54 protein-coding genes, 1 tRNA gene and 1 pseudogene (2 of these 56 cut by a window edge) are annotated in these 55240 nt (G+C 65.1%); 27 read left to right on the top strand and 29 right to left on the bottom strand.

Annotation, left to right across the window (positions count from 1 at the left end):
* The 6 genes in view from dapE to argA are tightly spaced (at most 60 nt apart) and all read right to left on the bottom strand, a layout consistent with a single transcriptional unit that may run on beyond the window.
* Positions 1-628, bottom strand: partial view of a succinyl-diaminopimelate desuccinylase gene (dapE, locus tag BLR24_RS25915; protein WP_093022776.1) — the 5' portion only. The gene continues 548 nt to the left of window position 1, outside the view; only the first 628 of its 1176 coding nucleotides appear in the window; it begins with the start codon at positions 626-628; its stop codon lies off the left edge, out of view.
* 24 nt (positions 629-652) lie between these two features.
* Complete coding sequence (locus BLR24_RS25910; RefSeq protein WP_055796985.1) at positions 653-1801, bottom strand: PilT/PilU family type 4a pilus ATPase; 1149 nt, start codon at positions 1799-1801, stop codon at positions 653-655.
* A gap of 60 nt (positions 1802-1861) precedes the next feature.
* Positions 1862-2695 carry a 2,3,4,5-tetrahydropyridine-2,6-dicarboxylate N-succinyltransferase gene (gene dapD / locus BLR24_RS25905; RefSeq protein WP_093022773.1) on the bottom strand — a complete coding sequence of 278 codons (834 nt, stop codon included), beginning with the start codon at positions 2693-2695 and terminating at the stop codon, positions 1862-1864.
* 44 nt (positions 2696-2739) lie between these two features.
* Entirely contained in the window at positions 2740-3960 is a 1221-nt protein-coding gene (dapC, locus tag BLR24_RS25900) for a succinyldiaminopimelate transaminase (protein WP_093022770.1), read from the bottom strand.
* A gap of 52 nt (positions 3961-4012) precedes the next feature.
* Positions 4013-4660, bottom strand: coding sequence for a LysE family translocator (locus BLR24_RS25895; RefSeq protein WP_093022768.1), 648 nt, complete (start codon positions 4658-4660; stop codon positions 4013-4015).
* Between the two features lie 32 nt (positions 4661-4692).
* A complete protein-coding gene (argA, locus tag BLR24_RS25890) occupies positions 4693-6039 on the bottom strand; it encodes an amino-acid N-acetyltransferase (RefSeq protein WP_093022765.1) in 1347 nt (448 codons plus the stop codon).
* Between the two features lie 148 nt (positions 6040-6187).
* Here argA and hrpA point away from each other — a divergent pair, with 148 nt between their 5' ends.
* A complete protein-coding gene (gene hrpA, locus BLR24_RS25885; protein WP_093022762.1) occupies positions 6188-10057 on the top strand; it encodes an ATP-dependent RNA helicase HrpA in 3870 nt (1289 codons plus the stop codon).
* 71 nt (positions 10058-10128) lie between these two features.
* Here hrpA and BLR24_RS25880 read toward each other — a convergent pair whose 3' ends face one another.
* From BLR24_RS25880 to lptF, 6 genes are all read right to left on the bottom strand, one after another.
* Positions 10129-10287 carry a DUF3309 family protein gene (locus BLR24_RS25880; RefSeq protein WP_093022894.1) on the bottom strand — a complete coding sequence of 53 codons (159 nt, stop codon included), beginning with the start codon at positions 10285-10287 and terminating at the stop codon, positions 10129-10131.
* Between the two features lie 115 nt (positions 10288-10402).
* Positions 10403-11578, bottom strand: coding sequence for a pyridoxal phosphate-dependent aminotransferase (locus tag BLR24_RS25875; protein WP_093022759.1), 1176 nt, complete (start codon positions 11576-11578; stop codon positions 10403-10405).
* 32 nt (positions 11579-11610) lie between these two features.
* Positions 11611-12552, bottom strand: coding sequence for a CysB family HTH-type transcriptional regulator (locus BLR24_RS25870; protein WP_093022756.1), 942 nt, complete (start codon positions 12550-12552; stop codon positions 11611-11613).
* A gap of 63 nt (positions 12553-12615) precedes the next feature.
* Complete coding sequence (locus BLR24_RS25865; protein ID WP_093022753.1) at positions 12616-12990, bottom strand: sirohydrochlorin chelatase; 375 nt, start codon at positions 12988-12990, stop codon at positions 12616-12618.
* 19 nt (positions 12991-13009) lie between these two features.
* Positions 13010-14119, bottom strand: a complete 1110-nt coding sequence (lptG, locus tag BLR24_RS25860; RefSeq protein ID WP_093022750.1) for an LPS export ABC transporter permease LptG — start codon at positions 14117-14119, stop codon at positions 13010-13012.
* Positions 14116-15252, bottom strand: a complete 1137-nt coding sequence (gene lptF / locus BLR24_RS25855; protein ID WP_093022747.1) for an LPS export ABC transporter permease LptF — start codon at positions 15250-15252, stop codon at positions 14116-14118. The genes lptG and lptF overlap by 4 nt, the downstream gene beginning before the upstream one ends.
* Positions 15253-15273: 21 nt before the next feature.
* On the opposite strand from lptF, the gene BLR24_RS25850 reads away from it, so the two are divergent.
* The 4 genes from BLR24_RS25850 to BLR24_RS25835 all read left to right on the top strand — a co-directional run bounded on the left by BLR24_RS25850 (position 15274) and on the right by BLR24_RS25835 (position 18994).
* Positions 15274-16809, top strand: coding sequence for a leucyl aminopeptidase (locus BLR24_RS25850; RefSeq protein WP_093022744.1), 1536 nt, complete (start codon positions 15274-15276; stop codon positions 16807-16809).
* Positions 16806-17249 carry a DNA polymerase III subunit chi gene (locus tag BLR24_RS25845; protein ID WP_093022741.1) on the top strand — a complete coding sequence of 148 codons (444 nt, stop codon included), beginning with the start codon at positions 16806-16808 and terminating at the stop codon, positions 17247-17249. The genes BLR24_RS25850 and BLR24_RS25845 overlap by 4 nt, the downstream gene beginning before the upstream one ends.
* The gene (locus tag BLR24_RS25840) at positions 17249-17653 is read left to right on the top strand and encodes a hypothetical protein (RefSeq protein ID WP_093022737.1); all 405 of its coding nucleotides are present in this window, start codon (positions 17249-17251) and stop codon (positions 17651-17653) included. Before BLR24_RS25845 ends, BLR24_RS25840 begins: the two co-directional genes overlap by 1 nt.
* Before the next feature lie 135 nt (positions 17654-17788).
* Positions 17789-18994, top strand: a complete 1206-nt coding sequence (locus tag BLR24_RS25835) for a branched-chain amino acid ABC transporter substrate-binding protein (protein WP_093022735.1) — start codon at positions 17789-17791, stop codon at positions 18992-18994.
* Between the two features lie 84 nt (positions 18995-19078).
* Here BLR24_RS25835 and BLR24_RS25830 read toward each other — a convergent pair whose 3' ends face one another.
* The 5 genes from BLR24_RS25830 to BLR24_RS25810 form a co-directional block, all read right to left on the bottom strand.
* Positions 19079-19471 (bottom strand): response regulator, encoded by a 393-nt coding sequence (locus BLR24_RS25830; RefSeq protein WP_093022732.1) that lies wholly within the window; start codon positions 19469-19471, stop codon positions 19079-19081.
* A 108-nt stretch (positions 19472-19579) separates the two neighbouring features.
* Positions 19580-20020, bottom strand: a complete 441-nt coding sequence (locus tag BLR24_RS25825; RefSeq protein WP_254787574.1) for a hypothetical protein — start codon at positions 20018-20020, stop codon at positions 19580-19582.
* A gap of 99 nt (positions 20021-20119) precedes the next feature.
* Positions 20120-20210: transfer RNA gene (locus tag BLR24_RS25820), tRNA-Ser, on the bottom strand.
* Positions 20211-20234: 24 nt separating this feature from the next.
* Positions 20235-21164: an SPFH domain-containing protein gene (locus BLR24_RS25815; protein ID WP_093022727.1), complete on the bottom strand. Its 930-nt coding sequence runs from the start codon at positions 21162-21164 to the stop codon at positions 20235-20237.
* Positions 21165-21190: 26 nt separating this feature from the next.
* Positions 21191-21616: an NfeD family protein gene (locus tag BLR24_RS25810; protein ID WP_093022724.1), complete on the bottom strand. Its 426-nt coding sequence runs from the start codon at positions 21614-21616 to the stop codon at positions 21191-21193.
* Between the two features lie 108 nt (positions 21617-21724).
* On the opposite strand from BLR24_RS25810, the gene BLR24_RS25805 reads away from it, so the two are divergent.
* Positions 21725-24025: an arginine/lysine/ornithine decarboxylase gene (locus BLR24_RS25805; protein WP_093022722.1), complete on the top strand. Its 2301-nt coding sequence runs from the start codon at positions 21725-21727 to the stop codon at positions 24023-24025.
* A gap of 37 nt (positions 24026-24062) precedes the next feature.
* Here the strand turns inward: BLR24_RS25805 and BLR24_RS25800 are convergent, their stop codons facing one another.
* Positions 24063-24914 (bottom strand): DNA ligase, encoded by an 852-nt coding sequence (locus BLR24_RS25800; RefSeq protein WP_093022720.1) that lies wholly within the window; start codon positions 24912-24914, stop codon positions 24063-24065.
* 58 nt (positions 24915-24972) lie between these two features.
* Complete coding sequence (gene fabI / locus BLR24_RS25795; protein WP_093022717.1) at positions 24973-25755, bottom strand: enoyl-ACP reductase FabI; 783 nt, start codon at positions 25753-25755, stop codon at positions 24973-24975.
* Positions 25756-25792: 37 nt separating this feature from the next.
* On the opposite strand from fabI, the gene BLR24_RS25790 reads away from it, so the two are divergent.
* The 12 genes from BLR24_RS25790 (at position 25793) to BLR24_RS25735 (ending at position 41963) form a co-directional block, all read left to right on the top strand.
* Positions 25793-27589 carry an extracellular solute-binding protein gene (locus BLR24_RS25790; protein ID WP_093022714.1) on the top strand — a complete coding sequence of 599 codons (1797 nt, stop codon included), beginning with the start codon at positions 25793-25795 and terminating at the stop codon, positions 27587-27589.
* Positions 27590-27604: 15 nt separating this feature from the next.
* On the top strand, positions 27605-28639 hold the full coding sequence (locus tag BLR24_RS25785) for a microcin C ABC transporter permease YejB (RefSeq protein WP_093022711.1): 1035 nt from the start codon (positions 27605-27607) through the stop codon (positions 28637-28639).
* Complete coding sequence (locus BLR24_RS25780) at positions 28632-29675, top strand: ABC transporter permease (protein WP_254787572.1); 1044 nt, start codon at positions 28632-28634, stop codon at positions 29673-29675. Before BLR24_RS25785 ends, BLR24_RS25780 begins: the two co-directional genes overlap by 8 nt.
* Before the next feature lie 5 nt (positions 29676-29680).
* Positions 29681-31306 carry an ABC transporter ATP-binding protein gene (locus BLR24_RS25775; RefSeq protein ID WP_093022708.1) on the top strand — a complete coding sequence of 542 codons (1626 nt, stop codon included), beginning with the start codon at positions 29681-29683 and terminating at the stop codon, positions 31304-31306.
* 19 nt (positions 31307-31325) lie between these two features.
* Positions 31326-32525 (top strand): YbfB/YjiJ family MFS transporter, encoded by a 1200-nt coding sequence (locus tag BLR24_RS25770; RefSeq protein WP_093022705.1) that lies wholly within the window; start codon positions 31326-31328, stop codon positions 32523-32525.
* A gap of 168 nt (positions 32526-32693) precedes the next feature.
* The gene (rimP, locus tag BLR24_RS25765) at positions 32694-33341 is read left to right on the top strand and encodes a ribosome maturation factor RimP (RefSeq protein WP_093022702.1); all 648 of its coding nucleotides are present in this window, start codon (positions 32694-32696) and stop codon (positions 33339-33341) included.
* 16 nt (positions 33342-33357) lie between these two features.
* Positions 33358-34842 (top strand): transcription termination factor NusA, encoded by a 1485-nt coding sequence (nusA, locus tag BLR24_RS25760; RefSeq protein ID WP_093022699.1) that lies wholly within the window; start codon positions 33358-33360, stop codon positions 34840-34842.
* A gap of 24 nt (positions 34843-34866) precedes the next feature.
* Positions 34867-37821, top strand: a complete 2955-nt coding sequence (gene infB / locus BLR24_RS25755) for a translation initiation factor IF-2 (RefSeq protein ID WP_093022696.1) — start codon at positions 34867-34869, stop codon at positions 37819-37821.
* A gap of 21 nt (positions 37822-37842) precedes the next feature.
* A complete protein-coding gene (gene rbfA / locus BLR24_RS25750; protein ID WP_028258724.1) occupies positions 37843-38214 on the top strand; it encodes a 30S ribosome-binding factor RbfA in 372 nt (123 codons plus the stop codon).
* A 2-nt stretch (positions 38215-38216) separates the two neighbouring features.
* Entirely contained in the window at positions 38217-39185 is a 969-nt protein-coding gene (truB, locus tag BLR24_RS25745) for a tRNA pseudouridine(55) synthase TruB (protein WP_093022693.1), read from the top strand.
* The gene (typA, locus tag BLR24_RS25740) at positions 39182-41017 is read left to right on the top strand and encodes a translational GTPase TypA (protein ID WP_093022690.1); all 1836 of its coding nucleotides are present in this window, start codon (positions 39182-39184) and stop codon (positions 41015-41017) included. The genes truB and typA overlap by 4 nt, the downstream gene beginning before the upstream one ends.
* Positions 41018-41033: 16 nt before the next feature.
* Entirely contained in the window at positions 41034-41963 is a 930-nt protein-coding gene (locus tag BLR24_RS25735; RefSeq protein WP_175543345.1) for a DMT family transporter, read from the top strand.
* Between the two features lie 74 nt (positions 41964-42037).
* On the opposite strand, the gene BLR24_RS25730 is transcribed toward BLR24_RS25735, so the two are convergent.
* The 5 genes from BLR24_RS25730 to smpB all read right to left on the bottom strand — a co-directional run bounded on the left by BLR24_RS25730 (position 42038) and on the right by smpB (position 44828).
* Positions 42038-42433 carry a COG4315 family predicted lipoprotein gene (locus BLR24_RS25730; protein WP_055797076.1) on the bottom strand — a complete coding sequence of 132 codons (396 nt, stop codon included), beginning with the start codon at positions 42431-42433 and terminating at the stop codon, positions 42038-42040.
* A gap of 73 nt (positions 42434-42506) precedes the next feature.
* Positions 42507-43331 (bottom strand): anti-sigma factor family protein, encoded by an 825-nt coding sequence (locus tag BLR24_RS25725; RefSeq protein ID WP_093022687.1) that lies wholly within the window; start codon positions 43329-43331, stop codon positions 42507-42509.
* A 7-nt stretch (positions 43332-43338) separates the two neighbouring features.
* A complete protein-coding gene (locus BLR24_RS25720; RefSeq protein WP_093022684.1) occupies positions 43339-43854 on the bottom strand; it encodes a sigma-70 family RNA polymerase sigma factor in 516 nt (171 codons plus the stop codon).
* A gap of 24 nt (positions 43855-43878) precedes the next feature.
* Positions 43879-44259, bottom strand: coding sequence for a COG4315 family predicted lipoprotein (locus BLR24_RS25715; protein ID WP_093022681.1), 381 nt, complete (start codon positions 44257-44259; stop codon positions 43879-43881).
* Positions 44260-44351: 92 nt separating this feature from the next.
* The gene (smpB, locus tag BLR24_RS25710) at positions 44352-44828 is read right to left on the bottom strand and encodes an SsrA-binding protein SmpB (protein WP_093022678.1); all 477 of its coding nucleotides are present in this window, start codon (positions 44826-44828) and stop codon (positions 44352-44354) included.
* A 62-nt stretch (positions 44829-44890) separates the two neighbouring features.
* Here smpB and BLR24_RS25705 point away from each other — a divergent pair, with 62 nt between their 5' ends.
* Positions 44891-45337: a type II toxin-antitoxin system RatA family toxin gene (locus tag BLR24_RS25705; protein ID WP_093022675.1), complete on the top strand. Its 447-nt coding sequence runs from the start codon at positions 44891-44893 to the stop codon at positions 45335-45337.
* Positions 45337-45672 carry an RnfH family protein gene (locus BLR24_RS25700; protein ID WP_093022672.1) on the top strand — a complete coding sequence of 112 codons (336 nt, stop codon included), beginning with the start codon at positions 45337-45339 and terminating at the stop codon, positions 45670-45672. Before BLR24_RS25705 ends, BLR24_RS25700 begins: the two co-directional genes overlap by 1 nt.
* Before the next feature lie 19 nt (positions 45673-45691).
* Here the strand turns inward: BLR24_RS25700 and BLR24_RS25695 are convergent, their stop codons facing one another.
* The gene (locus BLR24_RS25695) at positions 45692-46207 is read right to left on the bottom strand and encodes a DUF4124 domain-containing protein (protein ID WP_093022669.1); all 516 of its coding nucleotides are present in this window, start codon (positions 46205-46207) and stop codon (positions 45692-45694) included.
* A gap of 179 nt (positions 46208-46386) precedes the next feature.
* Between BLR24_RS25695 and guaB the strand changes: the two genes are divergently transcribed.
* From guaB to BLR24_RS25670, 5 genes are all read left to right on the top strand, one after another.
* Positions 46387-47856, top strand: a complete 1470-nt coding sequence (guaB, locus tag BLR24_RS25690) for an IMP dehydrogenase (protein ID WP_055797099.1) — start codon at positions 46387-46389, stop codon at positions 47854-47856.
* 164 nt (positions 47857-48020) lie between these two features.
* Positions 48021-48269, top strand: a complete 249-nt coding sequence (locus BLR24_RS25685) for a type II toxin-antitoxin system Phd/YefM family antitoxin (RefSeq protein WP_093022666.1) — start codon at positions 48021-48023, stop codon at positions 48267-48269.
* A gap of 11 nt (positions 48270-48280) precedes the next feature.
* Entirely contained in the window at positions 48281-48700 is a 420-nt protein-coding gene (locus BLR24_RS25680) for a type II toxin-antitoxin system VapC family toxin (protein WP_093022663.1), read from the top strand.
* Between the two features lie 13 nt (positions 48701-48713).
* Positions 48714-50330, top strand: coding sequence for a glutamine-hydrolyzing GMP synthase (gene guaA, locus BLR24_RS25675; protein ID WP_093022661.1), 1617 nt, complete (start codon positions 48714-48716; stop codon positions 50328-50330).
* A gap of 30 nt (positions 50331-50360) precedes the next feature.
* On the top strand, positions 50361-50924 hold the full coding sequence (locus tag BLR24_RS25670) for a 2'-5' RNA ligase family protein (protein ID WP_139188798.1): 564 nt from the start codon (positions 50361-50363) through the stop codon (positions 50922-50924).
* Between the two features lie 25 nt (positions 50925-50949).
* Here BLR24_RS25670 and BLR24_RS25665 read toward each other — a convergent pair.
* The 4 genes and pseudogenes from BLR24_RS25665 to BLR24_RS25650 form a co-directional block, all read right to left on the bottom strand.
* A pseudogene (locus BLR24_RS25665) lies at positions 50950-51890 on the bottom strand (nucleotidyl transferase AbiEii/AbiGii toxin family protein).
* On the bottom strand, positions 51883-52479 hold the full coding sequence (locus BLR24_RS25660) for a DUF6088 family protein (protein ID WP_093022655.1): 597 nt from the start codon (positions 52477-52479) through the stop codon (positions 51883-51885). Before BLR24_RS25660 ends, BLR24_RS25665 begins: the two are co-directional and overlap by 8 nt.
* Before the next feature lie 144 nt (positions 52480-52623).
* Positions 52624-53259, bottom strand: coding sequence for a protocatechuate 3,4-dioxygenase (locus BLR24_RS25655; protein ID WP_254787569.1), 636 nt, complete (start codon positions 53257-53259; stop codon positions 52624-52626).
* Between the two features lie 49 nt (positions 53260-53308).
* Positions 53309-53920 carry a DNA-3-methyladenine glycosylase I gene (locus BLR24_RS25650; protein ID WP_093022652.1) on the bottom strand — a complete coding sequence of 204 codons (612 nt, stop codon included), beginning with the start codon at positions 53918-53920 and terminating at the stop codon, positions 53309-53311.
* Positions 53921-53984: 64 nt separating this feature from the next.
* Here BLR24_RS25650 and BLR24_RS25645 point away from each other — a divergent pair, with 64 nt between their 5' ends.
* Both BLR24_RS25645 and BLR24_RS25640 read left to right on the top strand, forming a co-directional pair.
* Positions 53985-54626 (top strand): 2'-5' RNA ligase family protein, encoded by a 642-nt coding sequence (locus BLR24_RS25645; protein ID WP_093022649.1) that lies wholly within the window; start codon positions 53985-53987, stop codon positions 54624-54626.
* Between the two features lie 123 nt (positions 54627-54749).
* A protein-coding gene (locus BLR24_RS25640; RefSeq protein ID WP_093022646.1) for a RidA family protein crosses the window boundary here: on the top strand, positions 54750-55240 show its 5' portion. Its footprint extends 1 nt past the window's final position; 491 of the gene's 492 nt are visible here — the first part of the coding sequence; the start codon lies at positions 54750-54752; the stop codon is cut by the window's right edge — 2 of its three bases fall inside, at positions 55239-55240.

Genomic DNA, 55240 nt, shown 5'->3' with positions numbered 1-55240 from the left:
TCTTTGCAAGGTGCGGATAGGCGATGTGGCCCTGCACGCCCTTGACCGTGAGCTTGCCGCTCATGGTGCCGCGGCGGCCGTTCTTGATCATGTCGCCGCAGCGCTCGACGGCGGTGGGCTCGCCGACGATGCAGTAGTCGAGCACCTCGCCGCGCGCCGCCAGCGTGTTGCAGACGACGACGGTGCCGTCGACGGCCGGGCCTTCCTCATCGCTGGTGAGCAGCAGCGCCAGCGTGAGCTTCGGGTCGGGCGTGGCCCGCAGGAACTCCTCGATGGAGACAACGAAAGCCGCGACCGAGGTCTTCATGTCGCAGGCGCCGCGACCGTAGAGCTTGCCGTCCCGGTGCGTGGGCGTGAAGGGGTGGCTGGTCCATTGCTCGACCGGGCCGGTGGGCACGACGTCGGTGTGACCGGCGAACACCAGCGTCTTTGTGGCCGTGGCAGCCGCCGGGCGGCGTACCGCCCAGAGGTTGGTCACGCGGAAATCCGCAGGACCGCTCTCGATGGTCTCCAGCGTGAAGCCCAGTGGCGCCAGCCGTTCGCTGAGGATCTGTTGGCAGCCCGCATCGTCAGGAGTGACCGAGGGGCGCGAGATGAGTTGTTCGGCGAGCTGGAGCGTACGGGACATCGGAAAAAAGCCGGAGAGGCTGGGTCAGAACTTCACGTCGAGCGTGATGTCGGTAAAGGTAGGTTCGTCGACCTGGTCCATCAGGTTGCGCTCTTCGGCCTTCTGCTTGGGCGCGGCGCGGTTCTGCAGCCGCCACATCAGGTTGGTGGGCGAGTCGGACTGGGCCAGGCCTTCCTCGCGCGTCACGCGCTCTTCGGTAATGAGGCGGGCAATGTCTTCCTCGAAGGTCTGGGAGCCTTCGGCCATCGATTGCTCCATGGCTTCCTTGACGGCGGAAAAATCGCCTTTTTCGATCAGCTCGGCCACCAGGGCCGTGTTGAGCATGACCTCGAGCGCCGGCACGCGGCCGCCCGTGGGCGTGCGCAGCAGCCGCTGCGACACGATGGCGCGCAGCGCCGAGCCCAGGTCGCCCAGCAGCGTGGGACGCACCTCGACCGGGAAGAAGCTCAGGATGCGGTTCAGCGCGCGGTAGCTGTTGTTGGCGTGCAGCGTAGCCACGCACAGGTGGCCCGACTGCGCATAGGCAATGGCCGCGGTCATGGTTTCGCGGTCGCGGATTTCGCCGATCTGGATCACGTCGGGCGCCTGCCGCAGCGCGTTCTTGAGCGCGACATGCAGCGACTCGGTGTCGCTGCCCACGTCGCGCTGGTTCACCAGCGATTTCTTGTTGGTATAGGTGAATTCGATGGGCTCTTCCACCGTGAGGATGTGGCCCGTCGCGTGCTCGTTGCGGTAGTCGAGCATCGAGGCCAGCGTGGTGGTCTTGCCCGCGCCCGTGGCGCCGACCATCAGGATCAGGCCCCGCTTTTCCATGATCAGCGTCTTGAGAATGTCGGGCAGGTTCAGGTCGGCAAAGCTGGGAATGGTCGAGGCAATGTGCCGCACCACCACCGCGTAGCTGCCGCGCTGGCGCATGGCGCTGATGCGGTAGTTGCCGGCGCCTTCGAGCATCACGGCCATGTTGAGCTCGCCCTTGCTCTCCAGCTCCTGGATGCGGGCTTCGGGCACCACTTCGGCCAGCAGCGCGAGCGGCGCGGTGGCCGGCAGCACCTGGGCGTTGATCGGCACGCAGGTGCCGTTGATGCGGATCAGCACCGGGGAGTGTGCCGAGAGGTAGATGTCGGAGGCCTTGCGTTCGGCCATCAGACGAAGGATTCGCTCCATCATGTTCATCGGTCTCTCTCTCCTCGGGTGCTGATGTTTTCTAACGGGACAAAGGCAGGCGCCGGTCGATCAGTCGCGCAGCAGGTCGTTCAGGCTGGTCTTGGAGCGCGTTTGCGCATCGACCGTCTTGACGATGATCGCCGCGTAGGTGCTGTAGTCCTGGCCCGACTTGGTCTTCTTGGGCAGGTTGCCGCTGATGACGACGCTGCCGGACGGCACACGGCCGAAGAAAGTCTCTCCCGTGTCGCGGTTGAAGATTGGAGTGCTCTGGCCGATGTACACACCCATGCCGAGCACCGAGTTTTCCTCGATCACCACGCCTTCGACCACTTCGGAACGGGCGCCGATGAAGCAGTTGTCCTCGATGATGGTGGGGCCGGCCTGCAGCGGCTCGAGCACGCCGCCGATGCCGACGCCGCCCGACAGGTGCACGTTGGCGCCGATCTGTGCGCATGAACCCACGGTGGCCCAGGTGTCGACCATGGTGCCTTCGCCCACGTAGGCGCCGATGTTCACGTACGAAGGCATCAGGATCGCGCCCTTGGCGATGTAGCTGCCGCGGCGTGCCACGGCGGGCGGCACGATGCGAACGCCGGATTCCTTCAGCTCGCCGGCCGACAGGTGCGAGAACTTGGTCGGCACCTTGTCATAGAAGCCCAGCGAGCCGGCCTGCATCTGCTCGTTGTCCTTCAGGCGGAACGACAGCAGCACGGCCTTCTTGATCCACTGATGCACGGTCCACTTGCCCACGCTCTCGCGCGTGGCAACGCGCAGCTTGCCGTTGTTGAGCTCGGAAATCACGTGCTCGACGGCGTCGCGCACTTCGGCCGAGGCGGCGCTGGGCGAGATGTTGGCGCGGTCTTCCCACGCGGCGTCGATGATTTGTTGCAGTTGCTGGGTCATGGAGAAAGTCTCGTGTGAAAAATGGGAGCCGGGAAAGCAGCGGTTCAGCCCCGGCCTGGTTGACCGGATTGCACGAAGCGGACGATGCGCTCGGCGGCTTCCACGCATTCGGCCGTTTCGGCCACCAGGGCCATGCGGATGCGGCCACGGCCGGGGTTGGCGCTGTGTGCCGTGTCGCGCGCCAGATAGCTCCCCGGCAGAACCGTAACATTGTATTGAGCGTAGAGCGCGCGGGCGAAGGATTCGTCGTCGCCAGCCCACACTTCGGGCACCCCCGCCCAGAGGTAGAAGCTGGCGTCGGGCAACCGCACGTCGAGCACCGGTTCGAGCAGGGGCGTCACGGCGGCGAACTTGGCCCGGTACTTGGCCCGGTTCTCGGCCACGTGGGTCTCGTCGCCCCAGGCCGCGATGCTGGCCGCGGCCACGGTGCCGCTCATGGCGCTTCCGTGATAGGTGCGGTAGAGCAGAAAGCTCTTGATGATGGCCGCGTCGCCCGCCACGAAGCCGCTGCGCAGGCCCGGCACATTGCTGCGCTTGGACAGCGAGGTGAGCGCGATCAGGTTCTTGAAGTCGGCGCGGCCGAGCTTGGCCGCGGCTTCCAGCCCGCTCAGCGGTGGCTCGTCGCGGAAGTAAATTTCGCTGTAGCACTCGTCGGCCGCAATCACGAAGCCGTAGCGGTCGGAGAGGGCAAAAAGCTTGCGCCACTCGTCCAGCGGCATCACGGCGCCGGTCGGGTTGCCGGGCGAGCAGACGAACACCAGTTGCGTGCGCTCCCAGACGGCCTCGGGCACGCTGTCCCAATCCACCGCGAAGTTGCGCGCCGCCACGCTCGGCACGTAGTAAGGCTCGGCGCCCGAGAGCAGGGCCGCGCCTTCATAGATTTGATAGAACGGGTTGGGCGAAACCACCACCGGCGCCGGGGTCTTGCTGCCATCGACCACCGTTTGGGCGAGAGAGAAAAGCGCCTCCCGCGAGCCGTTCACCGGCAGCACCTGCGTGGCAGGGTCCAGCCGCAGCGAGTAGCGGCGCTGCAGCCAGTCGGTGAAGGCGGTGCGCAGCGCCAGGGTGCCGGCCGTGGCCGGATAGGCCGCGAGCGTGGCCATGCTGGCGGCCAGCGCTTCCTTGATGAAGGCCGGCGTGGCGTGCTTGGGTTCGCCGATGCCCAGGCTGATGGGCGCGAAATCGGCATTGGGCGTGACGCCCTCGAACAGGCGCCGCAGCCGCTCGAAGGGGTAGGGCTGAAGCTTGGAAAGCAGGGGATTCATGGAGAGCGATTATCGGTGACGGGTCGCCGGCCGCTCAGGCCCCCCGCGCCGCTCAGGCGCCGCTGCGCCGGTAAAACGCCAGCGAGCCGGCCAGCGCCAGCAGCATCGCGCCGCAGGTGCGGTCGATCCAGCGGCCCGCGGCGGCCGTCAGCAGCCGCATTGCCCGTGCGCCCACGAAGGCATAGACCAGCATCACCGATGCGTCAAGAGAGGCGAACAGCACGGCGATGATGGCGTACTGCATGCCCTGCGCGGCCGCGGGGTCGATGAACTGCGGCATCAGCGCCGAGCAGAACAGGTAGCCCTTCGGGTTGGTGACAGCCACCAGGAATGACTTGAGAAAAACCTTGCGGCCGTCTCCGGGCACGCCGGTGGCCGGCATGCCTGCGTCGGCGCGCGGCGCGTCGAAGCTGCCGCCCTTGGACAGCAGCATGCGAATGCCCAGCCAGGCAAGGTACACGGCGCCCACCCACTTGAGCATGGAGAACCAGAACTCCGAGGCTGCCAGCAGCGCGCCCAGGCCCAGTGCCACCGCGCCGACCAGAACGAAGTCGGACAGCACGGCGCCCAGGATGCCCGGCAGCGCGCCGCGCACGCCGCGCCGCGATCCGTTGCTCAGCGCCAGCAGCACGGTCGGCCCGGGCGTGGCGATGGCGGCCAGCGCGACGATGGAGAACAGCAAGGCGGTGGCGAACGTCATGGCGGCGGGCTTCCCTCTAAAGGTTCAAAGGTTCAGATCTTCTTGACCAGCACCTGGCTCTTGCGGTCCCAGTTGTACTTGCGCTTGCGGGCTTCGGGCAGCCAGTCGGGGTTGACCTGCTGGAAGCCGCGCTTCAGGAACCAGTGCATGGTGCGCGTGGTGAGCACGAAGATGCTTTCCAGGCCCATGGCCTTGGCGCGGTGCTCGATGCGCTTGAGGATGCGTTCGCCGTCGCCCTGCGATTGCGACTGGGGCGATACGGTCAGCGCGGCCATCTCGGCGGTCTTTGCCTCGGGGTAGGGGTAGAGTGCCGCGCAGCCGAAGATCACGCCGTCGTGCTCGATGACCGTGTAGTGGCCCACGTCGCGCTCGATCTCGGTGCGGTCGCGTTTGACCAGCGTGCCGTCGCGTTCGAAGGGCTCGATCAGCTGCAGGATGCCGCCGATGTCGTCGACCGTGGCTTCGCGCAGGCTCTCGAGCTTCTCGTCGATCACCATGGTGCCGACGCCGTCGTGCACGTACACCTCGAGCAGCAGCGCGCCGTCCAGGGCAAAGGGCAGGATGTGGTTGCGCTCCACGCCGCCCTTGCAGGCCTTCACGCAGTGCTGCAGGTAGAAGGCGGTGTCGGTGGGTTTCTGCGGTGGCGGCAGCGACGCCAGCAGCTTTTCGGCTGCAGCGAGCGGCAGCTCGGTGTCGATGGGGTTGTCTTCGCTCTCGGGCAATTCGCTGTCGATGCGGATGCCTGGAATCTCGGTCAGGAAGATCAGCTTGTCGGCCTGGATTGAAATGGCGACGCTGGTGGCCACTTCTTCCATCGTCAGGTTGAAGGCTTCCCCGGTGGGCGAGAAGCCGAAGGGCGACATCAGCACCATGGCGCCAAAATCGAGCGTGCGGCGGATGCCCGCGGCGTCGACCTTGCGCACCAGGCCCGAATGCTTGAAGTCCACGCCATCGACCACGCCCACGGGGCGGGCGGTGATGAAGTTGCCCGAAATCATGCGGACCGTCGAGCCGGCCATCGGCGTGTTCGGCAGGCCCTGGCTGAATGCGGCCTCGATCTCGTAGCGCAGCTGGCCGGCGGCTTCCTGGGCGGAGTCGAGCGCCACCTCGTCGGTGATGCGGATGCCATGCGAGTAGCGCGCCTCGTGCCCCTTGGCCGCGAGCTGCTCGTTGACCTGCGGGCGAAAGCCGTGCACCAGCACGATCTTGACGCCCATGCTCTGGATCAGCGCCAGGTCTTGCGCAATGTTCTGCAGCTTGCCCGCCGCGATCGCCTCACCTGCCAGGGCGACCACGAAAGTCTTGCCGCGGTGCGTGTGGATGTAGGGCGCGACCGAGCGGAACCAGGGCACGAAGGTGAAGTTGAAAACGGTGGACATGGAGCGTGATTGTGCATTCTTGATGGGCGTTTCGCGCGGGGCGGGCTGTCGCCCGCAGCAGCCGGCGTGTCGCAAGGCGTGCAACAGGGGTGGCGCGCACCGATAATCGACGGTTTGCCCGCCGCGCCTTCGCGAATCAGCTTTTCCCTTGACGACCACGACACCTTCCGCTCCCTTGCGCATCGACTTTCCCGAATCGCTTCCGGTCTCCGGCCGGCGCGACGAAATCATGGCCGCCATCGAGGCGCACCAGGTGGTGATCGTCTGCGGTGAAACCGGCTCGGGCAAAACCACGCAGTTGCCGAAGATCGCCCTGGCGCTCGGCCGCGGCAAGCTCAACGCGCCGCCGGGCAAGGGCCGGCTCATCGGCCACACGCAGCCGCGGCGCATTGCCGCAAGCTCGGTGGCCAAGCGCATTGCCGAAGAGTTGAAGACGCCGCTGGGCGACGTGGTCGGCTTCAAAGTGCGCTTCCAGGATCGGCTGAGCCGCGACGCCTCGGTCAAGCTCATGACCGACGGCATTCTGCTGGCCGAAACGCAGACCGATCCGCTGCTCAAGGCCTACGACACGCTGATCATCGACGAGGCGCACGAGCGCTCGCTGAACATCGACTTCCTTCTGGGCTACCTGCGCGAGATTCTTCCGCGCCGGCCCGACCTGAAGGTGATCGTGACCTCGGCCACCATCGATGCCGACCGGTTCGCCCAGCATTTCGCTTCGGCCAAGGGTCCTGCGCCGATCATCTATGTGTCAGGGCGCACCTTTCCAGTCGAGCAGCGCTACCGGCCCTTCGAGGAGTCGCGCGAGCATGACCTGAATGACGCCATTGCCGATGGCGTCGACGAACTCTGGCGCGATCCGCACAACGCGGGCGACATCCTCGTGTTTTTGCCCGGCGAGCGCGAAATCCGCGAGGCGGCCGACCATCTGCGCCGCCACCTGAGCCACCAGCCGCTCTTGCGCAATGCCGAGGTGCTGCCGCTGTTCGCGCGGCTGTCGGGGCCCGAGCAGGACCGCATCTTCGACGGCCACACGGGCCGGCGCATCGTGCTGGCCACCAACGTGGCGGAAACCTCGCTTACCGTGCCGGGCATCCGCTACGTGATCGACACCGGCACCGCGCGCGTCAAGCGCTACAGCTTCCGCAGCAAGGTCGAGCAGCTGCTGGTCGAACCGATCAGCCAGGCCGCGGCCAACCAGCGCGCCGGCCGTTGCGGCCGCGTGGCCAACGGCATCTGCATCCGGCTCTATGACGAGAAGGACTTCGAAGGCCGGCCGCGCTTCACCGATCCGGAAATCCTGCGTTCGTCGCTGGCGGGCGTGATTCTGCGGATGAAGTCGCTGCGCCTGGGCGACGTGGCGCGGTTCCCGTTTCTCGAGGCGCCTTCGCCGCGCGCCATTGCCGACGGCTACCAACTGCTCAACGAACTCGGCGCGGTCGACGATGCCAACGAGCTCACCGCCACGGGCGGCGAGCTCGCCAAGTTGCCGCTCGATCCGCGCGTGGGCCGCATGATCCTGGAGGCCCGCACGCGCGGCGCGCTCGAAGAAGTGCTGGTCATCGCGTCGGCCCTCAGCGTGCAGGACGTGCGCGACAGGCCGATGGACGCGCAGCAGCAAGCCGACCAGGCGCATTCGAAATTCGACGACGAGAAGAGCGAGTTCAGCGGCTACCTGCGCCTGTGGAAATGGATCGCCGATGCGCGCGGTGGCCACGGCGACACTCACAAGCTCAGCAACCGCCAGTACGAGCAGCTGCTGCGCCAGAACTTCATCAACATCCGCCGCGTGCGCGAATGGCGCGACATCCACTCGCAGCTGCTCACGGTCGTGACCGAGCACAAGTGGCGCATCAACGCCGAGCCGGCGGGCTATGAGCCGCTGCATCTCTCGATGCTTGCGGGCCTGCTCGGGAACGTCGGCTGGAAGCTCGAGGATGACGAGGCGTACCTCGGTGCGCGGGGCATCAAGTTCTACAAGCATCCCGGCGCGCATCTGAAGAAGAAGCCCGGCCGCTGGATCGTCGCGGCCGAGCTGGTCGAAACCACGCGGCTTTTCGGCCGCGGCATCGCCAACATCGAGCCGCAGTGGCTCGAGCAGGTGGCCGGCCATCTGCTGAAGAAGCAGTTGCTCGATCCGCACTGGGAGAAGAAGGGCGCGCAGGTGTCGGCGCTGGAGCGCGCAACGCTCTACGGCCTCGTGGTCTACAGCGGGCGCCGAGTCGATTTCACCAAGGTCGATCCGGTGGCTGCGCGCGAGATATTCATCCGCGAAGCGCTGGTCGGCGGGCAATGGGAGAGCAAGTTCCCGTTTCTCGTGGCCAACCGCAAGCTGGTGCGCGAGGTCGAAGGGCTGGAGCACAAGTCGCGCCGGCAAGACGTGCTGGTCGACGACGAGCTGATCTTCGCCTTCTACGACGCGCAGCTGCCCGCCGATGTGGCGAGCGGCATCACTTTCGAGAACTGGTACCGCCACGCCTCGAGGGAACAGCCGCGCCTGCTGTTCTTGACACGCGAAGAGCTGATGCGCCACCAGGCGGCCGGGATCACCACGCAGTCGTTCCCGTCCACGCTGCGGCTCGGCGGTGTCGACTGCGCGGCGAGCTATCTGCACGAGCCGGGCGATGCGAAGGACGGCCTCACGGCTAGCGTGCCGCTCTTCGTGCTCAACCAGGTAAGCGAAGAGCGCTGCGAATGGCTGGTGACGGGCATGCTCAAGGACAAGATCCAGGCGCTGCTCAAGAGCCTGCCGCAGCGCCCGCGCTCGCGGCTGGTGCCGCTGCCCGATTCGGCGGCAAAGCTCGCGGAAGAACTCTCGGCGCCCGAGGTGTTCGGCCACGGCTCGCTGACCGACGTGCTTCTCAAGCGTGTGCGCGATGCGACGAGCATCGATGTGAAGCGCGCGGATTTCAAGCTCGACATGCTGCCGCCGCACCTGTTCATGAATCTGCGCATCGTGGACGAGCATGGACGCCAGCTCGGCATGGGGCGCAACCTGGGCGCGCTCAAGGCGGAACTGGGCGCGCAGGCGCGAGGCGCCTTCCAGGCGCTGGCCGGGCTCAACGTCAAGGCTTCCGCCGACCGCAAACCGGCCGAAGCCGCCGAAGGACAGGCGCAGGCCAAGGGCCGTGTCGCCGCGCCGGCCCCCGCCGCGCCCAGCCTGCCCGCGGGCCAGCGCTACACGAGCTGGAGCTTCGGCGAGCTGCCCGAGCTGATGGAAGTGCGCCGTGGCGCGCAGTCGCTCATCGGATTTCCGGCTCTGCGGGACGAAGGCGATGCCGTCACCATCGAGGTGTTCGACGAGCCGGCCGTGGCCGCCGCGAAGCACCGCGCTGGGCTGCGCCGCTTGTTTGCGCTGCAGCTGAAAGACGCGCTCAAGTACCTCGAGAAGAACATCCCCGATCTGCAGAAGATGGCGGTGGCCTACATGCCGCTCGGCACCTCCGAGGAGTTGCGCACGCAGATCATCGACGTGGCCATCGATAGAGCCTTTCTGCAAGAGCCGCTGCCTACAGATGAATTCGCCTTCAAGCGCCGCCTCGAAGAAGGCCGGGGCCGGCTCACCTTGATTGCCAACGAGGTGGCGCGGCTGGCATCGGTCATCCTCGTCGAGTACGCCGCCGCGGCGCGCAAAATCAAGGACACCAAGATCCAGCCCGAGGCCGTGCAGGACGCCGCGCAGCAATTGCAGCGCCTGGTCGGCAAGCGCTTCATCGCGGACACGCCGTGGACGCAGCTGCAGCATTTCGCGCGCTATCTCAAGGCCATCGTGCTGCGGCTCGACAAGCTGCGCGCCGATCCCGCGCGCGATGCCGCCAAGCTGGCGGAGCTTCGGCCGCAGGAGCAACGCTACTGGCGGCTGGTGGCGGAGCGCAAGGGTGCGGTGGACGATCGCATGCTCGAATTCCGCTGGCTGCTCGAAGAGCTTCGCGTGAGCTTCTTCGCGCAGGAGCTGCGCACGCCGCAACCGGTCAGCATCAAGCGGCTGGACAAAGCCTGGGCCCAACTGCAGGCCTGACCCCGGCAGACGGGCGAAAAAAAGCCCGCTTGCCGCGGGCTTCTTTCAGGTGCGCGAAATGTCCGGAAGCTTCATATGCGTCCCATGAGCACCAGGATGATGACGATCAGCAAGACCAGGCCCAGACCGCCGCTGGGCCAGTAGCCCCAGCCCCGGCTGTAGCCCCAGCTCGGCAATGCGCCTATCAGCAGCAGGATCAGAACGATCAGCAGAATGAACGAGAGGGACATGCTTATCTCCTGGACGTTGTTGTTACGAGCATTCATGCTCGCCGTCCAATCTCGAAGAACACGCCGGAAAGCCGCTCCTTCGGCGGTCAGGACTATCCTACCGGCGGCGTCGGCTTTATAGCCGTGCCAGACGGTCCAGGGCCGCAAGCAGCGTCTCGTCCTTCTTGGCGAAGCAGAAACGCACCACGCGCTGGTCGAAGCCGTTGCCATAGAAAGCCGACAGCGGAATGGCGGCCACGCCGATCTCGCGGGTCAGCCACAGGCAGAAGTCGGCCTCCGAAAGCTCGCTGACCGCGGAGATGTCGACGCACTGAAAGTAGCTGCCCTCGCTGCGCAACAGCTTGAAGCGGGTCTTTTCGGCCAGGCCGGTGGCGAACAGGTCGCGCTTGCGCTGGTAGAAGGCCGGCAGTTCCAGATAAGGCCCCGGTTCGGCCATGTACTGCGCGAGCGCATGTTGCATGGGCGTGTTGACGGTGAACACGTTGAACTGGTGCACCTTGCGGAATTCGGCCATGAGCGGTGCCGGCGCCGCCACGAAGCCCACTTTCCATCCGGTGACGTGGTAAGTCTTGCCGAAGCTGCTCACGATGAAGCTGCGCGCGGCCAGGCCCGGAAAGCGCGCCACGCTTTCGTGCTGCGCACCGTCGTAGACCATGTGCTCGTAGACCTCGTCGGCAATCACCAGCACTTCGGTCGGGGCGAGCAGCTCTTCGAGCTTGCGCATCTCGGCAGCGGTCCACACCGTGGCGCTGGGGTTGTGCGGCGTGTTGACGATGATCGCGCGCGTGCGCGGCGAGAGCGCCGCGGCAATCTTGTCGAAGTCGGGCCGGAAGGTGCCGGGCACGAGCGGCACGCGCACCACGCTGCCGCCGGCGAGCTCGATGTTGGGTACGTAGCTGTCGTAGCAGGGCTCGAGAACGATCACCTCGTCGCCCGCGCGCACCACCGCGAGGATCGCCGTGATGATTGCCTGCGTGGCGCCTGCGGTCACCGTGATCTCGTCGGCGGCGCTGTAGCCGTGGCCGTAGAGCGCGGCGATCTTGCCGGCAATCGCCTGGCGCAGCGCCGGAATGCCGGGCATCGGCGGGTACTGGTTGTGGCCCGCGGCCATGGCGGCCGTCACGTCTTCGAGCAGCTTCGGGTCGCAGTTGAAATCGGGAAAGCCCTGGCCGAGATTCACCGCGTTCTTCTCTGCCGCCAGCGCGGACATCACGGTGAAGATGGTGGTGCCGACGGCGGGCAGCTTGGTGCCGATGGCCGGTGTGCGGGGAGAAGAATTAGCGGTGCTCATGGTCGTGATCGGAGGAAGCTGGGGGCTGGATCTCAGAGTTCGTAGTCTTGCTGATGGCCGCTCAGGGCCTTGGCGATCAGGTTGCGGTCGAGCCGGTCGGACAGCAGCTCGGCGAACTTGAACACGAAGTTGCGCAGGTACGCGCTGCGCTTGAACGCCACGCGTGCGATGTTCTGGCCGAACACATGGCCCATGGGCCGCACCACGAGGTCGGCATTCGACTCGTCGCGCACCGCCATTTCGGCCACGATGCCTACGCCCAGGCCAAGGCGCACATAGGTCTTGATCACGTCGGAGTCGATGGCTTCGAGCGCGATGCGCGGCGTGAGCTTCTTCTGCGCAAAGGCGTGGTCGATGCGCGTGCGGCCAGTGAAAGACGGGTGGTAGGTGATGATGGGTTCGTGCGCCAGGTCTTCGAGCGAGATGCGCTCCTTGGCGGCCAGCGGATGGTCCTTGGGAAGCACCAGCACGTGCTGCCATTCGTAGCAGGGCAGCGTCACCAGCTCGGTGTAGTCGGCCAGGGATTCGGTGGCAATGCCGACCTCGGCGATCTCGTCGATCACCATGCGCGCCACCTGGTCGGGCGAGCCCTGGTGCAGGCTCACGTTGACCTTCGGGTAGGCCTCGCGCAACCTGGCCACGGGCACCGGCAGCACGTAGCGTGCCTGGGTGTGCGTGGTGGCAATGGAAAGGGTGCCGCTGTCCTGTGCGCTGAACTGCTCGCCGATGCGCTTGAGGTTGCCAACCTCGCGCATGATCAGTTCGATGCTGGCGATGACGTGCTGGCCCGGTTCCGTGACACGCTTGAGGCGCTTGCCATGGCGGGCAAAGATCTCGACGCCGAGTTCTTCCTCCAGCTCGATGATGGCTTTCGACACCCCCGGCTGCGAAGTGTGGAGCGCCTTGGCCGCTTCCGTGAGGTTCAGGTTGCGCCGCACGGCTTCCTGAACAAACTTGAACTGGTGCAGATTCATATCAAATTCCGTCTTATTACGGAATTCATTATGCCTTCGGAGTCTATGGAAATAGCGGCGAATTCAAGATTTGCTTGCAATTCTGGCCAGGAGCTCAACCAGTTCGGGCTCCTCGCCGACGATGTTGGCCAGCTGGAATTCAATCTGCGGCCAAGTGCCGCGCAATGCGTCGAGCTGCAGCGGCAGGTCTTCACGGGCATGTTTTCCCATGCCAAGGAAGAGCGGAATCACCCTGAGCGAACGGGCGCCGCTGGCAATCAAGGCCGCCGCCGCGGTGCGCAGGTCGGGGGCGGCGAGTTCCATGTAGGCGCAAACCACGCGTGCCTGCGGGTCGAGCGCCGTGACGCGCGCGGCCACGGCCTCTATCGGCGCGCGCCAGCGCTCGTCGCGCGAACCGTGGGCCAAGAGGATGATGCCCCTCGCTTTTTCGGCTGCCATCTGTGGTTTTTCTTCTCTTCTATCTTCGAAGCACCAGCCAGCTGAACGCGGCAAGCGACATGACCGAGTAGATGAGCCCCGGCGCCGCGGCCGTCAGCCATGGCGACCAGTTGCTCAGGTTGCCGAGGTAGCCGAACACGTTGTTCAGCAAGAAGAAACTGATGCCGATCATCACGCCGCCGAACACGTAGGTGGTGATGCCGGCCTGGCGGAAGTGCAGATAGGCGAAGGGCAGGGCGAGCACCACCATCACCAGGCACGAGAGCGGGTAGAAGACCTTGCGCCAGAACTGGATCTCGTAGCGCTGCGCGGTCTGGCCGTTGGCGTCGAGGTGGCGGATGTAGTCGAACAGGTCGATGGTGCCCATGCGGTCGGGCCGCAGCAGCGCCACCGACACCATTTCGGCCGTGAGCGTGGTCGGCCAGTCGAGCTGCGGCACCTTGGTGGTGGCGATGTGGGCCTTGTCCGCGGCGCTGCGCGTGTCGTAGTCCTGCAGTTCGACATCCGACAGCGCCCAGTGGTCGTCGTAGATGCGCGCCGAAGACGCGACGAGCTGCTTGCGCACGTAGCCGTTGGCGTCGAACTCGAAGATGCGCGCGTTCTTCAGCGAGCCATCGCGCGCGATGGACAGCACGTTGACCGCATAGGACACGTTCTCGCGCTTCTCCTTGAGCCAGGCCCCCGTATTGCCCACCAGCGAATACGAGCCCTGGTAGCGCGACTTGAGGAGCTGCCCCGTGCGCTCGGAGACCGGCGCGATGTAGTCGCCGATGGCAAAAGTCAACACGACGAAACCCACGCCGAGCAGCAGCAGGGTGCGCAGGGCGCGCCAAGGGCCCAGGCCGCTGGTGCGAAGAATGGTGTACTCGGAGCTTTGTGCAAGGCGCGCCATCACGAAGATGCAGCCGATCAGCACCGTGATCGGGAGCAGTTCGTACAAGTGGCTCGGAATCAGCAGGGTCACGTAGATCAGTGCCTGCGCAGGACCGTAAGCCAGGCTTTCAGGCTTGCCGATGGACTGCAGTTCGTCGACGAAGTCGAAGAAGAAAAACAGGCTCAGGAAGCCGAGCGTCACGAAAGCCACGGCCTTCAGTGCCTCGACATAGATCAGGCGTCGGATTGTTTTCACGAGGTCGGGTCGATTTTCGCAGGCTGGGAGGGCAGGCCGCCGATGATGACGTGCTCGGTCTTGCGCCGTCGGCCCCAATTGTTGTTGCGCAGAATCAGCCACGCGACGCCGATCAGCAAGACGCCGCCGTGCAGCAGCAGCATGAAGGAGCCCATGCCGAAGCGGCCGGAGCTGATCCAGCTCTGGCCGAGGTTGAGCATGTTGTAGTAGACGACGAAGGCGAACAGTGCGAAGAGCAAGTTGCCGCTGCGTCCCACGCGCGGATTGACGCTCGACACGGTCAATGCGAGCAGCACGAAGTTGATGCCGGCCAGCAGCATGCCGATGCGCCAGGCCAGTTCTCCGCGGCTTGCGTCGCCGGGCTCCCGCAGGAGCTGAAGCGTCGGCTTGGCGCGCGCCGGGGTGGTGTCGCCTGCCAGGGCCGCGTTGCCGCCGGCGCGGGTGCCGTAGGTTTCGAACTCGCTGATCTTGAGGCCCGCGGTGGGCAGCATCGGGCGTTCGAGCCGCTGGCCATTGCTCAGCATCAGGTAGCGGTTCTCGCCGATGTTCTCGATGCGGCCGCTGCGCGCCGACGTCGTGATCTGGAGCCCGCGCTCGACGGCCCAGATAAACACGTTGGTCGCTGTGGCGCCGTCAGGCGTGTCCTTGTCGATGAAGAAGACGCGCATGCGCCCGGAGGATTCGCGGAACTCGCCCGGCGTGACACGTTCGATGTCACTGCGCCTTTCGTACTGCGCACGCATGCCGATGGTCTGCGAGTTGGCCCAGGGCCAGCCCACCAGCGCCATGACCGCGATCAGCGCGAGCACGGGCCAGGCAAAGCGGAACAGCGGCTCGACGAAATCGGCCAGGCCGCGCCCGCTGGAAAACCAGATCACCATTTCGCTGTCGCGGTACATGCGCGACAAGGTGCCGACAATGGCGATGAAGAGGCTCAGGCTCAGGATGGTCGGCATGTAGCCGAGCACCGTGTACGTCATCACCAGGAACACTTCGGACGGGTTCACGCTGCCCTTGGAGGCGAGCCCGAGCGTGCGGATGAGCATCATGGTCATCACGATGGTGACCAGGACGACGAGGGTCGCTCCGAAGCTGCGTGACAGCTCCTTGCGTAAGGAAGAATGGAATAACATCGTTCGAGGAAAAAAAGGATTATGGACTTTCAGCTCAAGACCCTCACCGTTGCCCGCGCGGCAGCCGAAAAATCCGACGTACTGATCGTGCTCGTCGGCAGCGCATCCCTCACCGCCAAGGACCCGCTTTCCGCACTGATTGCCAGCGCCCGCAAGGCCGGCGACCTGCCCGACAAGGCCGGCAAACTGCTCGCGCTCTACCACCCCGACGAGGTGGTGGCCTCGCGTGTCGTACTGGCCGCCATCGGCGACGGCAAGCCCGCGTCGGTGCGCAGCGGCGTCATCGCGGCGGTCAACGCAGCCAAGGCCTACGGGCCCAAGCGCGTGGTCATGGCCTTCGCGCAAGAGGCCGATGGCGCCGCCGTGAGCTGCGCCGTGGCCGCCGCCGCCGACGCCAGCTACGTCTACACCACGACCAAGGCGAAGACCTCGAACGGCGAGAACGGGCGCACCATCCGCAACCTGACGATCGGGGTGGCCGACGCCGCGGCAGTGGGCAAGGCCTTCGACGAAGCCCGCGCCACGGTGTCCGGCATCGAGCTTGCAAAAGAGTGGGGCAACCGCCCCGGCAACTATTGCACGCCCACCCTGCTGGCGGAGGCGGCCCAGGGCCTGGCCAAGCTGCCACGCATCAAGTGCGAGGTGCTCGGCCCCAAGGAGGTGCAGAAGCTCGGCATGGGCTCGTTCGCCGCCGTGGCGCAAGGCTCCGCCGAACCGCTGCGTTTCATCGTGCTGCGCTACCAGGGCGGCCCCAAGGACCAGGCGCCCGTGGTGCTGGTCGGCAAGGGCATCACCTTCGACACTGGCGGTGTCTCGCTCAAGCCGGCCGCCGAAATGGACGAGATGAAGTTCGACATGTGCGGCGCGGCCAGCGTGCTGGGCACCTTCCGCGCGCTCGGAGAAATCCAGCCGGCCATCAACGTGGTGGGCCTCGTGCCTACGTGCGAGAACATGAACGACGGCCGAGCAATCAAGCCCGGCGACGTGGTTACCAGCATGAGCGGCCAGACCATCGAGGTGCTCAACACCGACGCCGAGGGCCGGCTCATCCTGTGCGATGCCCTCACATACGCCAAGCGGTTCGAGCCGGTCGCCGTGATCGACATCGCCACGCTCACCGGTGCATGCGTGGTGGCACTGGGCGGCGTGCGCAGCGGCCTCTTCACCACCGACGAAACCCTCGCTGCGGCGCTCCAGGCGGCCGGCGAAGAATCGCAAGACCGCTGCTGGCGCCTGCCCCTGGACGACGAATATGCCGATGGCCTGAAGAGCAACTTTGCCGATGTTGCCAACGTGGCGGGCCGTGCCGGCGGCGCCATCACAGCGGCCAAGTTTTTGCAGCGTTTTGCCGGCGACTTCGCCTGGGCGCACCTGGACATCGCCGGCACGGCCTGGAAGAGCGGGGCGGCCAAGGGCTCGACCGGACGGCCCGTGGGGCTGCTGGTGTCCTACCTGATGGAACGCGCACGCAGCGGCACCGCCAAGGCGACTGCCCCATCGAAGGCCGTTCGCAAGAGCGCCGGTTCGGCCGCCCGAAAGGTCCGGTCCGCGCAGTGACGGAAATCGGCTTTCATTTCAATACGCCGGACAAGGTGAACTACGCCTGCCGGCTGGTTCGAAAGGCCGTGAACGCGCGCGGGCTGCGCGTGGTCGTGGTGGGCGAGGTGCAGGCGCTCGAGGCGGTGGATGCCGCGCTCTGGCAGCTCTTGCCCTCCGACTTCATTGCCCATTGCCGCGCTGACGCACAGCCTCATGTGGTGGCCCGCTCGCCGGTCATTCTTTCGGCCGAGGGCGCGGAGGCCGTATCGCTGCCGCACCGCGAAATGCTCGTGAACCTGGGGGCCGAGGTCCCGGCGGGTTTCGAGCGCTTCGAACGGCTGATCGACATCGTGAGCGACGAGGCCACAGACCGGCAGATCGGCAGATCGCGTTGGCGCCACTATGCCGACCGCGGCTACACCATCCAGCCGCACGACTTTGCAAGGAGCGCTTCCTGATGGCCAGCACGCTGCGTACACCGCCCCGGTTCGTCCCCACCCTGACCACGGTGCTCGACCTGCCGGCCGAGGCTGTGGGCACCGAGCCGGCGAGCCCTGCGGCCGCGCCGGCCCCGCCCGTCGACCCCGCCGAAGCCGTTGCGCTGCCGCCGGCCGAGCAGCGCTCCGAGGCCGAAATCGTCCGCCTCGAAGAGCAACTCCTGCACCGCGTGCTGCAGCGCGTCGACCTGTCTTTGGAGGAGCGTTTGAGCGACACGGTCTCGGCCGCCGTGCAGCAGCAGCTCGATGCCATGGTGCCTCGGCTGCGCGAAGAAATCGAGGCTGTATTGCGGGCTTTGGTGATCGAGGCAATGGCCGCCGAGCTCTCCGAAAACACAGGGTCTACGCCAGCTTCCGGAGCGTAAAGCTTCAGCTAAACTGCGCGCCAGGTCGGTGGGGCGGGAGGGTGCCGCTGGTCTGCGGCGCGAAACTTGCGAGGTTTGCGCGCCCGGATCACACGACCGGTTCTTAGTTTATTTATCAATGTTCTGGAGGTTCTCATGCAATTGAAATGGACTGCGGTCGCACTGGCTGCTCTCACGCTTGTGGCTTGCGGCAAGAAAGAAGAAGCTGCTGCACCGGCCGCCCCGGCGCCCACGGCAGCGGCCCCCGCACCTGCAGCGCCTCCGGCAAGCACGCTGGTCGTCAAGATCGGCCACGTGGGTCCCACCAGCGGTGCCATTGCCCACCTTGGCAAGGACAACGAGCTCGGCGCCAAGATGGCCATCGAAGACCTGAACGCCAAGGGCCTCAAGATCGGTGACAAGGTTGCCAAGTTCGAACTGCTCGCAGAAGACGACGCCGGCGATCCGAAGCAAGGCACGGCAGTGGCCCAGAAGCTGGTCGACAGCAAGGTCAACGGCATCGTCGGCCACCTGAACTCGGGCACCACGATTCCCGCCTCCAAGCTCTACAGCGACGCCGGCATTCCGCAGATCTCGCCTTCGGCAACGAATCCCAAGTACACACGTCAAGGCTTCAAGACCGCGTTCCGCGTGGTGGCTGACGACACGCAACTCGGCGGCACGCTGGGCAAGTACGCCGTCGAAACGCTCAAGGGCAAGAACATTGCCGTGATCGACGACCGCACGGCCTATGGCCAGGGCGTTGCCGAAGAGTTCGAAAAGGCGGCAAAGGCTGCCGGCGGCACCATCGTCGGCCACGAGTTCACGACCGACAAGTCGACCGACTTCAACGCCATCCTGACCAAGCTCAAGTCTGCCAAGCCCGACGTGCTGTTCTTCGGCGGCATGGACGCCGTTGGCGGCCCGATGCTCAAGCAGGTCAAGCAACTCGGCCTGAACGTCAAGTTCATGGGCGGCGACGGCCTGTGCACCGGCGAACTGCCCAAGCTGGCTGGCGATGCCATCGGCGAAGAGATGGTGGTTTGCGCCGAAGCCGGCGGTGTCGATGGCGACTTCAAGCAGCCGCTGGAAGACTTCAAGGCCAAGTTCAAGACCAAGAACGGCGTGGACGTCCAGATCTATGCACCGTACGTCTACGACGCGGTCAACGTTCTGGCCGAAGCCATGGTCAAGGCCGGTTCCTCCGAACCTGAAAAGTACCTGCCGGAAATCGGCAAGTTGCAATACAAGGGCGTGACCGGCCCGATCGCCTTCGACGAAAAGGGCGACATCAAGAACGGCGCGCTGACGCTCTTCACCTACAAGGGTGGCGTGCGTACGCAGATCGCCGTGGTGCGCTGATCGGTTTCATTGCAAACCGCTGCGCCTTGGCGCAAAAAGAAAAGGGCCTTCGGGCCCTTTTTTCTTGGCTGGCGGCAACCGGCGTCAGTTCAATCTGGCAAAGCCCGAAGGCCGGTCGGTGTTGCAGTAGTCGATGAAGGCGTCGAGGTCGCGCGACTTGTCGAAGACCGCGTCCGCGCCCAGTGCCTCGCAACGCGCCCGGATGTCGGCTGTCACGTAGTTGCTCAGCACCACGACGCGCTGGCCGGGGCCGCGTGTCTTGCAGCCCGAGAGTACGCCCAGACCGGAGCCTTCTTTCAGGAACAGGTCGACGATGAGCAACTGCCAGTCATGGGGGTGAGAAGCGAGCCAGGCGAGCGCATCGGATTCCGTTTCGGCGAAGCCGACGACCTGGCCATTGACCAGATCTTCGAGTGCTGGGACCAGGTTGTCCCTGATGGTCTTGTTGTCCTCGACGAGGAACGTGATGAGGGCCATGCCGTGGTTTCGCTTTGAGAACCAATAGCGTAGCGTGCCGGATGCGTCCGCAGCGTAGGAGAAGGGATAAGGAGCGAGCCGTACCGCCTGGAAAGACCGTGGAGACGATCAGTCCGCTGCGTCGGATTGGATCCTTGCCTTGAGTTCTTCGGCCTCTGCCTGGCTTTCATCGCGTTGGGCGGTGATCTCGAGGCGCTTCTCGATTTCCTCGCTCAAGGCGGCGTTGACCTCGGCCAATGTCTCGGCCGACTTGGCCAGCTTTTCTTCAAGCTGGCTGGTGTGCTCGATGGCCTGGGCCACTTCGCCCACCTGGATTTCCTCCGGCAGCTCCTGTTCGAGGACCGTGCTCACGACTGCAAGGTTGTCCGACGCCCGCTGCACATCGGCGGCAACCGCTTCGGTCTTCTCCAATGTCTGTTCGAGCGACGTATCGCCAGTTGGGGTGGGTTGTGGTTGTCCGGCCATCCGGGCTCCTTTGCAGGCGTGAAAGTAAGACTTTGGATCGTACCGCCAGTTGAGGCGGCGGGGCAGTCGGATGCGCGTTGCCAAGGCGCAACGAGCCGACAAAAAAGCCCAGGATGCTGGAAGGCATCCTGGGCTTTTTATTCTGGCTCTCATGTTCGTGAACGGTTACGAACAATCAATCTCTGGCGGAGCAGGCGGGATTCGAACCCGCGGAGGGCTATTAACCCTCACACGCTTTCCAGGCGTGCGACTTAAACCGCTCATCCACCGCTCCTGAGCCTTCGATTGTAGCAGTCGCTCAGGCCGGATTCGATGGCTTGCCGGCCTGGACCATGCGCATGGCCGACGCGATGAGGGCGGCGGTTTCTGTCATGTTGCTTGGCACGATCAGCGTGGTCTTGGAATCGGCCGCAACCTTGCCGTAGGCATCGACCGCGCGCTCGGCCACCTTGAGCTGCACGGCCTGCTCGCCGCCGGGCTGGCGGATGGCCGCCGCCACCCGCTCGATGGCGTCGGCCGTGGCGGTGGCCACGGCGGTGATGGCAGCGGCCTCGCCCTGGGCGTTGTTGATCTGGGCTTGCTTCTCGCCCTCGGAGCGCGCAATGAAGGCTTCGCGCTCGCCGGTGGCGATGTTGATCTGTTCCTGGCGCCGGCCTTCAGAGGCGGCGATCAGCGCGCGCTTGCCGCGCTCGGCGGTGATCTGCGCCTGCATGGCCAGCAAAATTTCCTTGGGCGGGGTCAGGTCCTTGATTTCATAGCGCAGCACCTTCACGCCCCAGTTGAGCGCCGCCTCGTCGATGGCCGCAACCACCTGGGCGTTGATGACGTCGCGCTCCTCGAAGGTCTTGTCGAGCTCGAGCTTGCCGATCACGCTGCGCAGCGACGTTTGCGCCAGCTGCGTCACGGCCACGATGTAGTTCGACGAGCCGTAGCTCGCGCGCATCGGATCGGTCACTTGAAAGTACAGGATGCCGTCGACCTGCAGCTGGGTGTTGTCACGCGTGATGCAGATCTGGCTCGGCACATCGAGCGGGATTTCCTTCAGGCTGTGCTTGTAGGCGACCTTGTCGATGAACGGGATCAGAAAGTTGGGCCCCGGCGTCATGGTGCTGTGGTACTTGCCCAGGCGCTCGCGCACCCAGGCGTTCTGCTGCGGCACGAACTTGACCGACTGGCTGATGACGATGACCGCGATGACCAGGATGATGATGGGAACTGAAAATTCCATGATGTGTTTCTCCTCTTGAGTTCTGACTATGTCTTCTCGACCACGAGGCGGCTGCCAATGACCTCGACCACACGGTGCTCACCGGTGGCCGGGGCGTGGCCGCTGCGCGGAACCACGGTCCATTGGGCTCCCCGATAGCGCACGGTGGCCGTGCCGTCGGGGTTCCATGCCTCGATATGGATGATCTCGCCGATGTCCAGGTTGACGTCGCGATTCGAGCCAGTGGGCGGCGGACCCGGGCGTCGGCGCTGCACCACATACCAGGCCAGGACCGCACCCACGCCGACCAGAGCCGCCACGACGAGTTGCGCGACCGTTCCCGCGCCCACATGCGCCGCAATGGCCGCCGCTGCGAAGCCCGTGGCCAGCAGCAACAGGTAAACCGTACCCGAGAGCAGCTCGAGCACGATCGCGGCTCCCGCTATCAGCCACCAGATGGTGGAATTCGCCATGTCTTCTCCTCTTTGATGGACGCCCGACATTCTGAGTCAAAAGGTCACGGAATCCTTCATCCGAATTCCGTACACTTCGCGGCTCATTGCCTGTCCGGAGCCCTGCTCATGAAATTTCGCTTCCCCATCGTCATCATCGACGAGGACTTCCGCTCCGAAAACACTTCGGGCCTTGGCATTCGCGCGCTTGCGCAGGCCTTCGAAAGCGAGGGCTTCGAGGTGCTGGGCGTCACGAGCTATGGGGACCTGAGCCAATTTGCGCAGCAGCAAAGCCGTGCCAGCGCTTTCATCCTGTCGATCGACGACGAGGAGTTCACGGTGGGCCCCGACCTCGATCCCGCCGTGCTGAGCCTGCGCAGCTTCATCGGCGAGGTGCGCCGCAAGAACGCCGACGTGCCGATCTACATCTACGGCGAAACCAAGACCTCGCGCCACATCCCGAACGACATCCTGCGGGAGCTCCATGGCTTCATCCATATGTTCGAGGACACGCCCGAGTTCGTGGCGCGCCACATCATCCGCGAGGCCAAGAGCTACCTGGAGGGCGTGCAGCCGCCGTTCTTCAAGGCGCTGATCGACTACGCCGAAGACGGCTCTTACTCGTGGCACTGCCCGGGCCATTCGGGCGGCGTGGCATTCCTGAAGAGTCCGGTGGGCCAGATGTTCCACCAGTTCTTCGGGGAGAACATGCTGCGCGCCGACGTCTGCAACGCGGTGGAAGAACTCGGGCAGTTGCTCGACCACACCGGTCCGGTGGCGGCCAGCGAGCGCAATGCCGCGCGAATCTTCAACGCCGACCATTGCTTTTTCGTGACCAACGGCACCAGCACCAGCAACAAGATGGTGTGGCACCACACGGTGGCGCCCGATGACGTGGTGGTGGTCGATCGCAACTGCCACAAGTCGATCCTGCACGCGATCATCATGACTGGCGCGATCCCGGTCTTCATGAAGCCCACGCGCAACCATTTCGGCATCATCGGCCCGATTCCCAAGAGCGAGTTCGAGCAGAGCGCCATCAAGGCCAAGATCAAGGCCAACCCGCTGCTCGCCGACGTGAACCCCGACAAGGTCAAGCCACGCGTGATGACGCTCACGCAGTCGACCTACGACGGCGTGATCTACAACACCGAAACCATCAAGGGCATGCTCGACGGCTACGTCGACACGCTGCATTTCGACGAAGCATGGCTGCCGCATGCGGCCTTCCATCCGTTTTACGGCGCCTACCACGCCATGGGCAAGCGCCGAGTGCGTCCGAAGGAATCGCTGGTGTTCGCCACGCAGTCGACCCACAAGCTGCTGGCCGGCATCAGCCAGGCCAGCCACGTGCTGGTGCAAGACTCGCAGAACCGTGCGCTCGACCGCGACCTGTTCAACGAGGCCTACCTGATGCACTCGTCGACCAGCCCGCAGTACGCGATCATCGCGAGCTGCGACGTGGCCGCCGCCATGATGGAGCCGCCCGGCGGCACCGCGCTGGTGGAAGAGAGCATTCTCGAAGCGCTCGACTTCCGCCGCGCCATGCGCAAGGTCGAGGCCGAATTCGGCAAGGACGAGTGGTGGTTCAAGGTCTGGGGCCCCGAGAAACTCGTCGACGAAGGCATCGGCCGCGCCGAAGACTGGATCATGACGGGCGAGAAGAGCGGCAAGCCGAAAAACAAGAAGTCGCCGCGCAACTGGCACGGCTTCGGCGATCTGGCCGACGGCTTCAACATGCTCGACCCGATCAAGTCGACCATCGTGACGCCCGGCCTGGATCTGGAAGGCAATTTCGCCGAGACCGGCATTCCCGCCAGCGTGGTGACCAAGTTCCTCGCGGAGCACGGTGTGATCGTGGAGAAGACCGGGCTCTACAGCTTCTTCATCATGTTCACCATCGGCATCACCAAGGGTCGCTGGAACACGCTGCTCACGGCGTTGCAGCAGTTCAAGGACGACTACGCGCGCAACCAGCCGATGTGGCGCATCCTGCCCGAGTTCTGCCAGCAGCACCCCGGCTACGAACGTCTGGGCCTGCGCGACCTGTGCCAGCACATCCACCAGCTCTACGCACGCTACGACGTGGCGCGGCTCACCACCGAGATGTACCTGAGCGATCTCACGCCGGCCATGAAGCCGAGCGACGCCTTCGCCCACATCGCCCACCGCAAGACCGAGCGCGTGGAAATCGACGAGCTCGAAGGCCGCATCACCACCAGCCTGATCACGCCGTATCCGCCGGGCATTCCGCTGCTGATCCCAGGCGAGGTGTTCAACAAGAAAATCGTCGACTACCTCAAGTTCTCGCGCGAGTTCAACCTGCAGTGCCCGGGCTTCGAGACCGACATCCACGGTCTGGTGGCGCGCATCGACGAGACGGGCAAGAAGCGCTACTACGCGGACTGCGTGGCCGCGCCGAAGAAATAAACAGGTAAGCGAGTGCGCGCCGTGGGCGCGCAGTGCGTCAGGAGGGCAGGTCGATGCGCTCCCGCATGAAGCGGGCGAACCTCGGCAAGCCGCCGGGGTTGGTGCCGTTGAAGCGGTAGGTCACCCAGCGCCCGATGGCGGGCGGGTTCTCGCGCTCGGCGTCGGTGAGTCCGGTGCCGAGCTTGAAGCGCTTGCCCTCGGCCGTTTCGACCAGCAGCGCACCCAGCCGGCCACCGTGCCGGCCCTTGCCCGGAACGTGCCCGACCACCCGGGCCTCGGCGTCGTCGTGGAGCTTGACCTTGAGCAGGTCGCTGTTGCGTTCGGCACGATAGAGCGAACCGCCCCGGTGCAGCATCAGGCCTTCGCCGCCCATCTTCACGGTCTTGTCGAGCAGCGCCTGCAACTCGGGATGCGTGGTGGCGCGCTCTTGAGGCACGGGCACGATCCACGGCGCATCGGTGATCGGCAGCAGTTTGCGCAAGGCAGCGAGCCGCGCCGTGAAATCGCCGCCCTGAGACGGCAGATCGAACACCATGAACCGCATGCTGTGCCAGGCGGTGTCGTTGGGCGTCTGGCTGCGCACGGTGGAAACGGCGTGCGCAAACTGGCCCCGGCCGGCCCACAGCTCGCCATCGAGCGGCTGCTTGGGCAACTTTGCCGTGAACCAGGCGGGCGCCACCACCGGCTCCCCGCCACGCGTCCAGAGCTGCTGGCCGTCCCAGTAGCCGCGCACCCCGTCGTACTTTTCGCTGACCCAGTAGTCCGCCAGCGACATGCCCGGGCGGTAGACCTCAGCCAGCATCAGTGCCGGCGCGGCTTCGCGCGCGACGGCCACGCGGGCCGCCAGCGCACCGAGCCCGGCAAGCAGGAGGGAACGTCGGGTCAGCAAGGCGCCACTGCCAATCGATAAAGACGCAATGTTCTGCGGAAGTTGCAGGAACGAGCCTTTATTCGCCCATTCCCGCGACGACGTTGCTGAAGCCGCCGTCCACGTAGGTGATCTCGGCGCTCACGCCGCTGGCGAGGTCGCTCAGCAGAAAGGCAGCCACGTTGCCGACTTCCTCGATGGTCACATTGCGGCGGATGGGCGAGGCCTCGGCCACGGCGGACAGCATCTTGCCGAAACCCTTGATGCCGCTGGCCGCCAGCGTCTTGATCGGCCCGGCGCTGATGCCGTTGACGCGCATGCCCTTGGGGCCGAGCGATGCCGCGGTGTAGCGCACCGAAGCCTCGAGCGATGCCTTGGCCAAGCCCATGGTGTTGTAGTTGGGCAGTGCGCGTTCAGCGCCCAAGTAAGTCAGCGTCAGCAGCGCGGCCTTGTCGTTGAGGTAGGGCAGGGCGGCCTTGGCCATGGCCGGGAAGCTGTAGGCACTGATGTCGTGCGCAATCTTGAAGCCTTCGCGCGACAGTCCTTCGAGAAAGTCGCCTGCGATGGCCTCGCGCGGCGCGAACCCGATGCTGTGCACGAAGCCGTCGAACTTGGGCCAGGTCTGCGCCAGATCGGCGAAGAGCTTGTCGATCTGCGCATCGTCGCCCACGTCGCAGTCGAAAATGAGCTTGGAGTCGAAGTCTGCGGCGAATTCGGTGATACGGTCCTTGAATCGCTCGCCGACGTAGCTGAAAGCAAGCTCGGCGCCTTGTTCGTGACATGCCTTGGCAATGCCATAGGCGATGGAGCGATTGCTCAACACGCCGGTGATCAACAGTTTTTTGCCGGAAAGAAAGCCCATGAAGTTGCCTCGTGAAAATCTTGGGCAGAATTCTCGCATGCGGGCTTGGCTGCTTTTTCTCCTGATGCTCTGGGCGGCTCCTTCATGGGCCGCCCATGCCTATGCGCAGTTCGGCGACGTCAAGTATCCGCCCGGCTTCACCCATTTCAGCTACGTGAACCCGAATGCGCCCAAGGGCGGCGAGATACGCATGGTCCCGCCGACCCGGCCCACCAACTTCGACAAGTTCAACCCCTTCACCTTGAAGGGCACGGCGCCCTATGGACAGGGCGTGCTGGTGTTCGAAAGCCTGCTCGCAGGCAATTCGGAGGAGCCGACCACAGCCTATGGCCTGCTGGCGGAAGACGTCGAGGTGCCAGCCGACAAGCTTTCCGCCACATTCCGGCTCAATCCCAAGGCGCGCTTCAACGACGGCTCGCCGGTGCTGGCTGCCGACGTGGTGTATTCCTTCGAAACGCTCAACAGCAAGCTGGCAGCGCCCCAGTTCCGAACGATCTATGCCGAGGTGAAGGGCGTGCGCGCACTCGACGAACGCACCGTGCGCTTCGAGTTCGCAAGGCCCAATCCGGAGCTGCCTTTGGTGGTCGGCGGCATGGCGGTGTTCAGCCGCGCCTGGGGCGGCGGCAAGCCTTTCGACCAGATCATCAGCGAGGTGCCGATTGCCTCCGGCCCCTACAAGCCCGCGAGCGCGCGGCTGGGCCGCGACATCACCTATGTGCGAGACCCGCGCTATTGGGGCGCCGAGCTGCCGGTGCGCCGGGGGCAGTTCAATTTCGACCGGGTCTCCTTCAAGAACTACCTGGACGACACCTCCCGCTTCGAGGGGCTCAAGGCCGGTGAATTTGACTTCATGCGCGAATTCACTTCGCGCAACTGGGCGCGCCAATACAAGGGCAAGCAATTCGAGAGCGGCGAACTCGTGAAGCGCGCCTTCGAAACCCGAAACCCCGGCGATTTCCAGGGCTACGTATTCAACCTTCGCAAGGACAAATTCAAGGATGTCCGGGTGCGCCAGGCCGTCGGGCTGGCAATGGATTTCGAATGGCTCAACCGCCAGCTGTTCTACGGGCTCTACACGCGCGTGCAGGGTTATTTTCCCAACAGCGAGTTTCACGCCGAAGGCTTGCCAAAACCCGACGAGCTGGCGCTGCTCGAACCGCTGCGCGACAAGCTGCGCCCCGAAGTCTTCGGACCGGCCGTGGTCTCGCCGAGCACCGCACCGCCAGGAAGCCTGCGCGAGAATCTGCGCCGTGCAAGGGCGTTGCTGGCCGAGGCGGGCTGGACCTACCGCGATGGCGCGCTGCGCAACGCCAAGAACGAGCCGTTCACCATCGAGTTCCTGAACGACCAGCCCTCGCTCATCCGGGTTGCCACGCCGTTCCAGAGCGCGCTGCAGAAGCTTGGCATCGAGATGCGCTTTCGCACCGTCGATTTCTCGCTGTCGCAGCAGCGCATGGACAATTTCGACTTCGAGATGACCAGCTTGCGCTTGTCGGGCAGTACCGCGCCCGGAGGCGAGTTGCTCGACTTCTTCGGGTCCAAGGCGGCCGAGACCCATGGCTCCTCCAACATCTGGGGCATTGCCGATCCGGCCGTCGACGCGCTGGTGCAGAAGGTGCTCAGTGCCACAACCAGGTCCGAACTGCGCACGGCGGTGCGCGCGCTCGATCGCGTGCTATCGCACGGCTACTACTCGATTCCGCAGTACTACGGGAGCGCCTTCCTGGTCGGCTACCGGCCGCGGCCTGTCGTACTGCCCGATGTCGTTCCCCCGTATTACCAGGCCGACGCTTGGGCGATGACCACCTGGTGGGCGTCGCCCACGAACAAATAGAAAATCGCGCACGCCATGGCCAGCTACATCCTTAAACGCCTGCTCCTGATGGTGCCCACGCTGCTCGGCGTGCTGCTGCTGACCTTCGTGGTCATCCAGTTCGTGCCCGGCGGGCCGGTCGAGCAGATGGTGTCCCAGCTGCAGGGCCGCGATTCCGGTGGCGAGCGCGCTGCGAGCAGCGGGGCCGGCTATCGCGGGCGGCAGGGGCTGGCGCCGGAACGCATCGCGGAGATCAAGGCGCTCTATGGTTTCGACAAGCCGGCGCACGAGCGCTTCTGGCAGATGCTCAAGTCCTTCGCAAAACTCGACCTGGGCCAGAGCTTCTACCAGCGCAAGGCAGTGTGGGACCTGGTCAAGGAAAAGCTGCCGGTGTCGATCAGCCTGGGCCTCTGGACCTTCTTCATCAGCTACCTGATCGCGGTGCCGCTCGGCGTGGCGAAGGCCGTTCGCGCGGGTTCACGCTTCGACTTCGTGACCACGCTCATCGTGCTGGTCGGCTATGCGATACCTGGTTTTGTGCTGGGGGTGGCGCTGCTCGTGATCTTCGGTGGCCAACTGCAGTGGTTTCCGCTGCGCGGGCTGACTTCGCCCAACTGGGAAACCCTTGGCTGGGGCGCAAAGATCGTCGACTATCTCTGGCACATTGCGCTGCCCGTGACCGCCATGGTGCTCGGCAGCTTTGCCGTGACGGCCATGCTCACGAAGAATTCGTTCCTGGAGGAAATCCGCAAGCAATACGTGCTGACGGCGCGCGCCAAGGGGCTCGCCGAGCGGCAAGTGCTTTGGAAGCACGTGTTCCGCAACGCCTTGATCCCGATCATCACGGGATTTCCGGCGGCCTTCATCGGTGCTTTCTTCACGGGATCGCTGTTGATCGAGACGCTGTTCTCGCTCGATGGGCTGGGTCTCTTGAGCTACGAAAGCGTGATCCGGCGAGACTATCCCGTGGTGCTGGGCACGCTGTATCTGTTCACGCTGATCGGCCTCTTGACCAAGCTCATTTCCGACCTCTGCTACGTCTGGGTCGACCCGAGGGTGAAATTTGACTGACGCGCTGCCCGTTTCGCTGAGCCCTGCGCGCCGCGCCTGGCGCCGTTTTCGCCGGAATCCGCTCGGGTTCTGGAGCCTCGTCGTCTTCACGGTGCTAGTGGTCCTCAGCCTTTTTGCGGAGGTGTTGTCGACCGACAAGCCGCTCGTCGTGCACTACGAAGGACAAACCTACTTCCCCGTGCTGCGCGACTATCCCGAAAAGACCTTCGGCGGCGACTTCGAGACGCCGGCCGACTACCTCGACCCGTTCATCCGCGAGCGGATCACGGCGGGTAAGAACTGGGCAATCTATGCGCCGAACACCTATGGCCCGCAGACGCTCAATTACTTTGCCAAGTTGCCGAATCCGTCGGCCCCATCGCGCGACAACTTTTTTGGCACCGACGACCGCGGCCGCGACCTGCTGGCGCAGTTGATCTACGGCTTTCGCGTAAGCGTGCTGTTTGCACTGGCGCTCACGGTCATCGGCGTGGTGCTGGGCATCGTGACGGGAGCTGTGCAGGGCTTCTTCGGCGGCAAGACCGACCTCGCGTTCCAGCGCTTCATCGAAATCTGGGGCTCCATGCCCGAGCTCTACCTGCTGATCATCTTCAGCGCGATCTTCTCGCCCAGCGTGGCGCTGCTGCTCATCTTGCTGAGCCTTTTCGGATGGATGGGCCTGTCGGACTACGTGCGCGCCGAATTCCTTCGCAACCGCCAGATGGACTACGTGCGCGCCGCGCGCGCACTCGGCGTCGGCAATCTCCAGATCATGTGGCGACACATCCTGCCCAACAGCATGGTGCCGGTCGTCACCTTCCTGCCTTTCCGAATGAGCGCGGCCATCCTGGCGCTGACGTCGCTCGACTTCCTGGGCCTTGGCGTGCCGCCGGGTACGCCGTCGCTCGGCGAACTGCTGAGCCAGGGCAAGGCCAACATCGATGCCTGGTGGATCTCGTTGTCCACCTTTGGCGTGCTGGTCGTGACGCTGATGCTCCTGACCTTTATGGGCGACGCGCTGCGCGATGCGCTCGATCCGCGAAAGGCCGACAAGTGAGCGCAATGACGACCCCTCATCAGCCACTGCTGGACGTCAAGGGCCTGCGCGTCGCGTTCGGCGGCAAGGAGGTGGTGCATGGCATCGACTTCCACATTGCCGCCGGCGAGAAGCTCGCCCTGGTGGGCGAGTCGGGCTCGGGCAAGACCGTCACGGCGCTGGCGCTGCTGCGCCTGGCCCAGAACGCCGACCTCGCAGGTGTCGCGAAGCTGTTCGACCCCCAGGCTTCGAACGGGCGCGACCTCCTGTCGATCCCGGAGCGGGAACTGCGCGGCATTCGCGGCAAGGAGATCGCAATGATCTTCCAGGAGCCGATGACCGCGCTCAACGCGCTCTACAGCGTGGGCGACCAGATTGCCGAGGTGCTCGAACTGCACGAAGGGCTCTCGGCACGCGACGCGCAAGCCGCCGCCGTCCAGTTGCTTGCCGACACCGGCATTCCCGAGCCGGAGCGGCGGGCGAGGGCGTTTCCGCACCAGCTCTCGGGTGGCCAGCGCCAGCGCGCGATGATCGCGATGGCGCTGGCCTGCAAGCCGCGCCTGCTGCTGGCCGACGAGCCGACCACAGCGCTCGACGTGACCGTGCGCGCGCAGATCCTCGATCTGCTGGCCGACCTGCAGCGCAAGCATGGCATGGCGGTGCTGCTGATCACCCACGACCTGAACCTGGTGCGCCGGTTCGCCGACCGCGTCGCGGTGATGGAAGACGGGCACATCGTCGAGCAGGGCGAGGTGGCCACGGTGTTCGAAGCGCCACAACATGCCTACACCCGCAAGTTGATCGACAGCCATCCGGAGCGCAACGTCGCCGCCGTGGCCGCGGGCGCCGATGCACGGCCGCTGCTCGAGGCCACGGGCCTGCGTGTGAGCTATCCGGTATCCCGGCCCGGCGTTGCCGGCTGGTTCCGCAAGGGCGAATTCATCGCGGTGCAGAACGCCGACTTCCGCATTGCGCCCGGTGAAACACTGGGTGTGGTCGGTGAATCCGGATCGGGCAAGTCGACGCTGGCGCTGGCGGCGCTCGGGCTGCTGAAATATCGTGGCGCGCTCAAAGTCGATGGCAAGGGATGGGCGGTCGACCGAGGGTCCGATCTGGCCTTGCGCCGGGTCATGCAGGTGGTTTTCCAGGATCCGTTTTCTTCGCTTTCGCCCCGCATGACGGTCGAGCAGATCGTCGGCGAGGGGCTTCGCGTGCACGCGCCAGAGCTCAGCACCGAACAGCGCCGCGAACGCGCACTAGCGGCGCTGGCCGACGTCGGCTTGAGCGAGGCGCAGTTCCCGTCGCTGCTCGACCGCTACCCGCACGAGTTCTCGGGCGGGCAGCGCCAGCGCCTTGCAATTGCGCGCGCGCTCATCGTCGATCCGCAACTGTTGGTGCTCGATGAGCCCACCAGCGCGCTGGACGTAACGATCCAGAAGCAAGTGCTAGGGCTGCTGCAACGCCTGCAGCGCGAGCGGGGCCTGAGCTACCTGCTCATCACCCATGACGTCGAAGTGATACGCGCCATGGCGCACCAGGTGATCGTGATGAAGGATGGCAACATCCTCGAATCCGGCCTTGTCGAGCGCGTGCTCGACGCGCCCGAGCACCCCTACACAAAGACGCTGGTGGCCGCTGCGCTGCTGGAATAGAACAACGGGATCCAGAACAATGTCGGGAATTGGACAAGGCCGTCGCGGGGCCTGGCGCGCGGCGCTGGCCTGCATGGTCACTTTGGCTGTGGCCATGGGGCTGGGGCGTTTCGCCTTCACGCCCATGCTGCCGATCATGCTGCACGAGGGAAAACTGCAGCTCGAGGCCGGAGGCGTGCTGGCCTCACTCAATTACCTCGGTTACTTTCTGGGCGCGGTCAGCTGCGCTGCCATCGGCATCAAGGCCAAGACCATGGTGCGGGGCGGCCTGGCTGCAACGGCCGTGCTGCTGGTCGGCATGGGCGTGCTCCACAGCTTCACCAGTTGGGGCGTTCTGCGCGCGGCAGCCGGCGTGATGAGTGCCTGGGTATTCGTCTTTGCGTCGGGATGGGGCCTGCGCCGGTTGGCCGAGACCAATTCTCCGGCACTGGCTGGCGTGATCTACACGGGGCCTGGCATCGGCATTGCCATGACGGGTCTGCTTGGCGGCGCCCTGGGCCGCTGGGGCTCGGAAGCCGGGTGGATTGGCCTCGGCGTGCTGGCGGTGGTGCTGGTGGCGGCGATCTGGCGGGTGTTCGACGATGGCGAATTGCCCGCGGCCGCCGCTTCTACGGCCGCACCTGTGGCCACGGCCGGGACACCCGCATTGGCCTCGGCGCGCAGCGACGCGGCATGGCTGGTCGCGCTCTATGGCCTGGCCGGCTTCGGCTACATCATCACGGCGACCTTCCTGCCCGTGATCGCTCGCCAGGCTTTGCCGGGCTCGCCCTGGCCTGACTTCTTCTGGCCGCTTTTCGGGCTGGCGATCATTCCGGGCGCGCTGATCGGCGCCCGCGCGCCCCTTCATTGGGACAACCGGCTGTTGCTGGCGGCGGCGTATGCGCTGCAGGCGCTGGGCGTATTGCTGTCGGTGGCGTGGCCCACGATTGCCGGCTTTGCGCTTGGCAGCCTGCTGCTCGGCATGCCGTTCACGGCCATCACTCTTTTTGCGATGCGGGATGCGCGCCGGCTGCGGGGCAATGCCGCCGCCGGGCTGATCGGCTACGCGACCGCTTCCTATGGCGTCGGGCAGATCATCGGGCCGCTTTTTGCCGCGCCGCTGGCCCAGCGAACCGGGTCGTTCCAGTTGCCGCTGCTGGTGGCGGCTGCGGCCCTGGCGCTCGGGGCCGCGCTGTTTGCGGTGGTGTGGTCGAAATCTCGCCGCATAACAGGCAACTGAGCGCCGAAGCCCCTTCATTTCTCACACGAATAGCATATAATTCGAGGCTCACGACCAAACGGGCGGGTACCAACCGCCCGTTTTTTTTGGTCTATGCATTCTCGATGCGTGGCACCCGTGGCGGGCGGGTGGCGCGTACAGGCATTTTTACAAGGCATTTTCAAACACGTGGCATTGCAGCAGACAGTGGAACAAACCGTGGCCGGACTCGGCTACGACCTGGTCGAGATCGAAAGATCGGCCGGGGGATTGCTGCGCGTCACGATTGATTTGCCCTGGACAGCCCCCACCTCGGAAGCTGTGGCTGCGGGAATTCCCGAGCCCTTCGTGACCGTCGAGGATTGCGAAAAGGTCACGCGGCAACTGCAGTTTGCGCTCGAGGTCGATGGTGTCGATTACAAGCGGCTCGAGGTTTCCTCGCCGGGTATTGACCGTCCGCTTCGCAATGAGCAGGATTTCGAGCGTTTCGTCGGTGAGGTGATCGACATCACGCTCAAGGTGCCGATGGGTGCCGCGGCGGCGGGGCAGGTGTCTGCCAACCGCAAGAAATTTCGCGGCACGCTGGAGCGTGCTGAAACAGCGGAAGGGGCTGTCGCAGCCCCGGGCTGGCAAATCGTCTGGAGCGATGCGCCCGAGCCCAAACCGGGACAAAAAGTGAGCAAGAAGCGCGCGCCTGCAAAGTTGCATGCGCTCGGCTTCGTGCTGGACGAGCTGCGCGATGCGCGGCTCGCGCCAATTGTGGATTTCAAGGGCCGCAGGGCCAAAACCCAACCGGGTTTTTCGGATATTGACGACGGAACGAATGTTCCGGACTGACTAGAGGAGTGGTGGCATGAATCGCGAAATGTTGATGTTGGTGGATGCGATCTCGCGAGAGAAGAACGTCGAGCGCGACGTGGTCTTCGGCGCGGTCGAATCCGCGCTGGCGCAGGCCACCAAGAAGCTCTATGCGGGCGAAGTGGACATCCGCGTGGCCGTGGACCGCGACAGCGGCGACTACGAAACCTTCCGCCGCTGGCACGTCGTTCCCGACGAGGCCGGCCTGCAGCTGCCCGACCAGGAAATCCTCCTGTTCGAAGCCAAGGAAGAAATGCCCGACATCGAGGTCGACGAATACATCGAGGAATCGGTGGACTCGGTGCCGATCGGCCGCATCGGCGCCATGGCCGCCAAGCAGGTGATCCTGCAGAAGATCCGCGACGCTGAGCGCGAGATGCTGCTGAACGACTTCATGTCGCGCGGCGACAAGATCTTCGTGGGCACCGTCAAGCGCCTGGACAAGGGCGACATCATCGTGGAGGCCGGCCGCGTCGAAGGGCGCCTGCGCCGCAGCGAGATGATCGCCAAGGAAAACCTGCGCAACGGCGACCGCGTGCGGGCCATGATCATGGAGGTCGACCTGACGCTGCGCGGCGCGCCGATCATCCTGTCGCGCTCGGCCCCCGAGTTCATGATCGAGCTGTTCCGCCAGGAAGTGCCCGAGATCGAACAAGGCCTGCTCGAAATCAAGAGCTGCGCTCGCGACCCCGGTTCGCGCGCCAAGATCGCCGTGCTCTCGCACGACAAGCGTGTCGACCCGATCGGCACCTGCGTCGGCGTGCGCGGCACGCGTGTCAACGCTGTGACCAACGAGCTCGCCGGCGAGCGCGTGGACATCGTGCTGTGGAGCGAAGACCCGGCGCAGTTCGTGATCGGTGCGCTGGCCCCGGCCAATGTGTCTTCCATCGTTGTCGATGAAGAAAAGCACGCCATGGACGTGGTGGTCGACGAGGAAAACCTCGCCATCGCCATCGGCCGCGGCGGCCAGAACGTGCGCCTGGCTTCCGACCTCACGGGTTGGAAGATCAACATCATGGACGCCAACGAATCTGCGCAGAAGCAGGCCGTCGAAACCGACGCCAGCCGCAAGCTGTTCATGGAAAAGCTCGACGTCGACGAGGAAATCGCCGACATCCTGATCTCCGAGGGCTTCAACAGCCTCGAAGAAGTGGCCTATGTGCCGATCTCCGAAATGCTGGAGATCGAAGCTTTCGATGAAGACACCATCAATGAGCTGCGCACGCGCGCCAAGGATGCGCTGCTGACCATGGAAATCGCCAAGGAAGAGGGCGTCGAGACCGTCTCGCAGAATCTGCGCGACCTCGAAGGCCTCGACCCCGAGCTGATTCCAAAGCTGGCCGAGGCGGGTGTGAACACCCGCGACGACCTCGCCGACCTCGCGGTCGATGAACTCACCGAGATCACCGGCCACAGCGCCGATGACGCCAAAGCCCTCATCTTGAAAGCCCGCGAACATTGGTTCGCCGGCCAAGAGTGATGGTCATGGAGGCACGAAACCAATATGTCCAGTACCACTGTCGCCGAGTTCGCGAACGAGCTCAAGAAGACTCCCGAAACCTTGCTTGACCAGCTCAAGAGCGCAGGCGTGCCCAAAGCGGCACCCACCGATGCACTCACCGAGGCTGACAAGCAGCGCCTGCTCGGCTTTCTCAAAGCCAGCCATGGCACCGCCGAGCCCGAGCGCAAGAAGATCACGCTGACGAAAAAGTCGACCAGCGAGATCAAGCAGGCCGACGCCACTGGCCGCGCCCGCACCATCCAGGTCGAGGTGCGCAAGAAGCGCACCTTCATCCAGCGCGATGACGGCCACCCTGCCGTGCCCGAAGCACAACAACCGGTGGCCGAAGCGCCCGCGGCGTCCGCTGCACCCCGCGTCGACGAAGCCGAACTGGCCCGCCGCGAGGAAGAAGCGCGCCGCCAGGCCGAGCTGATCCGCCGCCAGGAAGAAGAACTGGTCGAGAAGCGCCGCCTGCGCGAAGAAACCGAAGCGCGCGAACGCGAGCAGGCCGAGAAGGCCGAGCGCGCCGAACAGGCAGAGCAGGAGGCCGCACGCATCGCCGCCGAGAAGAAGGCCGCTGCCGCAGCCGCCGCTGCGCCCCCGAAGGAAGCTGCCAAGCCGGTTGCCGCGCCTGCCGCAGCCGCTGCAGCCGCCGCCGAACAGCAAGCCGCCGACACCAAGCTGGCTGCGCAAACAGCCGCCACGCAAGCCAAGGAAGACGCGAAGGCCAAGGCCGCCGCCGAATCGAAGGCCCGTGCCGACGAAGAAGCCGCCCGCGCCAAGGACCTCGACGAGCGTCGCCGCAAGGCACTCGCCGAAGCCGAAGCCATCCGCGCCATGATGAACGCACCGGCCCGCGTGCTGGTGCCGCACAAGGCGCCCGAGAAGCCGCAGCCCGAGAAGGCCGCGGTCAAGGGAACGCTGCACAAGCCAGCCACCCCGGCGGCGCGCCCCGGCGCGCCAGCCGCACCGGGTGCTGCCGCAGCCCCTGGCGCCGCCGGTGCCGGCAAGGAAGTCAAGTCGGCCAAGCTCTCGTCGAGCTGGGCTGGCGATCCGGCCAAGAAGAAAGAAATCAAGACCCGCGGCGATGCCAGCGGTGGTGTTGGCCGCGGCAACTGGCGCGGAGGCCCGCGCGGCCGCCGTGGCAGCAACGACCGTGGAGGCCATGAAGAGCATGTGCAGGCCGCACCGGTCGAGGCGCGCATTCTCGAAGTGCACGTGCCCGAAACCATCACCGTGGCCGAACTCGCCCACAAGATGGCCGTCAAGGCGCAGGAAGTCATCAAGCAGCTCATGAAGCTGGGCCAGATGGCGACCATCAACCAGTCGCTGGACCAGGACACCGCCATGATTCTGGTGGAGGAAATGGGCCACAACGCGGTCGTTGCCGCGCTGGACGATCCCGAAGCCTTCACCGACGAAGACGTGTCGGCGCAAACCGCCGAAGCCCTGCCGCGCGCACCGGTCGTGACCGTCATGGGCCACGTCGACCACGGCAAGACCTCGCTGCTGGACTACATCCGCCGCGCCAAGGTAGCCGCGGGCGAAGCCGGTGGCATCACGCAGCACATTGGTGCCTACCATGTGCAGACCGAACGCGGCATGGTGTCGTTCCTCGACACCCCGGGTCACGAGGCCTTCACGGCCATGCGTGCCCGCGGTGCGCAGGCCACCGACATCGTCATCCTCGTGGTGGCGGCCGACGACGGCGTCATGCCTCAGACCAAGGAAGCCATCAAGCACGCGAAGGCTGCCGGTGTGCCGATCGTGGTCGCGATCAACAAGATCGACAAGCCCGATGCCAGCCCGGACCGCGTGAAGCAGGAACTGGTGACCGAAGAGGTCGTGCCCGAAGAGTACGGCGGCGACGTGCCGTTCGTGCCGGTGTCCGCCAAGACGGGCCAGGGCATCGACGAACTGCTCGAGCAGGTGCTGCTGCAGGCCGAAGTGCTGGAACTCAAGGCGCCGGTGGATGCCGCCGCCAAGGGCCTGGTCATCGAAGCGCAGCTCGACAAGGGCCGCGGCCCGGTCGCCACCGTGCTGGTGCAGTCCGGCACGCTCAAGACCGGCGACGTGGTGCTGGCGGGTTCGACCTATGGCCGCGTGCGCGCCATGCTTGACGAAGACGGCAAGAGCATCAAGACGGCCGGCCCGTCGATCCCGGTGGAAATCCAGGGTCTGACCGAAGTGCCGCAGGCGGGCGACGAGTTCATGGTGATGGCCGACGAGCGCCGTGCGCGCGAAATCGCCACCTACCGTGCCGGCAAGTTCCGCAACACCAAGCTGGCGAAGGCCCAGGCTGCGAACCTGCAGAACATGTTCACCGACCTTTCGGCCGGCGAAGTGCAGACGCTGCGCATCATCATCAAGGCCGACGTGCAGGGCTCGCAGGAAGCACTGGCCCAGTCGCTGCTCAAGCTGGCGACCGAAGAGGTCAAGGTGCAGATCGTGTACGCCGGCGTGGGCGGCATCAGCGAAAGCGACATCAACCTTGCCATCGCCTCGAAGGCGATCGTGATCGGCTTCAACGTGCGCGCCGATTCCGGTGCGCGCAAGCTGGCCGAAGGCAATGGCGTGCAGCTGAACTACTACAGCATCATTTACGACGCCGTGGACGAGATCAAGGTCGCGATGTCGGGCATGCTGGCACCGGAGCGCCGCGAAGAGATCATCGGCTCGGCCGAAATCCGCACGGTGTTCGTGGCTTCCAAGATCGGTACGGTCGCGGGTTCGTACATCACCTCGGGCTCGGTCAACCGCACGGCGCATTTCCGCCTGCTGCGCGACAACGTGGTGATCTACACCGGCGAAGTCGACTCGATCAAGCGCATGAAGGACGACGTTCGCGAAGTGCGCGAAGGCTTCGAGTGCGGTATCAAGCTCAAGAACTACAACGACATCAAAGAAGGTGATCAGTTGGAATTTTTCGAGATCAAGGAAATCGCCCGGACGCTGTAAGCGTTCGATGCGAGAGAGACCATGCCGAAAAGAAAAGCCGCCGCCCCCAACCGCGCGTTCAAGGTTGCCGACCAGATCCAGCGGGATCTGACGGAGCTGATCGCGCGCGAGTTGAAGGACCCGCGCGTGGGCATGGTCACGATCCAGGCGGTCGAGGTCACGCCCGACTATGCGCATGCGAAGGTCTACTTCAGCATGCTCACGGGCGACGTGGCCGAGACCACCGAAGCGCTGAACCAGGCTGCGGGGTTTCTTCGCAACGGCCTGTTCAAGCGTCTCCACATCCACACCGTGCCGACGCTGCACTTCCTGTTCGACCGCACCACCGAGCGTGCAGCCGACATGAATGCGCTCATCGCGCAGGCCGTCGCTTCGCGTTCGAAAGACGACTAGCGATGAATGCGCCACGCACAAGGGTGCAGCGGCGCCCTGTGCATGGGGTGTTGTTGCTCGACAAACCGCTGGGACTCTCCAGCAATCAGGCCTTGCAGAAGGCCAAGTGGTTGCTGCGCGCCGAAAAAGCGGGCCACACCGGCACGCTCGATCCGCTGGCCACCGGCGTGCTGCCGCTGTGCTTCGGCGCGGCCACCAAGTTCAGCCAGCTGCATCTCGATGCCGACAAGACCTACGAGGCCACGGCCCGCCTGGGCATCAAGACCGCCACCGGCGATGCCGAGGGCGAGGTGATCGCCGAGCGTCCGGTGCACGTCACGCCTGAAGACCTGGCCCGCGTCGAGGCGCAATTCACCGGCCCGATCCGGCAGGTCCCGCCGATGCACAGCGCACTCAAGAAAGACGGCAAGGCGCTGTACGAGTACGCCCGCGAAGGCATCGAGATCGAGCGCGCGCCGCGCGACGTGGTCATTCATGCATTGAAGATCACGCAGGCAGCGGCCGAATCGGCGGGCAATGCGATAAAAATAGTGGCTTCCGTGAGCAAGGGAACCTACATTCGCACGCTGGGCGAAGACATCGGCGAGGCACTGGGCTGCGGCGCCCACCTCACGTCGCTGCGCCGTACGGCCACCGGCGGTTTCGGCGTGGTGCAGTGCATCACGCTCGAAGCGCTCGAAGCCATGGGCGAGGAAGAGCGGCTGGCCCAATTGTTGCCTGCCGAATCCCTGGTCGAGGGCCATACCATCGTCACGCTGGGCAGCGAAGATGCGGGGCGCTTTCTGTCCGGCCTGCGCCGCCGCGGCACCTGGCCCGATGCCGACCACGTGGCAGTGTTCGGCGAAGCGCCTCCCGCCTTCCTCGGCACGGCGCATGTCGCTGCCAACGAATTGATACCGGGGCGCTTGCTGAACCCCATCGAAATCCAGCAAATTCTTTTGAACGCACAACAGACCGAAGCGACACCATGAGTACCAAGCAAATCCGCAATATCGCCATCATTGCCCACGTGGACCATGGCAAGACCACGATGGTCGACCAATTGCTGCGCCAGTCGGGCACCTTCGCCGAGCACGAGAAAGTCGTCGACACGGTGATGGACAACAACGCCATTGAAAAGGAACGTGGCATCACGATCCTGGCCAAGAACTGCGCCGTGACCTGGGAAGGCACGCACATCAACATCGTCGACACCCCCGGCCACGCGGACTTCGGCGGCGAAGTGGAACGCGCGCTGTCGATGGTCGACGGCGTCGTGCTGCTGATCGACGCGCAGGAAGGCCCGATGCCGCAGACGCGCTTCGTGACCAAGAAGGCGCTGGCCCTGGGCCTCAAGCCGATCCTGGTCGTGAACAAGGTCGACAAGCCCGGTGCGAACCCCGACAAGGTGGTGAACGCCGCCTTCGACCTGTTCGACAAGCTCGGCGCCACCGACGAACAGCTCGACTTCCCCGTGGTGTATGCCTCGGGCATCAACGGCTGGTCGTCGCTGGAAGAGGGCGCTGCGGGCGAGCAGTGGGGCCCCGACATGTCGGCCCTGTTCAACACCATTCTGAAGCACGTGCCGGCCCAGAAGGGTGACCCCGAAGCGCCGCTGCAACTGCAGATTTCCGCGCTCGACTTCTCGACCTTCGTCGGCCGCATCGGCGTGGGCCGCATCAGCCAGGGCACGCTCAAGCCCATGATGGACGTGATGGTGATGGAAGGTCCGGACGGCAAGTCGGTCAAGGGGCGCGTCAACCAGGTGCTGACTTTCCAGGGTCTGGACCGCGTGCAGGCCACCGAAGCCGGCCCGGGCGAAATCGTGCTGATCAACGGCATTACCGACATCGGCATTGGCGTGACCGTGACTGACCCCGCCAACCCGGCACCGCTGCCGATGCTCAAGGTCGATGAACCGACCCTGACCATGAACTTCTGCGTCAACACCAGCCCGCTGGCCGGCCGCGAAGGCAAGTTTGTCACCAGCCGCCAGATCTGGGACCGCCTGCAGAAGGAACTGCAGCACAACGTGGCACTGCGCGTGAACGAGACCGACGAAGAAGGCATCTTCGAGGTGATGGGCCGCGGCGAACTGCACCTGACCATCCTCTTGGAAAACATGCGCCGCGAAGGCTATGAAATGGCCGTGTCGAAGCCGCGCGTGGTGTTCCGCACCGTCAACGGCGAGAAGCACGAACCCATCGAGCTGGTCACCGCCGACATCGAAGAGCAGCACCAGGGCGGCGTGATGCAGGCACTGGGCGAGCGCAAGGGCGAGCTGGTCAATATGGAACCGGACGGCCGCGGCCGTGTTCGCCTCGAGTACCGCATTCCGGCGCGCGGCCTGATCGGCTTCACGAACGAATTCCTGAACCTGACGCGCGGCTCGGGCCTCATCAGCAACATCTTCGACAGCTACGAGGCGCACAAGGGCGACATCGGCAGCCGCAAGAACGGCGTGCTGATCTCGATGGACGATGGTGAAATCTTCACCTACGCCCTGGGCAAGCTGGACGACCGCGGCCGCATGTTCGTGAAGGCCAACGATCCGGTGTACGAAGGCATGATCGTCGGTATCCACAGCCGCGACAACGACCTCGTGGTGAACGCCACGCGTACGAAGCAGCTGACCAACTTCCGCGTGAGCGGCAAGGAAGATGCGATCAAGATCACGCCCCCGATCGACCTCACGCTGGAATACGGCGTGGAATTCATCGAGGACGACGAACTGGTCGAAATCACGCCCAAGAGCGTGCGCCTGCGCAAGCGTTTCCTGAAGGAAAGCGACCGCAAGCGCGCCAGCCGCGAAACGGCGAGCTGATCGCCGACATCGACCGATGCTGCGCCTGACGCACGGAGGGGCCGTGTGGCTGATGGTCGCCGTGACCCTGATGTGGGCCACGGCGGGCGTCGTCACGCGGCACCTCGCACAGGCGCACAGTTTCGAGATCACTTTCTGGCGCAGCCTCTTCACGATGCTGGCGCTGCTGGTGATCTTGCCGCTTTGGCGGGGCCGCGCCGTGTTCTCGCAAATACGCAGCGGCGGTCGCGAGCTCTGGATTTCGGGCGTCTGCTGGACCGTGATGTTCGCGGCCTTCATGGTGGCGCTCACGCTGGCCTCGACGGCCAGCGTGCTGGTCACGATGTCGCTCGGGCCGTTGCTTACCGCGTTGGCCGCGCGAATCTTCATCGGTCACCGGCTGCCCGCGCGAACCTGGCTCGCCATCGTGGTGGCCGGGCTGGGCATCGCGTGGATGTACGGCACGCAACTGATGCAGGGCGGTGATACGGCGGGCGGATCTCTGCTCGGAACGCTGGTGGCGCTGTGCGTGCCGCTCGCGGGCGCCACCAACTGGACGGTGGTTCAGCATGCGCAGGCCAAGGGGCGCGACATCGACCTGGTTCCCGCGGTGCTCATTGGCGCCGCGCTCAGCACGCTGGCCACTTTGCCGTTTGCCTTGCCGTTCAAGGCGACCGCGCACGACCTTGGCCTGCTGGCATTCCTTGGCGTGTTCCAGCTTGCGATTCCCTGCGTGCTTTCAGTGCTTTGCGCCCGGGTGCTGAAGGCGCCCGAGGTCGCGTTGCTTGCGCTGCTCGAAGTGATCTTCGGCATTGCACTGGCGTGGCTCGGCGCGGGCGAAGAACCCGCTGCGAGCGTGCTGACCGGCGGTGCGCTGGTCATCGGGGCGCTGGTATTCAACGAACTGCTGGCAATGCGCGGACGCCGCACTACGGTGGCCGATGACGCGCTTCCCAGCGCGCATTAGCGCGGCCAGGTAAAGCTCAAAAGAAAAAGGCCCCGACATCTGCCGGGGCCTTTTGCATTCAAGGGACCGCGCGATCAGGGACGCGCGACTTTCCAGGCGCCGTTCAGGACGCCGTCGCCGGTCTTGTCGCCGGGCTTGCTGTCCTTCGTCCAGTAGTAGAGCGGAGCGCCCTTGTAGGCCCACTGCTTCTTGCCGTCTTCGCGCACGATGATGGTGTAGCCCCCCATGGGCTTCGCGGTTTCGGCGACCGGCAGCGGCGGCCAGTTGGCGGCGCACTGGGCGTTGCAGGCGGAGGTGCCCGCACCGGCTGTATCGCGGCCGAAGGTATACAGCGTCATGCCATTCGGTCCGACGAGTACGCCGTCGGCGGTGCGAGTAGGCGCGTCGGGTGCGCTGGCGGTCTTGTTGGACATGCCGCCGCAGCCGGCGAGCAGTGCCGCCGCGAGGATCGAGGCGCTGAGCAATTTCATGCAGATTCTCCTTCAGTTGATAAATCGCGATAACAAGTCATCTGGTTGCGCGACCCGGCAGTTTATGCCGGGCTCAAGACAAATCCCGGTAGGCGAGCGTCGCCAGTTTCAGCAAAACCTCGCGCGGCAGCTTGCCCGCAACGGCATAGCCGAAGCCCTGGTCTACCCAATAGAAGCTGGGCACCGGCCCTTCGGAGGCAAAGCGGAACGCTGTTTCGCGAGATGCGGCGGTGCCGGCGGCTGCTCGGCTGTCGAGCGTGCCGATATAGAGCGTCACGCGTTCGCCCGCCGCGTCCTCGAACATGAACTGGGCGCGCGCGCCGCTTTCTCCGGGCAGCAAACGGCCGCCGACGAGCGTGTAGCCCATTGATGCCAGGTCCGGCACCTTGAGCGGCTTGTCCAGGCGCTTCGACAGCCACTGCACGAGGTGCTGCTGCTCGGCGGCAGCCACTTCGACGGGATGCCTTTTCTCGGGCGCATAGACGGCGTGCGCCACCGACGCGTCGTGCACGAACTCGCGCATAGCAGGTGCCTTGGCGAGCAGGGCTGGCCCAGCGCGCTGCATCGACCATTGGGCATTGCCGAGCCATCCCGCTGCAAAGGCGACCAGCACGCCGGCCGCCATGCCACCCCATCGGATCCAGCGGCCTTGCCGAGTTTGCCGCGGCGCATTGCGATCGAGTGCGCTCATCAAGTGGGCGGGAACGGGTTCGCCGAGCAGTTCGCCATGCAGCTGGCGCAAGGTGTCCCGCTGGCTGCGCCAGGCCGCGACACGTTCGGCGACAGCCGGATCGTGCGCCATGGTTTCTTCGACCTCGGACTTGCGGTCCGGTGCCAGCTGGCCATCGACGAGGGCATGCAGCTCGTCGTCGGTAGGGGGCGGGGCGGGGCGGTTCATGGTTTTTTCACTTCAGGCGCCGCAGGCCGGGGCGGCTCGGCACAGCGGCGCCGTCCATCAACTCGTGCAGCCGGGCGCGGGCGCGCGAGAGGCGCGACATCACGGTGCCGGCGGGTATGCCAAGCACCTTTGCCACCTCGGCATAGGAAAGGTCTTCGAGCGTCACCAGCAGCAGCACGGCGCGCTGCTCCTCGGGCAATTGCATCAGGCAGCGCTGCAGGTCCAAGCCGCTGCCGACGTCGCGGCCCGAATCGACGGCGCCGTGCAGCTCGTGCGCCACGTCGTCCAGCGGCACGACGCTGTGCGCCGGTGGCGTGCGCCGCCGCTGGCTCGCGAAGATGTTGTGCATGACCGTGAACAGCCACGCACGCAGATCGCTGCCCACCCTCCAGAGCCGCCACTTGCCGCAGGCCCGCTCGAGCGTGTCCTGCACCAGGTCGTCCGCCGCCCATGCGTCGCCCGTGAGTGCGCGCGCATAGCGGCGCAAGCTCGGAATCTGTTCGGCGATCAGGCGAGCGTCCACGGAAAGGCGAGTAGTGCGTCGCGCTCAGGGCTTGGCGGTTTTCCAGGCACCGCCGACGCCGTCGCCGGTCTTGTCGCCGGGCTTCGAGTCCTTGGCCCAGTAGTAGAGCGGCCAGCCCTTGGCGGCCCATTGCTTCTTGCCGTCGTCGCGCGTGACGATGGTGAAGTCGCCGGCCGGCTTGTCGCTGTCGGCTGCCATGAAGGGCGGCCAGTTGGCCGCGCAGCCGCCGTTGCAGGCCGATTTGCCGCTGCCGGCCGTGTCCTTGTCGAAGGTGTACAGCGTCATGCCGTTCGGGCCGACCAACGCACCGTCGGCGGCCTTGGGCTGGGCGAATGCGGGAAGCGCGAGCAGGCTGCTCAGCAGCGCGGCGGCAAGGCCGGCGGAGGAAGCGCGAAAAGGCGACATGGAATGACTCCTGGGTTGGTGGCATCGACGATCCGATGACACCGCACAAACGCCTGTAGCGCGCGTTTTATTCCATGGCGCGCAAAAAAAGACTAGCGGTTGCGGCTCTTCATTGCGCGCTCGACTTCGCGCTTGCCTTCGCGGTCCTTGATGGTGTCGCGCTTGTCGTGCTCGGCCTTGCCCTTGGCCAGCGCAATATCGAGTTTGATCTTGCCGGCTTTCCAATGCAGATTGAGCGGCACCAGCGTGTAGCCTTTTTGCTCGACCTTGCCGACCAGGCGGCGAATCTCTTCCTTGTGCAGCAGCAGCTTCTTGGTGCGGATGGAGTCGGGGTTGACGTGGGTCGAGGCGCTCTTGAGCGGATTGATCTGCAGGCCGACGACGAACAGCTCGCCGTCGCGGATCACCACGTAGCCGTCGGTCAGCTGGACCTTGCCTTCGCGCAGGGATTTGACTTCCCAGCCTTCGAGGACGATGCCGGCTTCGAAGCGTTCTTCGAAGAAGTAGTTGTACGCGGCCTTCTTGTTGTCGGCAATGCGGGAGGAGGTATCTTGTTTCTTGGTGGCCATGGCTCGGGAAGGTGGGGGCGCATGGCTTCAATACAATCCGTCGCGCACGCTGTCCCGATTCTATGAAAACAGTCAATAAGTCCGTCCTCATCTGGTACAGCGCCGAAGAGATGTACGCGCTCGTCACCGATGTGGAGAAGTATCCGCAGTTCCTGCCGTGGTGCGACAAGTCGCGGATCATCGAGGAAGACGAAGCCGGAATGACTGCAGAAGTCGGCTTGGCTTTCGCCGGCCTTCACCAGAGTTTCACCACCCGCAACACCCACGTGCCTGGGCGCGAAGTGCACCTCAAGCTCGTCGACGGTCCGTTCTCCAACCTGGACGGGCTCTGGAAATTCGCCCCCGTGGGCGAGCCCGGCGAGCGCGCCTGCCGCGTCGAGCTGCACATGAGCTACGGCTTCAGCAACTTTGCGCTGCAGGCCCTGGTGGGACCGGTGTTCGACACCATCGCCTCCAGCCTGGTCGAAGCTTTCGTCAAGCGCGCCGAGCAGATCTACGGCGCTTCCTGATGATCGAAGTCACGCTGAGCTGCTCGCCCGCGCCGCGCGAGGTGTTCGAGCAAGTTCTTCGGCTGGCGCCCGATGCCACCGTGGACGACGCCGTGAAGGCCAGCGACCTTGCGCAGCGCTTCCCGCAGCTGGATTGGCGCCAGGCCATGACGCCGGGGATCTGGGGCAGGGAGGTTGAGTGGGACCAGGCGCTGAAGGACGGCGATCGCGTCGAGCTGTGCCGGCCGCTCGCCGTCGATCCCAAGGTGGCGCGCCGCGAGCGCTTCCAGCGCCAGGGCGCGCGGGGCACTGGCCTTTTTGCCAACCGCCGCAAAGGCGGCAAGGCCGGCTACTGAACCGGCCCGCCTGCTCGGGTTACTTGCAGTCGCTCTCGATGATCGACTGAAGGCGCTTCTGCTCGGCAGCACGCGCGGTGTCGTCCATGATCTCGCGCTCGCCCTTGGCGTTGACCTTGGCCACGCGGATGCCGCTGTCGAACGTGGCCTTGCCCTGGCGGGCGCGGTCGCAGTTCTCGGCCTTGACCTTGGCGTTCTTCTCCGCCTCGGCCGCCTGCTTGGCTTTTTCTTCCGCCTGCGCCTTCTTGGTCTTTTCCTCGAGTTCCTTGTCGACGCCCGGCGGCTTGGGGGAGGCCGCTGCTTCGCGCGGCTTGGACGCCTCGGGCGCATCGGCCTCGGCAGGGGCCTGCGTGAGGCCGCCGCGCGGTGGGGGCGTACCCGAGCGGCGCAGGATGTTCTTTTCGGGCACGTCCGGCGGCGGCGCCTGGTCGCTGAAGACCTTCTTGCCGTTCTTGTCGATCCATTGCCATTGCGCGCTGGCCGCGAGCGGCAGCAGGCAAACACATCCCAGTACGAGCCAATGCGCGAATTTCATGCGGCGAGTTTAGCGTTGCCTTACGTTTGGCAACATCCAGACCGCAGCTTTTCGCTCGGGGTGAGTTGGAAATTGGCTACGGTCGCACGCCTTGCCGGCCAGAACGAGGCCGGCCGAAGCCCCCTGGAGGGCGGGTAAGTACCGAGCATCGCTACAATCCGTCTTTTGGAGCTTCACCCATGCGCCTTCTCGGCAAAGCGCTCACCTTCGACGACGTGTTGTTGGTGCCAGCGTTCTCCCAGGTCCTGCCCAAGGACACCTCTCTCGCCACCCGTTTTTCCCGCAACATCGCGCTGAATCTGCCGCTGGTCTCCGCCGCGATGGACACGGTGACCGAGGCACGCCTCGCCATCGCGATCGCGCAGGAAGGCGGCATCGGCATCGTGCACAAGAACTTCACCGCTGCCGAGCAGGCCGCGCAGGTGGCCAAGGTGAAGCGCTACGAATCGGGCGTGTTGCGCGATCCCGTGGTGATCACGCCCACGCACACCGTGCTGCAGGTCATGCAGTTGTCCGACGAACTCGGCATCTCGGGCTTCCCGGTGCTCGACGGCGGCAAGGTGGTCGGCATCGTCACGGGGCGCGACCTGCGCTTCGAGAACCGCTACGACGTGCCGGTGAGCGAGATCATGACGCCGCGCGAAAAGCTCATCACCGTGCCCGACGGCACCACGCTGGCCGAAGCCAAGGCGCTGCTCAACAAGCACAAGCTCGAACGTCTGCTGGTCATCAACAGCGCGTGGGAGCTCAAGGGCCTGATCACCGTCAAGGACATCACCAAGCAGACGAGCTTTCCCAACGCGGCGCGCGACCCAAGCGGTCGCCTGCGCGTGGGCGCGGCGGTCGGAGTGGGCGAGGGCACCGAAGAGCGCGTCGAGGCGCTGGTGAAGGCTGGCGTCGATGCGATCGTGGTCGACACCGCGCACGGCCACAGCGCCGGCGTGATCGAGCGCGTGCGCTGGGTCAAGAAAAACTATCCGCAGGTCGACGTGATCGGCGGCAACATCGCCACCGGCGACGCCGCGCGTGCGCTGGCCGACGCTGGCGCAGACGCGGTCAAGGTCGGCATCGGCCCTGGCTCCATCTGCACCACGCGCATCGTGGCCGGCGTGGGCGTCCCGCAGATCATGGCGGTGGACAACGTGGCCACCGCGCTGCAGGGCACCGGCATTCCACTGATCGCCGACGGCGGTATCCGCTATTCGGGCGACATCGCCAAGGCCATTGCTGCGGGCGCCAGCACCGTGATGATGGGCGGCATGTTCGCGGGCACCGAAGAGGCGCCCGGCGAGATCGTGCTGTTCCAGGGCCGCAGCTACAAGAGCTACCGCGGCATGGGCTCCATTGGCGCCATGCAGCAGGGCAGCGCCGACCGCTACTTTCAGGAATCCACCACCGGCAATCCCAACGCCGACAAGCTGGTGCCTGAAGGCATCGAAGGCCGCGTGCCCTACAAGGGTTCGATGGTCTCCATCGTCTACCAGATGTCGGGCGGCTTGCGTGCCAGCATGGGCTACTGCGGCTGCGCGACGATCGAGGACATGAAGAACAAGGCCGAGTTCGTGGAGATCACCACGGCCGGTATCCGCGAGAGCCACGTGCACGACGTGCAGATCACGAAAGAAGCGCCGAACTATCGGGCTGAGTAAATGAGCCCCCACGCTCCCCACTGCGTGTGGTTCGCTGCCCCCCGAGGGGGCCGCAGGCCGGCTTGGGGCGGCCCGGCGCCGGCCTGAACCTAATCTGGCCAGACCTTGAAAGTCAGGCCAGATTGGCATTAGAATTTGGGCCAGATTCAAACTTTCTGGCCCAAATGCAATCCATCGGCATCGCCGAAGCCAAGAACAACTTCTCTGCCCTGATCGACTTGGTCGAAAAGGGCGAGGAGGTTCGCATCACCCGCCACGGCAAGGAAGTCGTGCGCATGCTGCCGGTGCGGCGCAAGCCGGTCATCACCGACGAGCAGATCGAGCGCGAGCTCGGCCAGATCGACGCATTGCACGCCACCATCCAGCCGGGCCTTTCGGTGCGTGCGCTGCTCGACGAAGGGCGCCAATCGTGACAGCCTTCGTCATGGACGCCTCCGTCACCGCCGCCTGGCTGCTGCCAGACCAGGCCAGCGAACACACCCGCAAGCTCTACGCCGCCATCCGCCGCGACGAGGTCGAGCCGCAGGCGCCCAATGCCTGGCAGTGGGAGTGCGCCAACATCCTTGCCAACGGCGTGCGCAGCGGCCGCATTCCCGCGTCCGCGGTCGAAGGGCTGTGGAGCGTGCTCGACGCCATCCGCCACCGCGTCGAACTGCACGAGCTCGCGCCGGCGCAGCACAAGGCCGTGCTGGCCGTGGCCATCGACGCCGGTGTGTCGCTCTACGACGCGGGCTATCTCTGGCTCGCGCGCTCGCTCAATCTCCCGCTCGCTACTTTCGACGAGCAACTCGTCCAGGCCGCGCCGCAAGCGGGCGTGAAGCTGTTCGACATTTCAACGCTCTGACCGAGTCTTCTCCATGCAACACGACAAGATCCTCATCCTCGATTTCGGCTCGCAAGTCACGCAGCTCATCGCACGCCGCGTGCGCGAAGCACACGTGCTCAGCGAAGTGCATCCCTGCGACGTCACCGACGAGTGGGTGCGTGAGTACGCGGCCGACGGGCACCTCAAGGGCGTGATTCTTTCGGGCAGCCACGCCAGCGTGTACGAAGAGACCACCGACAAGGCCCCGCAAGCCGTGTTCGACCTGGGCGTGCCGGTGCTGGGCATCTGCTACGGCATGCAGACCATGGCACACCAGCTCGGCGGCAAGGTCGAAGGCGGCCACAAGCGCGAGTTCGGCTTTGCGGCCGTGCGTGCCCACGGCCACACCGCGCTGCTGAAGGACATCGCCGACTTCACCACGCCCGAAGGCCACGGTATGCTCAACGTGTGGATGAGCCACGGCGACAAGGTCACCGAGCTGCCCCCGGGCTTCAAGCTCATGGCCTCGACCGACAGCTGCCCGATCGCCGGCATGGCCGACGAGGCGCGGCGCTACTACGCGCTGCAGTTCCACCCCGAAGTCACCCACACGGTGCAGGGCAAGGCGATCATCGAGCGCTTCGTGCTCGGCATCTGCGAAGCCAAGCCCGACTGGGTCATGCGCGACCACATCGCCGAAGCCGTGCAGAAGATCCGTGAGCAGGTGGGCGATGAAGAAGTCATCCTCGGCCTCTCGGGCGGTGTCGATTCGAGCGTGGCTGCCGCGCTCATTCACCGCGCCATCGGCGACCAGCTGACCTGCGTGTTCGTCGACCACGGCCTGCTGCGTCTGAACGAAGGCGACATGGTCATGGAGATGTTCGAAGGCAAGCTGCACGCGAAGGTCATTCGCGTGGACGCCAGCGACCTGTTCCTTGGCAAGCTCGCCGGCGTGAGCGACCCCGAAGCCAAGCGCAAGATCATCGGCGGCGAGTTCGTCACGGTGTTCAAGCAGGAAGCCGCGAAGCTGAAAGCCGGCGATGGTGGGCACAAGGGCGCGACCTTCCTGGCGCAAGGCACGATCTATCCGGACGTGATCGAATCGGGCGGCGCCAAGAGCAAGAAAGCCGTCACCATCAAGAGCCACCACAACGTCGGCGGCCTGCCCGAGCAGCTGGGTCTCAAGCTGCTCGAGCCGCTGCGCGACCTGTTCAAGGACGAAGTGCGCGAACTCGGCGTGGCGCTCGGCCTGCCGCCCGAGATGGTGTACCGCCATCCGTTCCCCGGCCCGGGCCTGGGCGTGCGCATCCTCGGCGAAGTGAAGAAGGAATACGCCGACCTGCTGCGCCGCGCCGACGCGATCTTCATCGAGGAACTGCGCAACTTCAAGGACGAGACCGGCAAGAGCTGGTACGACCTCACGAGCCAGGCCTTCACCGTGTTCCTGCCCGTCAAGAGCGTGGGCGTGATGGGCGACGGCCGCACCTATGACTACGTCGTCGCGCTGCGCGCCGTGCAGACCAGCGACTTCATGACCGCCGACTGGGCCGAGTTGCCGTATGCGCTGCTCAAGAAGGTGTCGGGCCGGATCATCAATGAGGTGCGCGGGATCAACCGGGTGACCTACGATGTGTCGAGCAAGCCGCCGGCGACGATCGAGTGGGAGTGAGGGGCGAAAGCACCGGATTGGCCTGTCGCAGTGACCAACGCACACAGGCTTTTCTTCGCGATTCGGCCTGATCTCGAAGCCCAATCAATGGCGGTCGATGCGGCGCAACGGCGGATGAACGCCGGTGGCCTGTCCGGAGGTCAAGTAGCGCCGAAGCATTTGCACGTCACGCTTCACTGGTTGGGTGACCATGGGGTCGTATCGCACGAACTGCTGTGCCGAGCGAAGGAGGCGGGCGACCGTGTCGAGATGGAGCCCTTCGGTGTCGGTTTCAACCGCGTGGGCAGCCTGGGCCCAGGGTTGGGTGGCCTTGCGCTGACCGGCGCGGCGGAACTCAAGAAGCTGCGCCAGTTTCAACGCATTTTGGCGACGACGATGGAAGCCGCGGGAATCGGCCAGCACGTACGCAAGCGGTTTAACCCACATGTGAGCTTGTTGTATTGCAAGCAATATGTGGTCCCAGAACCGATCGCGCCGATTCGCTGGCGAGTGAATGAACTGGTGTTGATAGACAGCCTGCTTGGCTGCGGTAGACATGTCGACTTAGGCAACTGGCCGTTGCGAAGCCGGCAGATGAATTTCAGTGACTGGTGACCTGCTGCACGTCGGCGAGAGGGTCTCAAGACGGGCTCGTCTTGTTCGCCTTAAGTTGAATGGCGTGGCATCGATTCATCAACGTTTCAAAAGGCTCGGCCTCGTCGAGTAACAGACCGTCATCGACCATATTTTGGTAGTCGGTAGCCAGGTTGGCCAGGGCACCGTCGTCGGGCACGAGGCGCAGACTGCCCGAGACGGCGGCGTGGTAGTCGATCGGGTCGCCATTAGGGCTCTTCTCCGCAAAGAAAATGCTCTTGTGATCGGCCACTGCCTTCGCTAGCGCCGTCTCTGCGATCGCGGAGTCGACGAAGCCGGCTGCATCCAGGCGGGTCACGTCGTGCCAGTGACGGGCAAACCGGTCACCGCCCCGAAAGACACCTTGCGCGCAGAAGACGTGGATTGCCGTGGCCTTCTCCCAGAAGGTTCGCTCGGCGCGCATCACCTGCGGCGTCGCTTCGGGAAACTCCAGGCCCGGCAGGTGCGCAGCGGCATCGCACCGGACAGAGCGAGGTTCGCAGGGATCACCTGTAGACCGCGCACCGAACTCCAGCATGACCGCTGACGCGACATAACCGGTTCCCGAGGCAAGCGGTGCGGAACGACTTCGGTGCGCACCCATTCGACCAGACGCGCGCGGATCTCCTTGCTCCACCTCTTTTCCTGGATCTTGCTGGCTGGGAGCGGTGTACCCGCGTCGCCGATCAGATCGGCAGCGATGGCGCGGATGTCGTAAGTGAGATCCACGTCCTCGGAGAAGCGCTGAATAACTCCGTAGGCCTTCGAGAGGGATGTGCCGCCCTTGAAGACGAGATGCGACGCATAAGGCGCTGCAAAAATATGCCGGAGCGACCACACCACCCAGATGTCTTTTTCCAAGAGGTGCGGAGGGCGCCCGGATGCGTCGGCGGCCTGAACAAGGGCCTCCAGGCGTTCTTCGGCGGAGAGCGCAAAGAATTCAGCCATGCGGCACCAGGGCGCTGACCTCCTGCGCCATCCACGTTGGCAGGCGCGCGCGCGCCGACACCACCTCCTTTATCTCGGCCGAAGGCAGTTTTGCGCCCAGCGCGCGGAGCGCCTCACCGGCTTTTTTTGGGCCCAGCCACGCCAGCGCTCGTACCACATCGCCGGCCGCGCGGCCGGGGAATATCAGTTGCCACACCGGCGCATGCCGCAACTCCACTGTCTGCGCGCCCAACTTCAAACGACGGCTGGGGCCCGACGTCAGGTAAACGGCCCTCATGGGTACCTGCGTGGTGAGGCCCAACGCGTTGGCGGCGGCCGCGCCGTGCGGCACGATCGTTTCTCCCCGTTGAGAAGCCAGCCCCTCAACCATCTTGACGGCAGACGGCGCCCGGGAGCCGAAGCGGCTCTCCATCGGCAGGACATAGATACCGCGGCCCACCCGTAGCAGTGCGCCGCGTCGCACGAGGCGCGACAAAACCTGGTCCACGGCGGCCCGGTTCGCCAAGTGCAGCAGTTCCTTCGCGACCAAGGGCGAGCCTTCCGGCAACCCGGCGGCGTGCTCCAGAACTTGTTTTGCGAGGGTTTGCATGACGGGAACTCGTAGTGTCAGAAGTATGGATTATCTTCTGACACTTTTCAACTGGCCAGACGATCCGACGGGTTGGGCCGCCGGTTGTTGGAGTGGGATCGAGGGCTGAAAAAACTGGGCACCGCCAGGCAGGCGGAAGCTCGCTCAAGTCGCCACGACGATCGGAAATCGCGCCTGCAATCCGCCATCCGTCCCACGCTCGAAAGGCACGGTAACGGCGTCCCTTGCAGCTTGGGGAAGATTGCGCCAAAGAAAGTCGCGCGCGTTGCCCGGGTCGCCGGCCACATAGAGCTGCGTGGTCAGCAGTTCGCGCGTGCCGAGCTTCACCTTGACGTGAATGTGCGGCGTGCGGCCGCTGTAGGCCACGGGCCGGATGGTGCGAAAGCGCCAGCTGCCGTCCTCGCCCACGGCGACGCGGCCGAAGCCCTGGAAAGCGGCGTCGGCCCGGTCGCCGTCGCCCGGGTGGTGGTAGTGGCCGTTTTCGTCGCATTGCCAGATCTCGACCTGCGCGCCGCGCAGCGGCTTGCCGTCCAGATCGGTCACGGTGCCGTCGACCCAGGCCGGCTGGCCGCGGCGATAGCTCAGCGTGCCGTTGCGCAGCAGGTCGTTGTCGGAATCCTGCGGCAGCCGGACCGGATAGAACGGTCCTTCGGTCTGCGAAGGCGTTGCGAGCCGCGTCGCCGCCGGCTGCGCACGGGCGCCCAGCCAGAGCGCGGGCGCGGCAGCCAGCGCCGCGGCGACGGTGCGCCGGGGAAGGCCGTGTTCTGGTGTGATGTTCATGGTCCATCAGAGCCGGGCCGCTGGCGCGAGTTCCGCTCCGACCCGAATGTCAGCGTGCCGGACTTTTGAACCTGCTGCGCGCGTGTGCCGCCTTGGCCCGGACCACGCAGCCGGGTGCGTGGTCGTTGATGAGGCCCATCGCCTGCATGAAGGCGTATACCGTGGTCGGCCCGACGAACTTCCAGCCGAGTTTCTTCAATGCCTTGGACAGTGCAATGGACGCCTCGGAGGTCGAAGCGGTCTGCGGTTCGGCGAGCTGCGCTGCATCCGGCTCATGGCTCCAGAAGAATGAAGCCAGAGAGCCGTGAAGGGCGACGAGTTCCTGCGCCCGGGCGGCGTTGTGGATCACGGCCTCGATCTTGCCGCGGTGGCGCACGATGCCTGGGTCCTGCAGCAGGCGTTCGACGTCTCGCGCGGTGAAGCGGGCGATCTTGTCGAAGTCGAACTCATGGAACGCCGCGCGGAAGTTCTCCCGCTTGGCCAGAATGGTGCGCCAGCTCAGGCCTGACTGAAAACCTTCAAGGCAGATCTTCTCGAACAGGCGCTTGTCGTCTGCCACCGGATAGCCCCATTCGGTGTCGTGATAGGCCAGGAATTCGGGTGCGGTTGCGCACCAGCGGCAGCGGGGGTGGCCGTCGGGGCCGTTGATCAGTGTGTCCATGTGTTGAGATGGCGGTCGGTCATCTGTAATTCTGCGTTTCCTGAAGCTTGAATCTACCTTGCCCATGCCCGAACAACTTCTACTTCCCGGCATCGATCCGCCGCCGCCGCCGCCACCGCCACCGCCACCTCTGCGTCGTGCACGAATCACCGTGCCACGCAAGGAGCGGCGAATCCGCTCGCTGTTCTTCGCGATCTACCCGCACCCCGAAGATGCGGCGTCGATTGCCAGGCTGGGTGCGCGGCTCCGGGAACGGCATGCGCTGAAGGAAAAGCTGACCGAGGTGCATCGGCTGCATGTCACGCTGCATCATCTCGGAAACTATTCGACGGCGGTGCCGCGCGAGAAGGTGCAGGCCGCGCTCGAGGCCGCAGCCACCCTGGCGCCGCCATCGTTCGACGTGGTGTTCGACACGGCCATGCGGTTCGAGGGCAGCAAGGCGTTCGTGCTATGCGGCGACGACAACGGCACTTCAGCACTTGCGGCGTTCAGGCAGCATCTTGGCGAGGCGCTGGCGGACGCGGGCTTCAAGCCCGAGCATGGCTTTACGCCTCATATGACCCTGGCCTATACGCCACGGAAAATCAAGAGTCATTCCATCGAGCCGGTCCGGTGGAAGGCCGATTCGTTCTCGCTGATCGAAAGCCACGTGGGCGAAAGTATCCATGAGGTGCTCGGCCAATGGCCTTCGGCCCGGCCTGCCTGAGGTGCTGGCGATCGAGCCGCAGGAACACGGTTGGGCCAACTGTTGTGCACCGAGTCCGCGCGATCTGTACCTGTTCTTCGCAACGCGGCTGGCGACAATGGGGCTTCATTGGATGGAAGCCTCATGACAGCGCAGACAAGAGACCAGATTGCCGACAGCATCGCCGCCGAGCTGGGCCACAGCTTCGAGGGCGAACTCGTGGCCGGAGGCCACTACGCACCCATCGTGCGCGATGGGAACACGCTCTACACCAGCGGCCAGGTACCGCGCGTGGGCACCACGGTGGTCGTCACCGGCCGCGTGGGCGACCAGGTGTCGCTCGACAACGCGCGCGAAGGCGCGCAGATCTGCGCCTTGCGCTGCCTGACGCTGCTGCGGCGCGAGCTCGGCTCACTCGATGGTATCGACAAGCTCCTGCGCGTCGGCGTTTTCGTGCAGTGCAGCGCCGATTTCACGCAGCAGAGCGAAGTGGCCGATGCGGCGTCCGACCTGCTGCACCGCGTGTTCGGCGATGTGGGTGTGCATGTACGCACGGCGGTCGGCGTCTATCAGCTGCCGAAGAATGCGAGCGTCGAATTGGAGATGACGGTCGCTGCCAAAGGCGACAACGCCTG

It is taken from the genome of Variovorax sp. OV700, assembly GCF_900099805.1.
Taxonomy (GTDB): domain Bacteria; phylum Pseudomonadota; class Gammaproteobacteria; order Burkholderiales; family Burkholderiaceae_C; genus Variovorax.
This window is presented reverse-complemented; position numbering and strand designations above follow the sequence as displayed.

Excerpts from the sequence above, each read along its gene's own strand:
- BLR24_RS25910 (WP_055796985.1), bottom strand. The coding sequence starts at position 1,801 with ATGAACATGATGGAGCGAATCCTTCGTCTGATGGCCGAACGCAAGGCC.
- dapD (WP_093022773.1), bottom strand. The coding sequence starts at position 2,695 with ATGACCCAGCAACTGCAACAAATCATCGACGCCGCGTGGGAAGACCGC.
- dapC (WP_093022770.1), bottom strand. The coding sequence starts at position 3,960 with ATGAATCCCCTGCTTTCCAAGCTTCAGCCCTACCCCTTCGAGCGGCTG.
- BLR24_RS25895 (WP_093022768.1), bottom strand. The coding sequence starts at position 4,660 with ATGACGTTCGCCACCGCCTTGCTGTTCTCCATCGTCGCGCTGGCCGCC.
- argA (WP_093022765.1), bottom strand. The coding sequence starts at position 6,039 with ATGTCCACCGTTTTCAACTTCACCTTCGTGCCCTGGTTCCGCTCGGTC.
- BLR24_RS25880 (WP_093022894.1), bottom strand. The coding sequence starts at position 10,287 with ATGTCCCTCTCGTTCATTCTGCTGATCGTTCTGATCCTGCTGCTGATA.
- BLR24_RS25875 (WP_093022759.1), bottom strand. The coding sequence starts at position 11,578 with ATGAGCACCGCTAATTCTTCTCCCCGCACACCGGCCATCGGCACCAAG.
- BLR24_RS25870 (WP_093022756.1), bottom strand. The coding sequence starts at position 12,552 with ATGAATCTGCACCAGTTCAAGTTTGTTCAGGAAGCCGTGCGGCGCAAC.
- BLR24_RS25865 (WP_093022753.1), bottom strand. The coding sequence starts at position 12,990 with ATGGCAGCCGAAAAAGCGAGGGGCATCATCCTCTTGGCCCACGGTTCG.
- lptF (WP_093022747.1), bottom strand. The coding sequence starts at position 15,252 with ATGTTATTCCATTCTTCCTTACGCAAGGAGCTGTCACGCAGCTTCGGA.
- BLR24_RS25850 (WP_093022744.1), top strand. The coding sequence starts at position 15,274 with ATGGACTTTCAGCTCAAGACCCTCACCGTTGCCCGCGCGGCAGCCGAA.
- BLR24_RS25840 (WP_093022737.1), top strand. The coding sequence starts at position 17,249 with ATGGCCAGCACGCTGCGTACACCGCCCCGGTTCGTCCCCACCCTGACC.
- BLR24_RS25835 (WP_093022735.1), top strand. The coding sequence starts at position 17,789 with ATGCAATTGAAATGGACTGCGGTCGCACTGGCTGCTCTCACGCTTGTG.
- BLR24_RS25830 (WP_093022732.1), bottom strand. The coding sequence starts at position 19,471 with ATGGCCCTCATCACGTTCCTCGTCGAGGACAACAAGACCATCAGGGAC.
- BLR24_RS25815 (WP_093022727.1), bottom strand. The coding sequence starts at position 21,164 with ATGGAATTTTCAGTTCCCATCATCATCCTGGTCATCGCGGTCATCGTC.
- BLR24_RS25810 (WP_093022724.1), bottom strand. The coding sequence starts at position 21,616 with ATGGCGAATTCCACCATCTGGTGGCTGATAGCGGGAGCCGCGATCGTG.
- BLR24_RS25805 (WP_093022722.1), top strand. The coding sequence starts at position 21,725 with ATGAAATTTCGCTTCCCCATCGTCATCATCGACGAGGACTTCCGCTCC.
- fabI (WP_093022717.1), bottom strand. The coding sequence starts at position 25,755 with ATGGGCTTTCTTTCCGGCAAAAAACTGTTGATCACCGGCGTGTTGAGC.
- BLR24_RS25790 (WP_093022714.1), top strand. The coding sequence starts at position 25,793 with ATGCGGGCTTGGCTGCTTTTTCTCCTGATGCTCTGGGCGGCTCCTTCA.
- BLR24_RS25785 (WP_093022711.1), top strand. The coding sequence starts at position 27,605 with ATGGCCAGCTACATCCTTAAACGCCTGCTCCTGATGGTGCCCACGCTG.
- BLR24_RS25775 (WP_093022708.1), top strand. The coding sequence starts at position 29,681 with ATGACGACCCCTCATCAGCCACTGCTGGACGTCAAGGGCCTGCGCGTC.
- BLR24_RS25770 (WP_093022705.1), top strand. The coding sequence starts at position 31,326 with ATGTCGGGAATTGGACAAGGCCGTCGCGGGGCCTGGCGCGCGGCGCTG.
- nusA (WP_093022699.1), top strand. The coding sequence starts at position 33,358 with ATGAATCGCGAAATGTTGATGTTGGTGGATGCGATCTCGCGAGAGAAG.
- infB (WP_093022696.1), top strand. The coding sequence starts at position 34,867 with ATGTCCAGTACCACTGTCGCCGAGTTCGCGAACGAGCTCAAGAAGACT.
- rbfA (WP_028258724.1), top strand. The coding sequence starts at position 37,843 with ATGCCGAAAAGAAAAGCCGCCGCCCCCAACCGCGCGTTCAAGGTTGCC.
- truB (WP_093022693.1), top strand. The coding sequence starts at position 38,217 with ATGAATGCGCCACGCACAAGGGTGCAGCGGCGCCCTGTGCATGGGGTG.
- typA (WP_093022690.1), top strand. The coding sequence starts at position 39,182 with ATGAGTACCAAGCAAATCCGCAATATCGCCATCATTGCCCACGTGGAC.
- BLR24_RS25735 (WP_175543345.1), top strand. The coding sequence starts at position 41,034 with ATGCTGCGCCTGACGCACGGAGGGGCCGTGTGGCTGATGGTCGCCGTG.
- BLR24_RS25730 (WP_055797076.1), bottom strand. The coding sequence starts at position 42,433 with ATGAAATTGCTCAGCGCCTCGATCCTCGCGGCGGCACTGCTCGCCGGC.
- BLR24_RS25725 (WP_093022687.1), bottom strand. The coding sequence starts at position 43,331 with ATGAACCGCCCCGCCCCGCCCCCTACCGACGACGAGCTGCATGCCCTC.
- BLR24_RS25715 (WP_093022681.1), bottom strand. The coding sequence starts at position 44,259 with ATGTCGCCTTTTCGCGCTTCCTCCGCCGGCCTTGCCGCCGCGCTGCTG.
- smpB (WP_093022678.1), bottom strand. The coding sequence starts at position 44,828 with ATGGCCACCAAGAAACAAGATACCTCCTCCCGCATTGCCGACAACAAG.
- BLR24_RS25705 (WP_093022675.1), top strand. The coding sequence starts at position 44,891 with ATGAAAACAGTCAATAAGTCCGTCCTCATCTGGTACAGCGCCGAAGAG.
- BLR24_RS25700 (WP_093022672.1), top strand. The coding sequence starts at position 45,337 with ATGATCGAAGTCACGCTGAGCTGCTCGCCCGCGCCGCGCGAGGTGTTC.
- BLR24_RS25695 (WP_093022669.1), bottom strand. The coding sequence starts at position 46,207 with ATGAAATTCGCGCATTGGCTCGTACTGGGATGTGTTTGCCTGCTGCCG.
- guaB (WP_055797099.1), top strand. The coding sequence starts at position 46,387 with ATGCGCCTTCTCGGCAAAGCGCTCACCTTCGACGACGTGTTGTTGGTG.
- BLR24_RS25685 (WP_093022666.1), top strand. The coding sequence starts at position 48,021 with ATGCAATCCATCGGCATCGCCGAAGCCAAGAACAACTTCTCTGCCCTG.
- BLR24_RS25680 (WP_093022663.1), top strand. The coding sequence starts at position 48,281 with ATGGACGCCTCCGTCACCGCCGCCTGGCTGCTGCCAGACCAGGCCAGC.
- guaA (WP_093022661.1), top strand. The coding sequence starts at position 48,714 with ATGCAACACGACAAGATCCTCATCCTCGATTTCGGCTCGCAAGTCACG.
- BLR24_RS25660 (WP_093022655.1), bottom strand. The coding sequence starts at position 52,479 with ATGCAAACCCTCGCAAAACAAGTTCTGGAGCACGCCGCCGGGTTGCCG.
- BLR24_RS25655 (WP_254787569.1), bottom strand. The coding sequence starts at position 53,259 with ATGAACATCACACCAGAACACGGCCTTCCCCGGCGCACCGTCGCCGCG.
- BLR24_RS25650 (WP_093022652.1), bottom strand. The coding sequence starts at position 53,920 with ATGGACACACTGATCAACGGCCCCGACGGCCACCCCCGCTGCCGCTGG.
- BLR24_RS25645 (WP_093022649.1), top strand. The coding sequence starts at position 53,985 with ATGCCCGAACAACTTCTACTTCCCGGCATCGATCCGCCGCCGCCGCCG.